At 62.6% G+C, this 56,961-nt stretch carries 51 protein-coding genes and 1 pseudogene (1 of these 52 only partly in view); 28 read left to right on the top strand and 24 right to left on the bottom strand.

Translation table 11 applies throughout. The annotated features are described in order from the left end of the window. Window positions 1-404: the beginning of a phosphotransferase gene (locus NKH70_RS28205; protein WP_352719331.1), read on the bottom strand. The gene continues 481 nt to the left of window position 1, outside the view; the window shows 404 of its 885 coding nt (coding positions 1-404); its start codon is at window positions 402-404; its stop codon lies beyond the left edge, outside the window. A 434-nt stretch (window positions 405-838) separates the two neighbouring features. Here NKH70_RS28205 and NKH70_RS28200 point away from each other — a divergent pair, with 434 nt between their 5' ends. From NKH70_RS28200 to NKH70_RS28170, 7 genes are all read left to right on the top strand, one after another. After that, window positions 839-1,615: a DeoR/GlpR family DNA-binding transcription regulator gene (locus NKH70_RS28200; RefSeq protein ID WP_352915847.1), complete on the top strand. Its 777-nt coding sequence runs from the start codon at window positions 839-841 to the stop codon at window positions 1,613-1,615. A gap of 68 nt (window positions 1,616-1,683) precedes the next feature. After that, window positions 1,684-2,610: a LysR family transcriptional regulator gene (locus tag NKH70_RS28195; protein WP_352719288.1), complete on the top strand. Its 927-nt coding sequence runs from the start codon at window positions 1,684-1,686 to the stop codon at window positions 2,608-2,610. Between the two features lie 201 nt (window positions 2,611-2,811). Continuing rightward, on the top strand, window positions 2,812-3,966 hold the full coding sequence (locus NKH70_RS28190) for an ABC transporter substrate-binding protein (RefSeq protein WP_352719287.1): 1,155 nt from the start codon (window positions 2,812-2,814) through the stop codon (window positions 3,964-3,966). 189 nt (window positions 3,967-4,155) lie between these two features. Next, window positions 4,156-5,154 (top strand): ABC transporter ATP-binding protein, encoded by a 999-nt coding sequence (locus NKH70_RS28185; protein WP_352719286.1) that lies wholly within the window; start codon window positions 4,156-4,158, stop codon window positions 5,152-5,154. A 14-nt stretch (window positions 5,155-5,168) separates the two neighbouring features. Continuing rightward, a complete protein-coding gene (locus NKH70_RS28180; RefSeq protein ID WP_352719330.1) occupies window positions 5,169-6,119 on the top strand; it encodes an ABC transporter permease in 951 nt (316 codons plus the stop codon). Next, a complete protein-coding gene (locus NKH70_RS28175) occupies window positions 6,109-6,924 on the top strand; it encodes an ABC transporter permease (RefSeq protein WP_352719285.1) in 816 nt (271 codons plus the stop codon). Before NKH70_RS28180 ends, NKH70_RS28175 begins: the two co-directional genes overlap by 11 nt. 25 nt (window positions 6,925-6,949) lie before the next feature. After that, the gene (locus NKH70_RS28170; protein WP_352719284.1) at window positions 6,950-8,377 is read left to right on the top strand and encodes a gamma-aminobutyraldehyde dehydrogenase; all 1,428 of its coding nucleotides are present in this window, start codon (window positions 6,950-6,952) and stop codon (window positions 8,375-8,377) included. A 49-nt stretch (window positions 8,378-8,426) separates the two neighbouring features. Here NKH70_RS28170 and nhaA read toward each other — a convergent pair whose 3' ends face one another. The 5 genes from nhaA to NKH70_RS28145 all read right to left on the bottom strand — a co-directional run bounded on the left by nhaA (window position 8,427) and on the right by NKH70_RS28145 (window position 15,339). Continuing rightward, on the bottom strand, window positions 8,427-9,620 hold the full coding sequence (gene nhaA / locus NKH70_RS28165) for a Na+/H+ antiporter NhaA (protein ID WP_352517237.1): 1,194 nt from the start codon (window positions 9,618-9,620) through the stop codon (window positions 8,427-8,429). A 91-nt stretch (window positions 9,621-9,711) separates the two neighbouring features. After that, the gene (locus tag NKH70_RS28160) at window positions 9,712-10,275 is read right to left on the bottom strand and encodes an ActR/PrrA/RegA family redox response regulator transcription factor (protein ID WP_023676342.1); all 564 of its coding nucleotides are present in this window, start codon (window positions 10,273-10,275) and stop codon (window positions 9,712-9,714) included. 63 nt (window positions 10,276-10,338) lie between these two features. Next, window positions 10,339-11,664 carry an ActS/PrrB/RegB family redox-sensitive histidine kinase gene (locus tag NKH70_RS28155; protein WP_352719283.1) on the bottom strand — a complete coding sequence of 442 codons (1,326 nt, stop codon included), beginning with the start codon at window positions 11,662-11,664 and terminating at the stop codon, window positions 10,339-10,341. 89 nt (window positions 11,665-11,753) lie between these two features. Beyond that, the gene (gene hrpB / locus NKH70_RS28150; RefSeq protein ID WP_353026683.1) at window positions 11,754-14,372 is read right to left on the bottom strand and encodes an ATP-dependent helicase HrpB; all 2,619 of its coding nucleotides are present in this window, start codon (window positions 14,370-14,372) and stop codon (window positions 11,754-11,756) included. 76 nt (window positions 14,373-14,448) lie between these two features. Continuing rightward, window positions 14,449-15,339, bottom strand: coding sequence for a DMT family transporter (locus NKH70_RS28145; protein ID WP_352915844.1), 891 nt, complete (start codon window positions 15,337-15,339; stop codon window positions 14,449-14,451). A gap of 27 nt (window positions 15,340-15,366) precedes the next feature. Here NKH70_RS28145 and NKH70_RS28140 point away from each other — a divergent pair, with 27 nt between their 5' ends. The 14 genes from NKH70_RS28140 to dhaK all read left to right on the top strand — a co-directional run bounded on the left by NKH70_RS28140 (window position 15,367) and on the right by dhaK (window position 28,076). After that, a complete protein-coding gene (locus tag NKH70_RS28140) occupies window positions 15,367-16,056 on the top strand; it encodes a PIG-L deacetylase family protein (RefSeq protein ID WP_352719280.1) in 690 nt (229 codons plus the stop codon). A 212-nt stretch (window positions 16,057-16,268) separates the two neighbouring features. Next, window positions 16,269-17,600, top strand: a complete 1,332-nt coding sequence (locus NKH70_RS28135; RefSeq protein ID WP_352719279.1) for an ABC transporter substrate-binding protein — start codon at window positions 16,269-16,271, stop codon at window positions 17,598-17,600. 112 nt (window positions 17,601-17,712) lie between these two features. Further along, complete coding sequence (locus NKH70_RS28130) at window positions 17,713-18,660, top strand: carbohydrate ABC transporter permease (protein ID WP_302893612.1); 948 nt, start codon at window positions 17,713-17,715, stop codon at window positions 18,658-18,660. Beyond that, window positions 18,657-19,607, top strand: a complete 951-nt coding sequence (locus NKH70_RS28125; RefSeq protein WP_352719278.1) for a carbohydrate ABC transporter permease — start codon at window positions 18,657-18,659, stop codon at window positions 19,605-19,607. Before NKH70_RS28130 ends, NKH70_RS28125 begins: the two co-directional genes overlap by 4 nt. Continuing rightward, a complete protein-coding gene (locus NKH70_RS28120) occupies window positions 19,604-19,804 on the top strand; it encodes a hypothetical protein (protein WP_352665425.1) in 201 nt (66 codons plus the stop codon). The genes NKH70_RS28125 and NKH70_RS28120 overlap by 4 nt, the downstream gene beginning before the upstream one ends. A 3-nt stretch (window positions 19,805-19,807) precedes the next feature. Beyond that, on the top strand, window positions 19,808-20,920 hold the full coding sequence (locus NKH70_RS28115; RefSeq protein WP_352719277.1) for an ABC transporter ATP-binding protein: 1,113 nt from the start codon (window positions 19,808-19,810) through the stop codon (window positions 20,918-20,920). Next, a complete protein-coding gene (locus tag NKH70_RS28110) occupies window positions 20,913-21,926 on the top strand; it encodes an ABC transporter ATP-binding protein (protein ID WP_023717962.1) in 1,014 nt (337 codons plus the stop codon). Before NKH70_RS28115 ends, NKH70_RS28110 begins: the two co-directional genes overlap by 8 nt. 67 nt (window positions 21,927-21,993) lie before the next feature. Continuing rightward, complete coding sequence (locus NKH70_RS28105; RefSeq protein ID WP_353026679.1) at window positions 21,994-23,637, top strand: dihydroxyacetone kinase subunit DhaK; 1,644 nt, start codon at window positions 21,994-21,996, stop codon at window positions 23,635-23,637. A gap of 81 nt (window positions 23,638-23,718) precedes the next feature. After that, window positions 23,719-24,321 carry a dihydroxyacetone kinase subunit DhaL gene (gene dhaL / locus NKH70_RS28100; protein ID WP_352719274.1) on the top strand — a complete coding sequence of 201 codons (603 nt, stop codon included), beginning with the start codon at window positions 23,719-23,721 and terminating at the stop codon, window positions 24,319-24,321. Beyond that, window positions 24,318-24,707 (top strand): dihydroxyacetone kinase phosphoryl donor subunit DhaM, encoded by a 390-nt coding sequence (dhaM, locus tag NKH70_RS28095; protein WP_292659370.1) that lies wholly within the window; start codon window positions 24,318-24,320, stop codon window positions 24,705-24,707. Before dhaL ends, dhaM begins: the two co-directional genes overlap by 4 nt. 22 nt (window positions 24,708-24,729) lie before the next feature. Next, window positions 24,730-25,032, top strand: a complete 303-nt coding sequence (locus tag NKH70_RS28090) for an HPr family phosphocarrier protein (protein ID WP_352719273.1) — start codon at window positions 24,730-24,732, stop codon at window positions 25,030-25,032. Continuing rightward, a complete protein-coding gene (gene ptsP / locus NKH70_RS28085) occupies window positions 25,016-26,632 on the top strand; it encodes a phosphoenolpyruvate--protein phosphotransferase (RefSeq protein ID WP_352719272.1) in 1,617 nt (538 codons plus the stop codon). Before NKH70_RS28090 ends, ptsP begins: the two co-directional genes overlap by 17 nt. An 8-nt stretch (window positions 26,633-26,640) precedes the next feature. Continuing rightward, window positions 26,641-27,063 (top strand): hypothetical protein, encoded by a 423-nt coding sequence (locus tag NKH70_RS28080; protein WP_352719271.1) that lies wholly within the window; start codon window positions 26,641-26,643, stop codon window positions 27,061-27,063. 26 nt (window positions 27,064-27,089) lie between these two features. Then, window positions 27,090-28,076: a dihydroxyacetone kinase subunit DhaK gene (gene dhaK / locus NKH70_RS28075; RefSeq protein WP_352719270.1), complete on the top strand. Its 987-nt coding sequence runs from the start codon at window positions 27,090-27,092 to the stop codon at window positions 28,074-28,076. Between the two features lie 283 nt (window positions 28,077-28,359). Here the strand turns inward: dhaK and NKH70_RS28070 are convergent, their stop codons facing one another. After that, window positions 28,360-29,157, bottom strand: a complete 798-nt coding sequence (locus NKH70_RS28070; RefSeq protein WP_352915838.1) for a DUF2259 domain-containing protein — start codon at window positions 29,155-29,157, stop codon at window positions 28,360-28,362. 170 nt (window positions 29,158-29,327) lie between these two features. Here NKH70_RS28070 and NKH70_RS28065 point away from each other — a divergent pair, with 170 nt between their 5' ends. Both NKH70_RS28065 and NKH70_RS28060 read left to right on the top strand, forming a co-directional pair. Continuing rightward, window positions 29,328-31,235: a propionyl-CoA synthetase gene (locus NKH70_RS28065; protein ID WP_352719269.1), complete on the top strand. Its 1,908-nt coding sequence runs from the start codon at window positions 29,328-29,330 to the stop codon at window positions 31,233-31,235. Window positions 31,236-31,427: 192 nt separating this feature from the next. Further along, window positions 31,428-32,129: a metallophosphoesterase family protein gene (locus NKH70_RS28060; RefSeq protein WP_352719268.1), complete on the top strand. Its 702-nt coding sequence runs from the start codon at window positions 31,428-31,430 to the stop codon at window positions 32,127-32,129. Between the two features lie 101 nt (window positions 32,130-32,230). On the opposite strand, the gene NKH70_RS28055 is transcribed toward NKH70_RS28060, so the two are convergent. Beyond that, a complete protein-coding gene (locus tag NKH70_RS28055; protein ID WP_192356189.1) occupies window positions 32,231-32,398 on the bottom strand; it encodes a Thivi_2564 family membrane protein in 168 nt (55 codons plus the stop codon). A 212-nt stretch (window positions 32,399-32,610) separates the two neighbouring features. Here NKH70_RS28055 and NKH70_RS28050 point away from each other — a divergent pair, with 212 nt between their 5' ends. Continuing rightward, the gene (locus NKH70_RS28050; RefSeq protein ID WP_352719267.1) at window positions 32,611-33,063 is read left to right on the top strand and encodes a BA14K family protein; all 453 of its coding nucleotides are present in this window, start codon (window positions 32,611-32,613) and stop codon (window positions 33,061-33,063) included. 110 nt (window positions 33,064-33,173) lie between these two features. On the opposite strand, the gene NKH70_RS28045 is transcribed toward NKH70_RS28050, so the two are convergent. Together NKH70_RS28045 and NKH70_RS28040 are read right to left on the bottom strand one after the other, a co-directional pair. Then, window positions 33,174-33,362, bottom strand: coding sequence for a hypothetical protein (locus NKH70_RS28045; protein WP_352665441.1), 189 nt, complete (start codon window positions 33,360-33,362; stop codon window positions 33,174-33,176). 162 nt (window positions 33,363-33,524) lie between these two features. Further along, window positions 33,525-34,595 carry a sensor histidine kinase gene (locus tag NKH70_RS28040; protein ID WP_352719329.1) on the bottom strand — a complete coding sequence of 357 codons (1,071 nt, stop codon included), beginning with the start codon at window positions 34,593-34,595 and terminating at the stop codon, window positions 33,525-33,527. Window positions 34,596-34,762: 167 nt separating this feature from the next. Between NKH70_RS28040 and NKH70_RS28035 the strand changes: the two genes are divergently transcribed. Continuing rightward, window positions 34,763-36,046, top strand: coding sequence for a glucoamylase family protein (locus NKH70_RS28035; protein WP_352719266.1), 1,284 nt, complete (start codon window positions 34,763-34,765; stop codon window positions 36,044-36,046). 61 nt (window positions 36,047-36,107) lie between these two features. Here NKH70_RS28035 and NKH70_RS28030 read toward each other — a convergent pair whose 3' ends face one another. The 6 genes from NKH70_RS28030 to NKH70_RS28005 form a co-directional block, all read right to left on the bottom strand. Continuing rightward, a complete protein-coding gene (locus tag NKH70_RS28030) occupies window positions 36,108-38,528 on the bottom strand; it encodes a polysaccharide biosynthesis tyrosine autokinase (RefSeq protein ID WP_353026674.1) in 2,421 nt (806 codons plus the stop codon). 149 nt (window positions 38,529-38,677) lie between these two features. Next, entirely contained in the window at window positions 38,678-39,574 is an 897-nt protein-coding gene (locus NKH70_RS28025) for a UTP--glucose-1-phosphate uridylyltransferase (protein WP_352719264.1), read from the bottom strand. 79 nt (window positions 39,575-39,653) lie between these two features. Continuing rightward, a complete protein-coding gene (locus NKH70_RS28020) occupies window positions 39,654-40,604 on the bottom strand; it encodes a glycosyltransferase family 2 protein (RefSeq protein WP_352719263.1) in 951 nt (316 codons plus the stop codon). Next, complete coding sequence (locus NKH70_RS28015; protein ID WP_352719262.1) at window positions 40,594-41,544, bottom strand: glycosyltransferase family 2 protein; 951 nt, start codon at window positions 41,542-41,544, stop codon at window positions 40,594-40,596. Before NKH70_RS28015 ends, NKH70_RS28020 begins: the two co-directional genes overlap by 11 nt. Next, window positions 41,544-42,539, bottom strand: coding sequence for a glycosyltransferase family 2 protein (locus tag NKH70_RS28010; RefSeq protein ID WP_352719261.1), 996 nt, complete (start codon window positions 42,537-42,539; stop codon window positions 41,544-41,546). The genes NKH70_RS28015 and NKH70_RS28010 overlap by 1 nt, the downstream gene beginning before the upstream one ends. A gap of 11 nt (window positions 42,540-42,550) precedes the next feature. Then, window positions 42,551-43,723: a glycosyltransferase family protein gene (locus NKH70_RS28005; protein ID WP_352915828.1), complete on the bottom strand. Its 1,173-nt coding sequence runs from the start codon at window positions 43,721-43,723 to the stop codon at window positions 42,551-42,553. A gap of 290 nt (window positions 43,724-44,013) precedes the next feature. On the opposite strand from NKH70_RS28005, the pseudogene NKH70_RS28000 reads away from it, so the two are divergent. Further along, window positions 44,014-45,066 (top strand): annotated as a pseudogene (locus NKH70_RS28000) (polysaccharide pyruvyl transferase family protein); the annotation flags it as partial. A 222-nt stretch (window positions 45,067-45,288) separates the two neighbouring features. Here NKH70_RS28000 and NKH70_RS27995 read toward each other — a convergent pair. From NKH70_RS27995 to NKH70_RS35870, 8 genes are all read right to left on the bottom strand, one after another. Beyond that, window positions 45,289-46,752: a lipopolysaccharide biosynthesis protein gene (locus tag NKH70_RS27995; RefSeq protein ID WP_352719259.1), complete on the bottom strand. Its 1,464-nt coding sequence runs from the start codon at window positions 46,750-46,752 to the stop codon at window positions 45,289-45,291. Continuing rightward, the gene (locus NKH70_RS27990) at window positions 46,749-47,918 is read right to left on the bottom strand and encodes a glycosyltransferase (RefSeq protein WP_352719258.1); all 1,170 of its coding nucleotides are present in this window, start codon (window positions 47,916-47,918) and stop codon (window positions 46,749-46,751) included. Before NKH70_RS27990 ends, NKH70_RS27995 begins: the two co-directional genes overlap by 4 nt. A gap of 184 nt (window positions 47,919-48,102) precedes the next feature. After that, entirely contained in the window at window positions 48,103-49,182 is a 1,080-nt protein-coding gene (locus NKH70_RS27985; protein WP_352719257.1) for a glycosyltransferase, read from the bottom strand. Window positions 49,183-49,213: 31 nt separating this feature from the next. Beyond that, window positions 49,214-50,545 carry a UDP-glucose dehydrogenase family protein gene (locus NKH70_RS27980; RefSeq protein WP_352719256.1) on the bottom strand — a complete coding sequence of 444 codons (1,332 nt, stop codon included), beginning with the start codon at window positions 50,543-50,545 and terminating at the stop codon, window positions 49,214-49,216. An 85-nt stretch (window positions 50,546-50,630) separates the two neighbouring features. Beyond that, a complete protein-coding gene (exoK, locus tag NKH70_RS27975) occupies window positions 50,631-51,497 on the bottom strand; it encodes an endo-1,3-1,4-beta-glycanase ExoK (protein WP_352719255.1) in 867 nt (288 codons plus the stop codon). Between the two features lie 132 nt (window positions 51,498-51,629). Further along, on the bottom strand, window positions 51,630-52,031 hold the full coding sequence (locus NKH70_RS27970; RefSeq protein WP_352464384.1) for a hypothetical protein: 402 nt from the start codon (window positions 52,029-52,031) through the stop codon (window positions 51,630-51,632). 269 nt (window positions 52,032-52,300) lie between these two features. Then, window positions 52,301-53,323, bottom strand: a complete 1,023-nt coding sequence (locus NKH70_RS27965) for a glycosyltransferase family 2 protein (protein WP_352719254.1) — start codon at window positions 53,321-53,323, stop codon at window positions 52,301-52,303. Window positions 53,324-53,775: 452 nt separating this feature from the next. After that, a complete protein-coding gene (locus tag NKH70_RS35870; protein WP_502908415.1) occupies window positions 53,776-54,021 on the bottom strand; it encodes an exopolysaccharide production repressor protein in 246 nt (81 codons plus the stop codon). A gap of 632 nt (window positions 54,022-54,653) precedes the next feature. Between NKH70_RS35870 and NKH70_RS27955 the strand changes: the two genes are divergently transcribed. Then, window positions 54,654-55,331, top strand: a complete 678-nt coding sequence (locus tag NKH70_RS27955; protein WP_292659405.1) for a sugar transferase — start codon at window positions 54,654-54,656, stop codon at window positions 55,329-55,331. 207 nt (window positions 55,332-55,538) lie between these two features. Then, entirely contained in the window at window positions 55,539-56,750 is a 1,212-nt protein-coding gene (locus NKH70_RS27950) for a polysaccharide biosynthesis/export family protein (RefSeq protein ID WP_292659420.1), read from the top strand. The last annotated feature ends 211 nt before the right edge of the window (window positions 56,751-56,961 follow it).

The following is a 56,961-nucleotide window of genomic DNA, read 5'->3' as shown; positions in this document are numbered from 1 at the left end:
TAGTCGCGAATGACGTGGAATACCCAGAACATGAAGCCGGCGCCGGAGACATGACTGGGCATTTCCCGGTGGAAGCCGCGCAGCAACGCGGCGACGCGGCCGAGATCGGCGCGCACGTCTTGCGCGACATAGGCCTTGGCGCCGAGATACTCCGTCACCATGACGCCGGGTCCGGTGTAGTGGACGGCCGGAGCGAAGCCTGCCGCGTGCGCTGCCCGCGCGGTCATCATCTCGCGCTCGCGAAAGACATGGTGGAACGGATAGTCCTGGCCGATGCGCACGACATGCCGCCCGGCCGCGTCCTTGACCAGATAATTGGCATTGCTCAGCCCGCCCGGCAGCGGCGCAATGTCGATGCTGCCGGTCCAGCAAGGCAGCGCGCGGATGCGGTCTTCGACAGTCACGATCTCGTCCAACATTGGGTCAATTTTCCACGCATGTCACGGCTGGCCAGCGATGACAATCGGACCGAGGAATGGAGGCAACGCGAAGATCTCGTCGGTGCAGATCTCGGGATCGGTATCCCGCACCGCACCGACGAGCCCCTTTGTGCCGGGTTCTTCGACGCCGGCATCCGCCCCCGCGGATCCTGAATTTCGGCACCCTTGCACCCGACAGTTTCCCGGGCGTTCGGGCAGGCGATTTTTCGTGCGGCTCAGCCCCGTCCTCCGTTCCGAGCCTGTCACAGCGATAATGTCGCGCCACGCTGGAGACGTTGTCAACGCGAAATTGTGGTGTTTTCTGGTTTTTCGCCCGAATTTTGCTAAATTCCTTGGAGTTAGTGGCATTTATGCCGTAGAAACGGTCAACAGTGCAACAATCCGACCGGATGGAACCGATGGTCCACTCGAAGCGGCATGGCGAAATCCTGCGCCTCCTCAAGGAGGAAGGCACTGTCACCATTGCCAGCCTGGCCGACCGGCTGGGCGTCTCGCTGGAGACGGTACGCCGCGACGTCAAGCCACTGACCAACGACGGTTCCATCCTCAAGATGCACGGCGCCGTCGGCCTGCCGTCGATTGCCGGCGAAGCGCCGTTCGAGCGGCGCATGCGCGAGAACGCCGACGCCAAGCGGGCAATAGCGCGCATGGTCGCCGCCACCATCCGCGACGGCGAATCGATCATGCTCGACACCGGCACCACCACCTCTTTCCTGGCCCGGGAACTGCTCGGCCACCGGCGGCTGACGGTCGTCACCAACTCCTCCGACATCGCCCGCACACTGGCCACCGTCAACGGCAACAAGGTCTATATGGCCGGCGGCGAGCTGCGCAGCGATTCCGGTGCTGCCTTCGGCGTCTCGGCCATCGAATTCGTCAGCCGCTTTTCCGTCAGCCATGCGGTGATATCGACCGGTGCGGTCGATGCCGTCACCGGCGTCATGGACTATGATTTGGAAGAGGCCGAGTTCGCCCGCATGGTGCTGTCGCGGGGCCAGCGTTCGCTTGTCGTCACCGACCACAGCAAATTCGGCCGCCAGGGTCTGGTTCAGGTCTGCGGATTCGACGGCTTTTCCGAACTCGCCACCGACCGGCCGCCACCGCACGACATCGCCGCTGCCCTTGCCCAGGCCGGCGCGCGGCTCAGCATTGCCGATGGCGGGAGCGAGGGCTGAGTTCTATCGGCAGATCGGCTACCAGCATCCCACTTCCCAGCGCCGCCTCTGCCGTGTTTAGTCCAGCCATGGCTTTCACCATCCGCCAATTGCAGTTCTTCATCGCCGTCGCCGAGCAGGGCACGGTATCGGGCGCCGCCCAGAACCTGTCGATCTCGCAATCCTCGGTCACCGAGGCGATCAAGGAGCTGGAGCACGATCTCGGCGTCGAGTTGTTCGAGCGCCACCCGCGCGGACTGAACATCACCCACAAGGGCCATCAGTTCCTGCGCCATGCGAGGAAGATCCTCGCCGACGTTTCCGATGCGCGCCGCGCCTTCTTCGGCGAACAGATCGCGGCAAGCGGGCGGCTGCAACTTGGCGTCACCTCGCTGGTCGCCGGCTATGTGCTGTCCGATCTTCTTGCCCGCTACCGCCGCGCCTATCCCGGTGTCGAGGTCTCGGCGATCGAGGACAATGGCGACTATCTCGAGCACCTGTTGATCGGCGGCAAGCTCGACATTGCCGTCATGGTCACCTCGAACCTGCGCGACCGCACGGCACTGCAGTCCGAAATCCTCGAAGTCTCGGCTTACCGGCTGTGGCTGCCGCTCGGCCATCCCTTGGCCGGCGCCGACATTATCGGCATCGGTGACATCGCCTCGGAACCGCTGATCATGCTGACCGTCGACGAGATCGAGGAGAACACCGGAAAGCTGCTGACGGCGATCGGCGCCAAGCCGCATGTCGCCTTCCGCACCCGCTCGGTCGAAGCGGTGCGCAGCCTCGTCGCCACCGGCGCCGGCGTGGCGCTGCTGCCCGACCTCGTCTACCGGCCATGGTCGCTGGAAGGCGATCGCATCGAATCGCGCGATATTTCGGGGTCGTTGCCGGTCGTCCAGGTCGGCATGGTCTGGCGGCGCGGCTCCAGTCTGCCGCAGGCGGCGCGCGACTTCATCGGGCTTGCCCAGTCGCAGCGCATGGTGCGCCAACGGCCCGAGAAGATCGGCCGCTGACGTATCGGAAAAACCGATATCGGCTTTCTGATAAATGAATTTGCGAAACCGGAAATTTCGCAGCACTTTTCGGTCAGGGAACAAAGCTGCCGCCGGAGCACGGCCCTTCAGAGCCGCGCATCCAACGTTTTTGAACGGGCGCATGATCTTCTTCCGAAAACCGAAACCGGTTTCGGGGTCATGCAAAATGGGAGATCGACGATGAATTCATTGCTGAAATCATGCACTGCCTTGACGGTCGCGCTGACCTTCTCCGGCCAGGCCATCGCCCAGGTCAAGGAGCTCGGCAAGAGTGAAGGCGAGGTCAATATCGTCGCCTGGCCCGGCTATATCGAGCGCGGCGAAACCGACAAAGGCTACGATTGGGTCACTTCGTTCGAGAAGGAGACCGGCTGCAAGGTCAACGTCAAGACCGCCAACACCTCCGACGAGATGGTCTCGTTGATGAACGAAGGCGGTTTCGACCTTGTCACCGCCTCGGGGGACGCCTCGCTGCGCCTGGTTGCCGGCAAGCGCGTCCAGCCGATCAACACCGACCTCATACCGAGCTGGAAGACGGTCGACGACCGGCTGAAGGATGCGCCCTGGTTCACCGTCGGCGGTGTCCATTACGGCGTCCCCTATCAGTGGGGGCCGAACGTGCTGATGTACAACACCGAAGTGTTCAAGGAGGCACCGAAGAGCTGGAACATCGTGTTCGAGGAAATGAAGCTGCCCGACGGCAAGTCGAACAAGGGCCGCGTCCAGGCCTATGACGGGCCGATCCACATCGCCGACGCCGCCAATTACCTGATGGCTCACAAGCCGGAGCTCGGCATCAAGGATCCGTACGAACTGACCGAGGACCAGTACAAGGCCGCGCTCGACCTGCTGCGGGTCCAGCGTACACTGGTCGGACGCTATTGGCATGACGCCGCCATCCAGGTTGACGATTTCCAGAACGAAGGCGTCGTCGCCTCCGGTTCTTGGCCCTACCAAGTCAACACGCTGATCGCGGCCAAGAAGCCGGTCGCCTCGACCATCCCCGAGGAGGGCGTTACCGGCTGGGCCGATACCACGATGATGGAGGCCGATGCTGCCCACCCGAACTGCGCCTACATGTGGATGGAGCATTCGCTGTCGCCGAAAGTGCAGGGCGACGTCTCCGCCTGGTTCGGGTCGCTGCCGGTAGTGCCCGCCGCCTGCAAGGGCAACGAACTGCTCGGTGAAGAAGGATGCAAGACCAACGGCTACGACAATTTCGACAAGATCAAGTTCTGGAAGACGCCGGTCTCGAAATGCGCCACCCAGAACGACCAGTGCGTGCCCTATTACCGCTGGGTGTCGGACTATATCGGCGTCATCGGCGGGCGGTGAGTTCGCCTCACCTACGAAGCTCGGCGCTGCCCCTCACCCTTACCCTCTCCCCGTGAAGAACGGGGGGTCGCCAGCGTTGGAGCGCCTCCCTTCTCCCCGTCCACTATACGGGGAGAAGGTGCCGGCAGGCGGATGAGGGGCGGCGCAACTGCCTGAAATTTAATGAGCCTGACAGATCAGGACAGCCCCATGACCTCCGCCGTTTCCTTCCAAAACGTCTCCCGCCATTTCGGCAGCGTGCGTGCCGTCGACGCGGTCGATCTCGACATCGTGCCGGGCGAGTTCTTCGCCATGCTCGGGCCTTCCGGCTCGGGCAAGACGACGTGCCTGCGCCTCATCGCCGGGTTCGAGCAGCCGACGGCTGGGTCGATCTCGATCTTCGGCGAACGCGCCGAGGGCGTGCCGCCCTATCGCCGCAACGTCAACACCGTGTTCCAGGATTATGCGCTGTTCCCGCATCTCAACGTGCTCGACAACGTCGCCTATGGGCTGATGGTCAAGGGCGTCGGCAGACCGGAGCGGCAAAAGGCGGCGGAAGAAGCGCTGTCGCTGGTGCGGCTTCCCGGCTACGGGGCCCGTCGCCCTGGCCAGCTTTCCGGCGGCCAGCGCCAGCGCGTCGCGCTCGCCCGTGCGCTGGTCAACCAGCCCAAGGTGCTGTTGCTCGACGAGCCGCTCGGCGCGCTCGACCTCAAGTTGCGCGAAAACATGCAGGAGGAGTTGAAATCGCTGCAGAAGGCGCTCGGCATCACCTTCGTGTTCGTCACCCACGACCAGGGCGAAGCGCTGTCGATGGCCGACCGCGTCGCCGTCTTCAACGACGGCAAGATCATGCAGATCGGCACGCCGGAAGACATCTACCAGCGCCCCAAGACCCGCTTCGTCGCCGATTTTGTTGGCTCGTCCAACGTGCTGCCACCGGACTTCGTCCAGCGCTATGCCGGCCAGCATCGCTGGGGCAGCCTGCGGCCCGAATCCATCCGCATTGGCAGGGCGGCCAAGGGCGAAGGCGTTGCCGCCCGCCTGGTCTCGACCAATTATCTCGGCGCCACGACAAGACTGGCGCTCGATGCAGAGGGCTTGCGGCTACATGCCATCGTGCCGGCGGGTGCTGCCTTGCCCCGGGAAGGCGAGGCGGTGGTGCTCACCTTCAACCGCGAGCATTTGCATTTGATGGATGAGCTGGGATGAGCCTTGACGCTGCCATGCCGCGGGCCACGGCCCCCGCCATCCTGCCGGGCAGCGGCGGCGTACGCGGCGCGCTCTCCGACATCTTCTGGCGCCGGCCGCAACTGCTGCTTCTGCTCATGCTGCTGCCGCCGGTTCTGTGGCTCGGCATCGTCTATATCGGCTCGCTGTTCGCGCTGCTTTTGCAGAGCTTCTTCTCGATCGATGAATTCTCCGGCCTGATCAACCGCGAGTTCACGCTGAAGACTTATGGCGATCTGCTGCAGGCCGCTAATCTCGACATCATCCTGCGCACGGTGACGATGGCGGCGCTGGTGACGCTCGCGTCGGCGGTCATCGCCTTTCCCATCGCCTATTACGCGGCGCGCTATCCGCGTGGCCGTTGGAAGGCGTTGTTTTATCTCGGCGTCATGCTGCCGCTGTGGTCGAGCTACCTGGTCAAGATCTATGCCTGGAAGCTGATCCTCGCCAAGGAAGGCATCCTGACGTGGCTGCTGGCCAAATTGCATCTTCTGTGGCTGCTTGATGCCTGGCTATCGCTGCCGATCGTCGGCGGCAACTCGCTGTCGGTCTCCTCAACCGGCACCTTCATCGTCTTCGTCTATGTCTGGCTGCCCTTCATGATCCTGCCGGTACAGGCCGCACTCGAGCGCGTGCCGGGCAATTTGGTCGAGGCCTCGTCCGATCTCGGAGCCTCGCCCGGCCAGACCTTTCGCAACGTGCTGTTCCCGCTGGCGCTGCCCGGCATCGTCGCCGGCTCGATCTTCACCTTCTCGCTGACGCTCGGCGACTACATCATCCCGCAGATCATCGGCACCTCGCGGCTGTTCATCGGGCAGGCCGTCTATTCGCAGCAAGGCACCGCCGGCAACATCCCGCTCGCCGCCGCCTTTACCGTGGTGCCCATTGTCATCATGGGCTTCTACCTCTGGGGCGCCAAGCGCATGGGGGCTTTCGATGCGCTCTGACCGTGGCCCATCCGCGCCGATCAGCCTGAAGCTCGCTGCCACCGGCGGCCTGCTTTTCCTGCATTTGCCGATCCTGCTGATCTTCGTCTATGCCTTCACCACCGAGGAGAAGAGCTTCGTCTGGCCGCCGCCGGGCCTGACGACGCAATGGTTCGCCATCACCTGGAACCGGCCCGACGTCTGGCAGGCGCTATCGCTGTCTGTACGGGTCGCGGCGATCTCGACCGCCATCGCGCTCGTCCTCGGCACGCTGTGCGCCGCCGCCGTGTCCCGCACAAAATTCTTCGGCCGCGAAACCATCTCGCTGCTGGTCATCCTACCGATCGCGTTGCCCGGCATCATCACCGGCATTGCGCTGCGCTCGGCCTTCGCGCTGGCCGAAATCCCGTTCTCGTTCTGGACGATCGTGCTCGGCCACGCCACCTTCTGCGTGGTCGTCGTCTACAACAATGCGGTCGCCCGTTTCCGCCGCACGTCCGGCTCGATGATCGAGGCGTCGATGGACCTCGGCGCCGACGGTTTCCAGACCTTTCGGCATGTCGTGCTGCCCAACATCGCAACCGCGCTGCTGGCCGGCGGCATGCTTGCCTTTGCGCTGTCCTTCGACGAGGTCATCGTCACCACCTTCACCGCCGGCCAGCAGCAAACGGTGCCGATCTGGATGCTCGAAGAGTTGATCCGTCCGCGCCAGCGTCCGGTCACCAATGTCGTGGCAATGGTCGTGGTGCTGGTGACGCTGCTTCCCATCCTCGCTGCCTATTACCTGACCCGCGACGGCGACCAGATCGCCGGTTCGGGCAAATGATCTCGTTCATAAGGGAGAGACTTCCATGGACACGCAGATGCTGATCGGCTCGAAATTCGAAAAAGGCACCGAGACCGAGGAACCGATCCTCAACCCGAAGACCGGGGCGACCATCCTCAATCTGCCCGAGGCCAGCCCGGCGCAGATCGAGGCGGCAGTGCTTGCCGCCGAAAATGCCTTCGTCACCTGGTCCCGCACAACACCGGCGCAGCGCGCCGGCTATCTCCTGAAGATCGCCGATCGCATCGAAGCTGCTGCACAGGATTTCGCGGCGCTCGAGGCACTGAACTGCGGCAAGCCGATCAATGCCGTGCTCAATGACGAGATCCCGGCGATCGTCGACTGTTACCGCTTCTTCGCCGGCGCGGTCCGCTCGATGCCCGGACAGGTCGCCGGCGAATATATTCCCGGCCACACCTCGATGGTCCGCCGCGACGCCATCGGCGTCGTGGCGTCGATTGCGCCGTGGAACTATCCGCTGATGATGATGGCCTGGAAGCTGGCGCCGGCGATTGCCGGCGGCAACACCGTCGTCTTCAAGCCGTCGGAGCAGACGCCGCTGACTGCGCTGAAGCTGGCAAAAATCCTTGCCGAGATCCTGCCGGAAGGCGTCGTCAACGTCGTGCTCGGCCGCGGCGACAGCGTCGGCAACACGCTGATCAACCATCCGAAGGTCAACATGATCTCGATCACCGGCGACGTCGCCACCGGCAAGAAGGTGCTGCAGGCCGCCGCCAAATCGGTCAAGCGCACGCATCTCGAGCTCGGCGGCAAGGCGCCTGTCATCGTCTTCGATGACGCCGATCTCGGTGCGGTGGTCAACGGCCTGCGCGCCTTTGGCTATTACAACGCCGGCCAGGACTGCACCGCCGCCTGCCGCATCTACGCCGGCAAGAAGATCTACGACAAGCTCGTCGCCGACCTCTCCGCTGCGGTCTCGACCATCAAGTATGATCGCCCCGACGACACCGAGAACGAGATCGGGCCGCTGATCTCGCGCCGCCAGCGCGACCGCGTCTCGAGCTTCGTCGAGCGCGCCTCGGAGCTCAAGCACATCGAGATCACCACTGGCGGCAAGCCCGGCGAAGGCTCCGGCTTTTTCTATCAGCCGACCGTCGTCGCCGGCGCGCTGCAGGAGGACGAGATCGTGCGCCGCGAAGTGTTCGGTCCGGTGGTCTCGGTCACCCGCTTTTCCGAAGTCGACGAGGCCGTTAACTGGGCCAATGACTCTGACTACGGCCTGGCGTCATCGGTGTGGACCAAGGACGTTTCGCGCGCCATGGCGACGGCGGCCCGGCTGCAATATGGCTGCACCTGGATCAACACCCATTTCATGCTGACCAACGAGATGCCGCATGGCGGGTTGAAACAATCCGGCTACGGCAAGGACATGTCGCTCTACGCGCTGGAGGACTATACCGCCGTCCGCCACGTCATGGTTGCGCACGGGTAGGGTCCAGATGCGGGGGAAGGTGGCCTGAAGGCCGGAAGTGTTGGCGCGACTATTCTTCGGCCTCGTCCGTCCCGTCCGCGGCCGGCGCCACCAGCAGTACGGCGGCGCCGAGGATCGCGGAGATGAAGGAGCCGGCGAGGATGCCGACCTTGACCGCGTCCTGCAGAGCGACGTCGCTGGCGAAGGCGAGCAGGCCGATGAACAGGCTCATGGTGAAGCCGATGCCGCAGAGCAGCGAAATGCCGACCATGTGCAGCCAGCCAGCATTGACCGGCAAATCGGCGAAGCCGAGCCGGATGGCGAGTGCGGAAGACCCGAAGACGCCGACCAGCTTGCCGGCGACGAGACCGGCGGCGACGCCGAGCGTCAGCGGCTCGGCCAGCGCGGCAGCGCTGAGACCGCCGAGCGAGACGCCGGCGTTGGCAAAGCCGAAAATCGGGATGACGAAAAAGGCGACGATTTTGTGCAGGCCGTGTTCGAGCCGGTGCAGCGGCGAATGGTCGAGATCGTGGCCGCTGCCCGGCGATATCTTCAATGGGATGGTGAGGGCCAGCGCAACGCCAGCGAGCGTCGCATGGACGCCCGATTTGAGCACCAAAACCCACAGAACGATGCCGAGCACGATATAGGGCAGCAGCGTCAGCACCCGCATGCGGTTGAGCACCACCAGCAGCGCGATGACGGCGAAGGCGGCGCCGAGATAGGCGAGCGACAGGCCGCTGGTATAGAACACCGCGATGATGAGCACGGCGCCGAGATCGTCGATGATGGCGAGCGCGGTGAGGAATATCTTCAGCGAGCCCGGCACGCGGCTGCCGAGCAGCGACAGCACGCCGAGCGCAAAGGCGATGTCGGTGGCGGTCGGAATCGCCCAGCCGGACAGAGCGGCTGGATTGTTGCGGTTGATGGCGACGTAGACCAGTGCCGGCACTGCCATGCCGCCGGCGGCGGCGATGCCGGGCAGCACGCGGCGCGGCCAGGTCGAGAGCTGGCCGTCGAGCATCTCGCGCTTGATCTCGAGGCCGACCAGCAGGAAGAACACCGCCATCAGGCCGTCATTGATCCAGTGCGAGACGCTGAGCGGTCCGAGATAGGCATGGAGGGCGGAGAAATAAGCCTCGCCCAGCGGCGAATTGGCGACGATCAGGGCCAAGGCCGCCGCAGCCATCAGGATGAGGCCGCCGGCCGCCTCGCTGTCGAGGAATTCGCGCAGCATGGAGACCAGCCGCTTTTCGTCCTGCATGTCGCCTCCGTCGTATCAGCGGCAAGGTCCGACACCGCCAAGCGATGATGCGCAAACAGCGCTGGCCGGGCAAGCCTGTAGTCAGAGCCCTTTAGCGCGGCGCGCGCTTGGCGAGGATGCGTTGCAGCGTGCGGCGATGCATGTTCAGGCGGCGTGCGGTTTCCGAGACGTTGCGGTCGCACATTTCGTAGACGCGCTGGATGTGCTCCCAGCGCACGCGATCGGCCGACATTGGATTTTCGGGCGGCGCTGCGCGTTCGCCCGCGGTGCGGGTCAGAGCCGCAAAAATGTCGTCGGCATCGGCAGGCTTCGACAGATAGTCGATGGCGCCGAGCTTTACCGCCGTCACGGCAGTGGCGATGTTGCCGTAGCCGGTGAGGATGATGGCACGGGCATCGTCGCGCTTCTCGCGAATGGCAGCGACGACGTCGAGGCCGTTGCCGTCGGCCAGCCGCATGTCGACCACCGCATAAGCCGGCGGATTGGCGCGCGCCTTGGCAACCGCCTCCTCGACGCTCTCCGCCGTCTCGACCACGAAACCCCTGGTTTCCATGGCGCGGGCAAGCCGCGTCAGGAACGGCTTGTCGTCGTCGACGATCAGCAGCGAGGTGTCCTCGCCTTCGACCATTGCGCCAATCGTTTCGTCAGTACTCATCGTGCTGAAAATCCTGCTGCCTGATTTTTACGCAAATATAGTTTCGCAACGGTATTGTCCAATTTAGGCCGTGTCGAACATGGTGGCCGAAGCCTGCTCGGGATTGAGGAAGACGCTGCGCGGCCACGATATCTGCACGATAGCGCCCTCGCCGGGCTCGCTTGAATTGCGGAAATCGAGCGTCGCGCCGGAGCGTTCGAGCAAGGTCTTGGCGATGAACAGGCCGAGGCCGAGGCCGCCGCCGGCTTCGGTGCCCTGGCGCGTCGACATATAAGGTTCGCCGATGCGGTCGATGATCTCCGGCGGAAAGCCCGGCCCGTCGTCGATGATCGAGAAGCTGACGGCGGCCTCATTCCATTTCCAGCGTATGGTGACGTTTTTGCGGGCAAAGTCGACGGCGTTCTCGACCAGATTGCCGAGGCCGTAAATGACGCCGGGATTGCGCCGGCCCACCGGTTCCGGGCCAATGCGCTCGCCCGGCCGAAGCTTGATCGAAATGCCGAAATCGCGGTGCGGCGCCGTCACTTCCTCGACCAGCGAGGTCAGCGGCAGACGCGAGAGGTGCACCTCGCTCTCGGAGGAAAGGCTGGTCAGGCGCTTCAGGATTTCGCGGCAGCGCTCGCTCTGCGAACGCAGCAGCTTCACGTCCTCGCCGTATTTCGGATCTTCGCCAAGCGCCTTCTCCATCTCCTTGGCGACAAGCGTGATGGTGGCGAGCGGCGTGCCGAGCTCGTGCGCGGCGGCCGCGGCGAGGCCGTCGAGGGCCGAGAGATGCTGCTCTCGCTGCAACACCAATTCCGTGGCGGCAAGCGCGTTGGCAAGCAGCCGCGCCTCCTCGGCCACCCGGAAGGCATAGATCGCGGTAAAGGCGATGGAGCAGAACACCGCCATCCACATGCCGGCGACATAGACGAACGGCATCGCCAATGGCGCGCCCTCATGCCAGGGCAGCGGCAGGTGGTAAAAAACCAGCAGCGTCGCCGCCACGATCACCAGCGCGCCGAGCATGGCGGTCAGCCGCAGCGGCAGCGACGTCGCCGAGACGACGACGGGCACGGTCATCAGCAGCGAAAACGGATTGGTGAGGCCGCCGGTCATGTAGAGCAGGCCGGCAAGCTGCAGGCTGTCGAAGGTCAGGATGGCGAAGGCCGAGAACGGTGTAAGCCGATGCGCCGCCGGATAGCGGAAGGTCAGCAAAAGGTTCATCCAGGCCGAACAGGCGATCAGCGCAAAACACATGCTGACCGGCAGCGGAAATTTCAGCCCGTAAGCGACGACAAGCACGGTCAGGCTCTGGCCGACGATGGCAAGCCAGCGCAACCTGATCAGCGTGTTGAGGCGCAGCCGCTGGCTTTGCTGGAAGTCGGGTGCGTGCAGGATGTTTATCATGGCCGACGATTATAGAGGGGAAACAGCCGGAGGTCTTTTCCGAAAACCGCCGAAGCTGGCCCTCGGTTCAGGATGACAGTCTGGAAGCATCAGGTACCGCGCGGCTTGGCTCGGCTGGTGGCGGCGGCGAGAAGCGGGTTCTCCGGCCATACGTGCCTGGGATAGCGGCCGCGCATCTCTGCCCGGACATCGGCCCAGGAGCCGCGCCAGAAGCCGGGCAGGTCGCGCGTCGTCTGGATCGGCCGATGTGCCGGCGACAGCAATTCGAGCGTCAGCGGCACAGTGCCGTTGGCGATCGCCGGATGCCGGTCGAGGCCGAACAGTTCCTGCACGCGGATCGCCAGCACCGGCCATTCACCGTCATAACGGATCGGCAGCCGGCTGCCCGACGGAGCGTCGAAGTGGGTCGGCGCCAATATGTCGATCTTGCGTTGCAATTCGTGCGGTACCAGCGTCATCAGGCCTTGCGAAAGCACGCTGGGATCGATTGCCGCAAAGGATTTGGCACCGGAAAGGAATGGCAGCAGCCAGTCGTCGAGGCGCTCGACGAGCGCGGCATCGGAGACATTGGGCCATGGTGCGCCAAGGCCGCGATGCAGCCAGCCGAGCCGCTGCCGCAACGTCTCCGCCTCCCTGTTCCACGGCAACAGGGACAGGCCGTGTTCGCGCAAGGCGCCGAGAATGGCGCTGTCTGCGTCGGCACCGGTCGGCGCCGGCAGCATGCGTTCGGACAACATGATGGCGCCGAGGCGAACCGTTTCGCGCACCCGCACCGCGCGCCTGTCGCGGTCGAAGCTCACCTCCCGGCGGGTCTCGATCTTTTCCGCCAGCGCGGCACGGATATCCGTCTCATCGATGGCTGCCGCTGCGGTGATGCGGGCGTTCTGCGCCTTGCCCTGCAGGTCGGCGACGACGAGCCAGATCTCGCCGGCCAGCGGATCGGAGGCGTCGAGCATGGCGCCCGAGCCGTTGGCAAGCACGAAGCGACCACGCTCGCCGCGCGCTTTGGCGACCCGATCCGGCCAGGCATGGATGAGGAGCGCCCCGGCGGTGCTGCCCTCCCCCTTGAGGGGGTCCGAAGGACGGGCGAGACCCGCGGCTCGCCCCGGCGCGTCGATGCGCGTAGCGGATCGGGGTGGGGTCGGTCCGGGCACGCCATCGGCGACCCCGCCCCGTCTCCCTCGCTTCGCTGCGCTCAACTCACTCGCCGACCCTCCCCTCGAGGGGGAGGGTGAAGCCTGCTTTGCCAACCTCTCGGCCAGCTGCCGGGCAGCGGTGGCACGCGGCGATTTTTCGGCGTGAAAGCGCATCAGTCGCCGTTCGAGATCGGCGCCGTCGCCGCCAAGGCCACGCTCAGTGAGCAGCACGGCGAGCATCGCCGCCTCGAGCGCCTGGCCGGTCCTTGCCGCCTCGGCGACCATGTGGGCGAGCCGAACCGGTAGCGCCAGCCTGCGCATCGCGGCACCGGCATCCGTCAGGCGTCCTGCCGCATCGACAGCATCGAGGGCGCGCAGCAGCGCCCTCGCCTCGGTGAGCGCCGGAGCCGGCGGGGGGTCGAGGAAGGACAGGCTGGTCGGATCGGCGACGCCGAAAGCGGCGCAATCGAGCAACAGGCCGGAAAGATCGGCCTCGAGGATTTCCGGCGGCGTGAAGGCCGGCAGGGCCGCCGTCTGCTCGGCCCGCCATAGCCGGATGGCGACGCCCGGCTGTGTGCGCCCGGCACGGCCGGCGCGCTGGTCGGCGGAAGCGCGGGAAGCACGCACCGTCTCCAGCCGCGTCAGGCCGCTCGCCGGCTCATAGCGCGGCAGCCGCGACAGGCCGGAATCGATGACGACGCGCACGCCGTCGATGGTGATGGAGGTTTCGGCGATCGATGTCGCCAGCACCACCTCGCGGCGGCCGGGCGGCGCCGGCTTGATCGCCGCGTCCTGCGCCTTGTTGTCGAGCATGCCGTAGAGCGGCACGATGTCGGTGTCGGCGCCTACCTTGCCCGCCAGCCGCTCGGCGGTGCGCTCGATCTCGCGCTGGCCGGGCAGGAAAGCGAGCACGCTGCCCTCCTCCCCGGCAAGCGCCGAGCGGATCGCCCTGGCCATCGCATCCTCGATGGTGACGCCGGCCGGCCGCTCGTCATAGCGGATGTCGACCGGGAAGGCGCGGCCTGCGCTCTCGATCACCGGCGCGCCGGACAGCAATTTTGCGACACGCGCGCCATCGAGCGTCGCCGACATCACCAGCAATCTGAGGTCGGGCCTCAGCGCACTTTGCACGTCGAGGGCCAGCGCCAGCCCGAAATCGCCGTCGAGCGAGCGCTCGTGGAACTCGTCGAATAGCACCGCCGAAACACCGGGCAGCTCGGGATCGTCGAGGATCATGCGGGACAGCACGCCTTCGGTGACGACGAGAATCCTGGTCTTTGCGGAAGTGCGGTTTTCCATGCGCATGGCATAGCCGACGGTTTCGCCGGGCTCTTGGCCAAGCAATTCGGCCATGCGGCGGGCGGCAGCGCGGGCGGCGAGGCGGCGCGGCTCGAGCAGAATGATTTTTCCGGCGCCGAGCCATTCAGCGTGGAGCAGCACCAGTGGAACCAGCGTCGTCTTGCCGGCACCGGGCGGCGCCACCAGCACGGCGCTATTGCCATGGCCGAGCGCTTCATTGAGCGCCGGCAAGACAGCGGAGACCGGCAGTTCCGGCAAAGGTTTTGTGGTCATTGTCCCAAGGATGTGCAGCCAGTTGGCAGCGACCGCATATCAGCGGTGGCGGTCGCGGCGCAACCTCCGCGCCGACTCAAAGCCTGGTCCGCGAAAACGGGTTCCAGCGCACGGTGCCGAGCCGCACCTCCTCGCGCACCATCGTCAGCAGACCGGAACCACCGACCACGGCCAAGCCGACCAGCGACAGAAAATCGGGATATTCCCTGAAGAACAGCGCACCTAGAATCACCGCCCAGACGATCTGCGAATAATGCGTTGGCGCGATGCGGTTGGCCGGTGCGTATTTGATCGCCAGCAGATGCAGCAGCTGACCGCCGGCGGTAAAGGCGCCGGCGAGCACCAGCCACGCCCATTGCCTGCCATCCGGCAGCGAGAACGAGGTGGCCGCCGCACCGACGCCGTTGAAGAGCAGGCCGTAGCCGATCAGCACGCCGAGCATCGTCGTGCGCTTTTCCTGCGCGGCCAGCGAACGCATCAGGATGACATTGGTGGCGGCCAGGAAGGCGATGATGAACGCCGCCAGATGACCAAGCTGCAACTCGCGAAACCCAGGCCTGACGACCAGCATGACCCCGGCAAAGCCGGCGACGACCGCCAGCCATCGCCATGGGCCGACCTTCTCCTTGAGGACCAGCGTAGCCAGGATGGTGACGAACAGCGGCGCCAGGAAGATGAGCGCATAGACTTCTGCCAGCGGGATGGTGGTGAAGGCATAGACGCTGAGCACGCCCGAGGCGATGCCGGCCCAGGCGCGGGCCTGTACCGCCCACGGCCGGGTCGTGCGCCAGAAATCGCGCCAGCGCTCGCTTGGCGGCCTGGCAAAGAGCAGAAAGCAGCCGGCAAACAATGTCGAGAAGAAGCCGATCTCGAAGACGTTGAACTGCCCGCCCAGGCTTTTGACAACGGCGTCGCTGCACGAATAGCTTGCATAGGCGATGAGAGCGAGCAGAATTCCGTTGGGCACGTTTTTCCGTTTCCGGGAGAGATGAGAGTGAAGATACTGGCGCTTGGCGCGCATCCGGACGACATCGAGATCTTCATGTTCGGTACGATGGCGGCCTATGCCGCGCAAGGCGCAGAACTCTTTTTTGCCATAGCCACGGATGGCGCCAGGGGCGGCTACGGCGATCCGGCCGCGCTTGCCCGCACGCGCCGCAAAGAGGCGACGGCGGCGGCCGGCCTGCTTGGCGTGACGCCGCGCTTCCTCGACTTTCCCGATGGCGCGCTGGTGGCGGATGCCGCGCTGATCGGGGCGCTGAAAGCACTGATTGGCGAGATGGGGCCGGATCTGGCGATCACCCATGCGCCGAACGATTATCATGGCGACCACCGCGCGCTGTCGGATGGCATGCGCATCGCGGCATCATTTTCCGTGCCGGTGCTGCATGCCGACACGTTCGCCGGCACCGGGTTTTCGCCAACGCACTACGTCGATACCTCCAGGTATTTCGATCTCAAGGCGGAGGCGATCCGGGCGCACCAGTCGCAGGATCCCGAGCGTTTCGTCGACGCGGCGCGCACGCAGAACGCCTTTCGCGCCGGCCAGTGCAACGGCCCAGCCGGATCGTTCGCCGAGGCCTTCCGCTTCGAGCCGGTCTTCCCCTTCGCCGATATCCGCGCGCTGGTGCCGCTGGCCCCGGTGATCCGTCCGGTGGCGGTCAGCAACAAGACGGTGACCTAGGCAGGTCGCCGCAACTTCTCACGTTGCTTTCCTATCCAGCATGCTGCGATGCAGCAACGAATTCGCTTGCCTTGTTTAGTAAAAATTGCATCACTAAACAAATTACTAAACATCCGGTGCGCCGCCGCGTCGTTGTGTTTGGGCCCCGGAGGAGGGGTTTAGCGGGCTCTTGAAACCGTCATCCGGACGCGTTTCGCAAATGGGAGGAAGGCATGAAATCGACCTTGAAACTGACGTTGGGACTGGCCTCGACACTCTTTGCGTCGACAGCCGTTTCGAACGTCGCGCAGGCAGAAGATCTGACGCTTTGCTGGGCAGCCTGGGACCCAGCCAACGCGCTTGTGGAATTGTCCAAGGACTTCACCAAGGAAACCGGCATCGGCATGAAATTCGAATTCGTGCCGTGGACCAACTATGCCGACCGCTTTCTCAACGAGCTGAATTCGCACGGCAAGCTGTGCGACCTCATCATCGGCGACAGCCAGTGGATCGGCGGTGCCGCCGAGAACGGCCATTACGTCAAGCTGAACGACTTCTTCGACAAGGAGAAGATCAGCATGGACGATTTCGTGCCGGCGACCGTCGTCGGCTACTCGGAATGGCCGAAGAACTCGCCGAATTACTGGGCGCTGCCGGCCATGGGCGACGTCGTCGGCTGGACTTACCGCAAGGACTGGTTCTCTAAGCCGGAGCTGCAGAAGGAATTCAAGGAAAAGTACGGCTGGGATCTTGGCCCGCCGACGACCTTCGACCAGCTGAAGCAGATCGCCGAATTCTTCCAGAAGCGCGACATCGACGGCAAGACCGTCTATGGCGCGTCGATCTACACCGAGCGCGGCTCGGAAGGCATCACCATGGGCGCCATGGACGTGCTCTACAGCTTCGGCTTCCAGTACGAAAACCCGAAAAAGCCCTACGAGATGGAAGGCTTCGTCAACTCCGATAAATCGGTGAAGGGCCTGGAGTTCTACAAAGCCCTCTACGATTGCTGCACCCCTCCCGGCGCCTCGAACAGCTACATGGGCGAAGGCGTCGATGCCTTCAAATCCGGCCAGGTGGCAATGCACATGAACTTCGCCTTCACCTGGCCAGGCCTGCAGAAGGACGAGAATGTCGGCGGCGACAAGATCGGCTATTTCGTCAATCCCAAAGGTCCGGACGGCGACCAGTTCGCCCAGCTCGGCGGCCAGGGCATCTCGGTGGTCTCCTATTCCGACAAGCAGGAAGCCGCGCTCAAATACATCAAATGGTTCGCCAACAAGGACGTGCAGTCCAAATGGTGGTCGCTCGGCGGCTATTCCTGCCTCAACGCGGTTGTCAAGGACCCGGGCTTCCCGGCCAGCCAGCCCTATGCGCAGACCTTCCTCGACTCGATGGCAATCGTGAAGGACTTCTGGGCCGAGCCGAGCTACGCGCCGCTGCTGCAGGCGTCGCAGAAGCGCTTCCACGACTATGTCGTCGCCGGGCAAGGCTCGGCCAAGGATGCCCTCGACGGCCTCGTCAAGGACTGGACCGAGGTCTTCCAGGACGACGGCAAAATGTAACCGGCTCCTCCCGAGCCCATGACCGAACCGTCCCGTGCCACCCTTGGCACGGGACACAGTTCAGATAAATTCCATTGTCGAGACGAACCAAGTGACCGAAGCGGGACTGACCATGCTCAATCGGACGGCGGACAGCGTTGCCCGGGCTACGCCCGAGCCGTTGGCCCGCAAGGTCCGGGGCATCAGCGACAAGGGCCTCGCCTGGCTGTTCATCTCGCCGACGATCCTGTTGCTTCTAGCCATCAACATCTTTCCGCTGTTCTGGGCAATCTATCTGTCCTTCACCAATTTTCGCGCCAATCGCCCCAACGAGGTTGTGAAGAATCTCGGGCTGGCCAACTACAAGCGCATCCTCGCCGACCAGGACATCTGGATCGCCATGCAGACGACGGCGCATTTCGTGTTCTGGACCATCCTGCTGCAGACGCTGATCGGCTTCACGCTGGCCTGGCTGATCGACCGTAAGTTTCGTGGCCACGCCTTCTGGACGACAATCATCCTGGTGCCGATGATGCTGTCGCCGGCGGTGGTCGGTAATTTCTGGCGCTTCCTCTACGAGCCGCAGATCGGGCTGTTCGCCTACGCCGTTTCGTTCGTCACCGGCATCCCGGCAACGCAGATCAGCATGCTCTCCAACGTGTCACTGGCGCCATGGTCGATCATCATCGTCGACACCTGGATGTGGACGCCTTACGTGATGCTGATCTGCCTCGCCGGCCTGCGCTCGATCCCCGAATACATCTACGAAGCGGCCGAGGTCGACCGCGCCTCCAACTGGCGGCAGTTCTGGTCGATCACACTGCCGATGGCGCTGCCCTTTATCATGCTGGCGGTGCTGTTTCGCGGCATCGAGAACTTCAAGATGTTCGACATGGTCAATTTGCTCACCGGCGGCGGGCCGGGATCGACCACCGAAGTGGCCTCGATCACGCTGAAGCGGCAGGCCTTCGAAAGCTGGCGGACGGGCTATTCCTCGGCCTTCGCCATCATCCTGTTCGTCGCGGTGTTCGGGCTGGCCAACATCTACGTCAAGGCGCTGAACAAGGTGAAGCAGAGATGAGCCTGACGTCAGCCCACTCCGTTGTCGCACCGTCGGCCACGTCGAAGCGCGTCGCCGGCACGATCATCGTCGTCTACGCGCTGATCTCGATCGTGCCGCTGCTGTGGATCTTCGCCACCAGCTTCAAGACGCCGCCGGATTCGATCGCCTACCCGCCGAAGATCCTGTTCCAGCCCAGCCTCGAAGGCTATTGCAACCTGTTCACGACGCGGACCAGGCAGACGCCGGAATACATCAACTCGCTGGGGCCAGCGGCCGGCCTCTGCGATGCGACGGTGCGCAAGCGCAATATGGTCATCGCCGGCCCGTCGAACTTCATGCCGCGCTTCGTCAATTCGCTGATCATCGCCTTCGGCTCGACCTTCTGCGCGGTGTTCCTCGGCACGCTGTCGGCCTACGGTTTTTCGCGCTTCAAAGTGCCGCTCGCCGACGACCTTTTGTTCTTCATCCTGTCGACGCGCATGATGCCGCCGATCGCGGTCGCGATTCCCATCTACCTGATGTATCGCGAGCTTGGCCTGTCGGACACGGCGCTCGGCATGATCCTGCTCTATACGGCCGTCAACGTGTCCTTGGCGGTGTGGCTGCTGAAAGGCTTCATCGACGAGATCCCGCGCGAATACGAAGAAGCGGCGATGATCGACGGCTACACCAGGCTGCAGGCGTTCTGGCGGACCGTGCTGCCGCAGGCGACCACCGGCATTGCCGCAACAGCCATCTTCTGCCTGATCTTTGCCTGGAACGAATATGCCTTCGCCGCGCTGCTGACTTCGGGCACGGCGCAGACCGCGCCGCCCTTCATCCCGACCATCATTGGCGAAGGCGGCCAGGACTGGCCGGCGGTAGCTGCCGGCACGACGATCTTCCTGGTGCCGATCCTGGTCTTCACCATCCTGCTTCGCAAGCAATTGTTGCGCGGCATCACCTTCGGCGCGGTGCGCAAATGAACCTGACCACTAAACGCAAATCGCGCTGGCCCGTCTGGGCCAGGCGCGGGCTGATGGAAAACGTCGCCACCGCGATCATCGCCATCGGCTTCCTGATGCTGTTCCAACCCTTCGCGCTGGCGCTCTACACCTATTCCTTCATCACCATGCTGGCCGGCACGGCGATGTTCATCATCGTCTCGAAATTTCCGGAGTAGACGATGGCCGAGATCAGGGTGGAACATCTGAGGAAGGCATTCGGCGATTTCGTCGCCGTGCAAGATTCCAACTTCGTCGTCGAGGACGGCGAATTCTTCGTCATGCTGGGGCCGTCGGGCTGCGGCAAGACGACGACGCTTCGCATGATCGCCGGGCTCGAACTGCCGACCGGCGGCAAGATCCTGCTTGGCGGCGAGGACGTCACCATGCGGCGTGCCCGCGAGCGCGACATCGCCTTCGTCTTCCAGCTGTTCGCGCTCTATCCGCACATGAATGTGCGGAAGAACATCGGCTTTCCACTGCTGGCGCAAGGCATGCCAGGCGCCGAAATCCGGGCCAGGGTGGAAGAGACGGCGAAGCTTTTGCGGATCGACCATCTGCTTAACAAATCCGTCTCCGGGCTTGCCGGCGGCGACCGCCAGCGCGTTGCGCTCGGCCGCGCCATCGTGCGGCGGCCAAAGTGTTTCCTGATGGACGAGCCGCTCGGCACGCTCGACACCGAATTCCGCGACCTGATGGTCCATGAGCTGCGCGAACTGCACAACCGCATCCACGCCACCACCGTCTATGTCACGCATGACCAGATGGAAGCGATGTCGATGGCCGACAAGATCGCGGTGATGAACCATGGCGTCATCGAGCAGTTCGGCACGCCGCGTGAGATCTACGATCGGCCGGCAACGATGTTCGTCGCCGACTTCATCGGCTCGCCGCCGATGAATTTCCTCAGCTTCGGCGGCGGGCTTTCAAAGGGTACCAGGGAAATTGTTGTGCAAGGCGCGAAGGTGGCCGTGCCGGAGGTGCGCGAGGATGTTGCGCCGGCCGAGATGGCGCTTGGCATCCGGCCGGAGCACATCCGTTTCGACGACGCTTCGAAGCTGCGCGGCGCCATTTATGGCACCGAATATCTCGGCACCACGCAGATTGTGGCGGTGGAGACGGCAGACGGCATCATCAAGGCCAGGGTGCCGGCCGAAATCCGGCTCAATCCGGGCGATCATGTCGGCCTGGCGCTGAGCAGCGCGCGGCTGTCGCTGTTCGCAAAAGGATCCGGCCGTGCGGTGCGCACCGAAATCCATGACTCGGCCTCCCAGGGGAGAGCGCATCATGGCTGACGTTCACATCAAAGGCGTGACCAAGGTTTTTGGCGAGCATGTCGCCGTCGACAATCTCGACCTGCATATCGCCGACGGCGAATTCGTCGTGCTGCTCGGGCCGACCGGCGCCGGCAAGACGACGACGCTCAGGCTGATCGCCGGGCTGGAGCGGCCCGAAGCGGGCTCGATCCATATTGCCGGCCACGACACGACGACGCTGTCGCCGGCCGAGCGCGACACCGCTTTCGTGTTCCAGCAATATTCGCTCTATCCGCATCTGTCGGTCTACGACAACCTCGCCTTTCCGCTGCGCTCGCCGGCGCGGAAAATGCCGGAGGACCAGATCCGCCGCCGCGTCGAGGATGTGGCCAAGATGGTGCGCATCCACCACAAGCTGAATAATCGCTCGACCAAACTCTCGGGCGGCGAGATGCAGCGCGTCGCCATCGGCCGCGCTTTGGTGCGCAAGCCGTCGATCTACCTGATGGACGAGCCGCTGTCGTCGCTCGACGCCAAGCTGCGCGCCGATCTCAGGCTCGAGCTGAAGCGCATCCAGGCCGAACTCGGCGCTACAATGCTCTACGTCACACACGACCAGATCGAAGCGATGACCATGGCCGACCGCATCGGCATCCTCGCCGACGGCGTGCTGGTGCAGATTGGTTCCCCGCGCACGATCTATTCTGAGCCGGCAAACCTTCACGTCGCGGCAAGGCTCGGCCAACCGGCCATCAATTTGTTGCCGGTCGGCTTGCTGCCGGATGGCGGCGCGCCGGCGGGAACCAAGACAATCGGTGCGCGTACCGAACATCTTTCGATCGAGAAGGCCGCGAACGGCCATGCCGACGGCGTCGTCGATTGGGTCGAGCATCTCGGCGACCAGAACCATCTGCACGTGACGGTGGGGACCAAGAAGCTGGTGACGCTGACCGACCCCGACACCGACCTGGCGCAGGGCGACAAGATCATGATCCGCTATCGCTCGCCGCTGTATTTCGGCGCCGATGGGCGACGGCTGATGTGAGCGCTGCGCGAGTGTTTTCCTGGCACCTTTCAACCGGCAATTTCGGGCACCGGACTGGACCAATTCGATGAAGCATTTTTTCAATCGCAGGGATACGATCGTAACTGAGGCCCTGGACGGCTTTCTCGGCACGACCGGCGCCGGCGATCTCGCTCGCCTCGACGGCTATCCCGAGATCAAGGTCATTCTCCGCGCGGACTGGGATAAGACCAAGGTCGCGGTCATTTCCGGCGGCGGGGCCGGGCACGAACCCGCGCATGCCGGTTTCGTCGGCATGGGCATGCTGACGGCGGCGGTTTCGGGCGAGATCTTTGCTTCGCCGAGCGTGGAAGCGGTATTGGCCGCCATCCGCACGGTGACCGGTCCCGCCGGATGCCTGCTGATCGTCAAGAACTATACCGGCGATCGCCTCAACTTCGGCTTGGCCGCCGAGAAGGCGCGCGCCGAAGGCTTCCGCGTCGAGATGGTGATCGTCGCCGACGACATTGCCCTCCCTGACATTGCCCAGCCGCGTGGCGTTGCCGGCACCTTGTTCGTTCACAAGATCGCCGGCCATCTGTCGGAAGCAGGCGTTGATCTGGCGGGGGTTGCCGCGGCGGCGCGGGCCGCGGCGGCGGACATCGTTTCCCTCGGCATATCGCTGTCATCCTGCTCGATCCCCGGCCAGAGCCATGACGAAAGATTTGGCGCCGAGGACGCTGAACTCGGCCTCGGCATCCATGGCGAACCGGGCGTTGAGCGGATTGCGGTGCAAAGTGCCGAAGCGCTGGTTGCGATCATGTCGGAGCGCCTTGCCGCGCGGCTCGATCCCGCCAGCGACTACGCCTTGCTGATCAATAATCTCGGTTCGGTGCCACCGCTGGAAATGTTGCTTGTCGCCAATGCGGTGTTGGCTTCACCGCTGGCACGAAAGGTGACGCTGACGATCGGGCCCGGGCAGCTTATGACCGCGCTCAACATGAACGGCTTTTCTCTGTCGCTGATCCGGCTCGATGCGCCGCGCGAAGCAGCCTTGCGGGCGCCGGTCGGCCCTCACGCCTGGCTGCCGGCAAGAGCCGTTCGCCCAACGAGCGTCGTGCCGGTGGCCAAAGCTGCCGGCCCGGACAACGCGTCGAAAGCCAGCCAGGACGCGCGCACCGAGCGGCTGGTGGTCGCGGTCTGCGAACGGCTGATCTCGCTTGAAGGCGCGTTGAACGGACTGGACGCCAAGGCTGGAGACGGCGACACCGGATCGACTGTGGCGGCCGGTGCGCGCAGCGTGCTTGGCCGCGTTGCGACACTGCCGCTCGCCGACCCTGCCGCAACGCTCGCCGCCGTCGGCGACATCCTGAGCGCCAGCATGGGCGGCTCTAGCGGCGTGCTGTTGTCGATCTTCTTCACCGCCGCCGCGCAGGCGCTGCAGTCTGGCGAAACGCCTCCCAAGGCACTTCTCGCCGGCCTGGATCGGATGTCCTTCTATGGCGGAGCGAGGATCGGCGATCGCACGATGATCGATGCCCTGGAACCCGCCTTGAGGGCGCTGGATAGGGGGAGTCTGGAAGATGCGGCGGTCGCGGCGCAACGCGGAGCCGAGGCCACCGCGGCCATGCGCAAGGCCAAGGCCGGGCGGTCCGCCTATATTGGCAGCCAGCTCGACGGCGTGGTCGACCCCGGCGCCTTTGCCGTCACCGAGGTCTTCACTGCCCTCGCCGCGTTGCTCGAACCCGCTTGACTGGGGAAAAGAATGCTTCAATTGCCGGATATGCAATTTTCTCGTACTGCCGGCGGCGCAGGGGCCAGGAGCATGGGTGACATGGCGGTAGCGGATCTCTCCAGGCTGATCGAGGCGTCGGCAAACACCATCGCCGCCCATGCCGAAGAGCTGACCAGGCTCGACCAGGCGATCGGCGACGGCGACCATGGGCTCAACATGAAACGCGGCTTCGAGGCCGTGCGAGCCGAGGCCGGTGCGTTCGCGGCAAAGCCGTTGCCCGAGGCGCTGAAGGCGATCGGCACCAAGCTGGTGATGACCGTCGGCGGAGCCTCCGGTCCCTTGTTCGGCACGCTGTTCATGGCGCTCGGCAACGAGATTTCCGCCGCGCCGGATCGCGCCAATCTGGCGGCGGCCTTCGGCAAGGCTATCGAAGCGGTGGCCGCCAGAGGCAAGTCGCAGGCCGGGCAAAAGACCATGCTCGACGTGCTGCAGCCGGTGCATGAGGCCCTCCTGCAGGGAAAGACGGCAGCGGACATCGTCAACATTGCCGACAGTGCAGCCGAGGCGACCGTGCCGATGAAGGCGTTGCGTGGGCGCGCCTCATTCCTTGGCGACCGTTCGATCGGTCATATGGATGCCGGCGCACGCTCGACCGCGCTTCTGGTGCGGGCCGTAGCCGAAGCAATCGAGAGGCGCGCATGAGCAATGTCGGCATCGTCATCGTATCGCATTCGCCGCTGGTCGCCGAAGGCACCGCCGACATGGTGCGGCAGATGGTTGGCAACGAAGTGCCGCTTGCATGGTGCGGCGGAAACGGCCATGGCGGGCTGGGAACCAACGTCGAGGCGATCATGGGCGCCATCGACAAGGCTTGGTCGGAGGCGGGTGTCGCGATCCTCGTCGATCTCGGCGGTGCCGAGACCAATAGCGAGATGGCGGTCGAGATGATCGGCGAACCACGCGCCCAGAAGATCATCGTCTGCAATGCGCCGATCGTCGAAGGCGCGGTGATGGCGGCGACCGAGGCTTCCGGCGGCGCCTCGCTCAAGGAAGTGGTGGCGACGGCGCACGAATTGTCGCCGTCGTGAATGAACGGGAATTTTGACAAGCATGTCCGCAGCAGCCGAAGCCAGCGTCCTGATCACCCATGAGGTGGGACTGCATGCGCGTCCTTCGGTGAAGTTCACCAAGCTTGCCAAGACGTTTTCGGCCGACATCGAGATTGCGCTCGCCGCCAACGGACCGTGGCTCGACGCCAAGAGCATCGTTAAGGTAATGGCTGCGAAAGCGCCGAAAGGTACTGTCCTGCATATCAGAGCCAGAGGGGACGGCGCCGGTGAGGCGGTCGGCGCGCTGGTCGAGCTGGTGCGGCGCGATTTCGACGAAGGCAAGGACCATGCCCGAACCGCTTAGGCTGCAGGGCATTTCGGCATCGGCCGGCTATGCCGAGGGGCCGCTGTTCGATCTGGACCAGGCTACTGTGCGTTATGTCCGCAAGGCGACTGCCGCGGACGAGAAAGCGGCGCTTGAGGCCGCCATCTCCATTGCCGCAGGCCGGCTCGCGACATTGATCGAAACCAGCGACAGCGAGGCGGCCGGGATCCTCGAATTCCAGCTCGCCATACTGGAGGACGACGCGCTGACCGGCCCGGCTTTTTCGCACATCGCCGAGGGCATGGCTGCTGATGTGGCTTGGCGAACAGCGCTCGACGCCGAGATCGCCGGCTATGAAACATCCGACCAGGACTATTTCCGGGCGCGTGCGGCCGATATGCGCGATATACGCGACCAGGTGCTGCGCGCGCTGACCGGGGGCGGCGACATTGCCGCACCGGCGGGTGCGATCTTCTACGGCGAGGATATCGCACCGACGCGCTTCCTCGAAACCGACTGGAGTGCCGGCGGCGGCATAGCACTTACAGCCGGAAGTGCCGCAAGTCATGTCGCAATGCTGGCACGCTCGCGCGGCGTGCCAATGGTGGTGGGGCTTGGACTCGTGGCGCATGGGGTGGCCGGGCCCGGTGCTTCGCCGGCTCACCTTACCGGAATCGCACTGCTCGATGCCGAACATGGCGGCATCGTGTTGGCGCCTTCGAAAGCGGAGATCGCCATATTCCGGCGATCGTCGTTGTCTTTCGCAGCGCATCGCGGCAAAGCGGCAGCCTATCTGACAAGGCCGGCGGCAACGAAGACCGGCATAGCGGTCCGGATGCAGGTGAATATTGCCGATCCGTCCGATGTCGACACCATCGATGTCGCGACCTGCGACGGTGTCGGGCTGATGCGGACCGAATTCCTGTTCGGCAAGACACTGCCGGACGAGGAGACGCAATATCGCGCCTACCGCAAAGTGCTGGAATGGGCAGGCGACAGGCCGGTAACGATCCGTACCGTCGATGCGGGCGGCGATAAGCCTGTGCCGGGCCTGACCGTCGAGGAAGGTAATCCATTCCTTGGCCTGCGCGGGATCAGGCTGTCGCTGGCGCGCCCAGAGGTCTTTCGCGTGCAGATCCGCGCCTTGCTACGCGCCGCCATGCACGGCAATCTGAAGGTGATGTTCCCGATGATCGCCGTCCCGGAAGAGTATGGACGCGCCACCGCGCTGTTCGCAGAGGAGCAGGCTGACCTTTTGGCGTGCGGCATCGCGCAAAAAATGCCGCCGCTTGGTATCATGGTCGAGGTGCCGTCGGTGGCGATTGCGCCGGAGGCATTCGCCAGGGCCGCCTTCTTCTCGATCGGTTCGAATGATTTGACCCAATACGTGATGGCCGCCGCTCGCGACAACATTTCTGTCGCACATCTGAATTCCGTCAGGCACCCGGCCGTGCTCCGGCTGATCGCCTCCGTTGCCGCCTTCGGCCGCGAGCATAATATCCCGGTCAGCCTGTGTGGCGATGCCGGCGGCGACCCCGCCTCGATCCCGGCGCTGCTCGAAGCCGGCCTGCGTGACCTCTCCGTCGCTCCCGCCCAACTCGCGATGGCTAAGGCGGCCATCGCGGACGTTTCGATCTAGGCCCCGGCATGGCAGACAAGGCGTCGCAATCCGGCCCCGAAGAGGCGATCCGCGCCTACAAGACGATCCTGTCGCAGGTGATCGACCAGCGCCCATCCGGCATGCGCCAGCGCCTCGCCGACGCGCTGGGCAAGCACCGCAGCTTCGTCACGCAGATTTCCAGCCCGGCCTATTCGACGCCGATACCATCGAAGCATTTGCCGGCTATCTTCTCGGTCTGCCATTTCAGCTCGGCCGAACGCGATCATTTCCTTGACGCATATCATCGGGCGCATCCGGGAAAGATGTCGCTGGCTGCAGGCATGCGCAAGACACGCCATGTCTCGCTGATCGTTCCCGATTTCGGCGACGACAAGCAGAACGCGGCGCTCGACCGGGCGGTCAACGATTTCATCCAGAAGATCACCAGCATCGCCGGCAAGGGCAGCTGACGCTGGGCTATTTCGGGAGGACAGCCATGAAGAAATTTCTGAATTCGGTCGATACGGTGCTGACCGAGAGCCTCGACGGCTTCGTTGCCGCGCATGCCGACATCCTGGCGCTTGGCGAGGAGCACAAATTTGTCCGCCGCAAGGTGCTCAAGCCGGGCAAGGTGGCGCTGATCTCCGGTGGCGGCTCGGGTCACGAGCCGCTGCATGGCGGGTTCGTCGGGCATGGCATGCTGGATGCCGCCTGCCCCGGCCAGGTATTCACCTCGCCGACGCCTGACCAGATGATGGCGGCGGCCGAAGCCGTCAATACGGGCGCCGGCTGCCTGTTCATCGTCAAGAACTACGAGGGCGACGTGATGAATTTCGACATGGCCGCTGAAATGACGGAAGGCGTGATGCAAATCGTGACCAATGACGACGTCGCGGTCGAAAACTCGTCCTACACCACCGGCCGGCGCGGCGTCGCCGGTACGCTGGTGGTCGAGAAAATCGTCGGCGCGGCAGCCGAACAAGGCATGCCACTGGAGCCGTTGAAGGCGCTGGGCGAGCGCGTCAACGGCGCGACGCGCTCGATGGGCGTGGCGCTGACCAGTTGCACCGTGCCGGCGGCGGGCAAGCCGACCTTCGATATCGGCGACGGCGAGATGGAGTTCGGGGTTGGCATCCATGGCGAGCCCGGAAGGCGGCGCGACACATTGAAGAGCGCCGATGCTATCGCCGAGGAGATCTGTACCGCAATCCTGGGTGACCTGGGCGACGGTGCCAGAGGCCAGGCGCTACTCTTCGTCAACGGCTTTGGCGGCACACCGTTGATGGAGCTCTATCTGATGTACAACAGCGCCCGCAAAATCTTCGAGAAGCACGGCGTGACGGTGGCCCGTTCGCTGGTCGGATCCTATGTGACCTCGCTCGACATGGCCGGCTGTTCGATCACGCTGAGCATGCTCGACGACGAGGCGGCTGTTTGGTGGGATGCACCGGTACATACGGCCGCGCTGCGCTGGGGCATGTAGCGGCGCAGGATGTCCCAGAAATAGTCGGTGATAGGACCGACATCGGCAACGCCGCGCATCGTCAGACAGTTGCCCTCCTCACCCTGCGTAAGATAAAGGATCTGCGGGTTTGGGGAGTTCGAGGATGCGTTACAATTGGGATCGGGCGCCGACGGGTTTCGAGCGCCATGGAAAGATGCTGGCAGCCGCCTTGCTGATCGCCGGTGGGGTCGGCCTTATGCTCGCTGCCCTCCCGCTCTAGGGACAACAACTCGGGTAGCGGACTACTTCTCAGCGCGTTGCCTCAGCGCGCCTGGCCAGTCACGGCGATGAAACGGCGGTCGCGCCCTTCAAATCCCTGACTGAAGCGCTGCACGAGCACGACAAGCACGCCCGGTTTTCCATCCGGGGTGAATGCGTAAGATTCCGACAGGCTGTAGGAAGTCGGGCAATTCCTCGAACCGGGCACCGCCTTGTCCTCATGGAGCAGCTTGATCGGCTTGCCGTCCTGACCCTGCAGCGTCAGGCGAAAGCCGAGCGCCTTGCCGATCGTCTCGCCTTGCTGCGTCCCGTCGAAACTCGCTGAACAATCCGCAGTACTATCGGCAAGGATCTGCTCGAGCTGGATGGTCGAAATGCCAAGCTCGTCATAAGCCGGCGAAAGCCATTTCTGCGAAACCTGCTCGAGGCGCGCAATGTCGTTGTAGGCGACCAAGTCGTCGGGAAAGGTGAATTTGTCTAAGCCCGTCCGCTCGCCGCGCGGCGCTATGGCATATTTGGCCAGCAAGGGCGCCGCCTGCGCCGCGGCACGCTCCCGCGCCTGCGCAAGCGTCAGTGTCGCATCCTCCGTCTCGTCGACGATGACGATCGGCTTGCCGCCGACGAACTCATCGGTGCGCGTGTCGATGATGTCGATCTCCGACCAGCCCGAATCCGAAGCACCGGCATCGAGCGTGCCGTACTGTTCGAAGGCGAAGTAGTTGCCGTCGGGCGAAAAGCCGATGACGCGCCGGGCCGCCGCGTCGCCGGCCTGAGCAGATGAAGCGAGCACCAACGCCAGCATCGCAACCACGGAAAACCCAAGCTCGCATCGCAATTTCATCGCGCCCTGCCCCTAATGCCGAAAATTCGGCCGATACCGGCCCCCAGACCACCATGACCCGCACTTGCGGCCAAGTTAGAACGACGGCAAACGAAACGCACAAATACATGGTTACACAAACCAGCATACGCTATTTCAAGGACAGCAAACATTCCTGGGGAGGAAGCTGGATGGCGTCACGCTACCATGAGGTCTATGACGACTGGAAACGCGACCCGGAAAAATTCTGGGCCGATGCAGCGAGTGCAATCGCCTGGTTCTCGCCCTTCGAGACCGTGTTCGACGCCAATGCCGGCGTCTATGGCCGATGGTTCAATGGCGCCTCGTGCAACACCTGCTTCAATGCCGTCGATCGTCATGTGACGGGCGGTCGCGCCGACCAGATCGCGTTGATCCATGACAGCGCGATTTCCGGCACAATCACGAAATTCACCTACGCCGAGCTGAAGCGCGAGGTGGTCGCGCTGACCTCGGTGCTCAAGAACCGCGGCATCCAAAAAGGCGATCGCGTCATCATCTACATGCCGATGGTGCCGGAAGCAGCCTTCGCCATGCTTGCCTGCGCGCGGATCGGCGCCGTGCACTCGGTTGTCTTCGGCGGCTTTGCCTCGCATGAGCTCGCCACGCGCATCGACGATGCCAAGCCGAAGCTGATCATCTCTGCGTCCTGCGGCCTGGAGCCCGGGCGTGTCGTTGCCTATAAGCCGCTGCTCGACAAGGCGATCGAGATGTCGCGGCACAAGCCCGAAAGGTGCCTCATCCTGCAGCGCGACCAGCTGCGCTGCGAGCTCAGGGAAAATTACGACATCGACTATGCCGACGCCGTGGCGCGTGAGCGGGCCGCCGGCGCCAATGTCGACTGTGTTCCGGTGCTTGCCACCGATCCGCTCTACATCATCTACACGTCGGGCACGACCGGCCAGCCGAAGGGCATCGTGCGCGACAATGGCGGCCATATGGTCGCGCTGAAATGGTCGATGGAAAACGAGTTCGGCGTCAAGCCGGGCGAAGTGTTCTGGGCGGCTTCCGATGTCGGCTGGGTAGTCGGCCATTCCTATATCGTCTACGGCCCGCTGCTGCATGGCTGCACGACCGTGCTGTTCGAGGGCAAGCCGGTCGGCACGCCCGACGCCGGCACCTATTGGCGCGTGATCGCCGAGCATGGGGTGGTTGCGCTGTTCACCGCACCAACCGCCTTTCGCGCCATCAAAGGACAGGACCCGAAAGGCGAATTCGCCCCGAAATACGACCTGTCCAAATTCCGCACGCTGTTCCTCGCCGGCGAGCGCGCCGATCCGGAAACCATCAAATGGGCGGAGCAGAAATTGAACGTGCCGGTGGTCGACCATTGGTGGCAGACGGAGACCGGCTCGCCGATGACCATCAACCCCGCCGGACTGGGCCTTTTGCCGGTCAAATACGGCTCGCCCGGCGTGCCGATGCCTGGCTACGACATTCGCGTGCTGGACGATGCCGGGCATGAGGTCAAGCGCGGCACGCTTGGCAATGTCGTGGTGAAATTGCCGTTGCCCCCCGGCTGCCTGCCGACGCTGTGGAATGCCGACGAGCGGTTTCGCCAAGCCTATCTCGAGGAGTTCCCCGGCTTCTACAAAACCGCGGATGCCGGCATGATGGACGATGACGATTATCTCTATGTCATGGCCCGCACCGACGACATCATCAATGTCGCCGGCCACCGGCTGTCGACCGGCGCCATGGAGGAGGTGCTGGCCGCGCATCCCGATGTTGCCGAATGCGCCGTCGTCGGCATTGCCGATGCGATGAAAGGCCAGGTTCCACTCGGCTTCGTCGTGCTGAATGCCGGCGTCGACCGCGACGCCGGCATCATCGAAAACGAGGCGGTCACGCTGGTGCGCGAACGGATCGGCCCGGTCGCTGCCTTCAAGACGGTGGTGACGATCAAGCGCCTGCCGAAGACGCGCTCCGGCAAGATCCTGCGCGGCACCATGCAGAAGATTGCCGACAAGGAGGAATGGGCCATGCCGGCAACGATCGACGACCCGGCCATCCTCGACGAGATCACCGCCGCGCTGAACCGCCGCGGCATCGGCCTGTAGGGACGCCGAAGCCGAGTTGCGTCCGAAGCTCCGGTATGGAACGACCGGCGCCGGACATGGTATCCACGCGGTGTGTCGCCATGTTGTTCCGAAATCGAGGCGCACCCACAGCCATGCGAGATGCCATACGTGACCCTGTTCCAGCGATCGAGAAAGCCCCAGGCCGCGGCACGCCAGCGGCTGGAGATCGATATGCGGGGCACAGTCGTCTATGCGATCGGCGACGTGCATGGCTGCTACAAGGAACTCCGCGCGCTGGAGCAGAAGATCCTGCTCGATTCGGCATCCTTCGAAGGGCGCAAGCTCATCATCATGCTCGGCGACTACGTCGATCGCGGGCCTCAGTCGGCGCGTGTGCTCGATCATCTGCTGGCGCCGCCACTCCAAGGCTTCCAGCGCATCTGCCTTGCCGGCAACCACGAAGTCGTGATGCTGAACTACGTCGACGGGATCATTTCGCGAGAGTCGTGGCTGGCGATAGGCGGCCTGCAAACGCTGTTTTCCTACGGCGTCGATCCGTCGCGCATGGCCGATCTCTACGGTTCAAGCGAGGAGGTCGACCGGCGCATTCGGGAGATCATTCCCGCCGGCCATATCAGCTTCATGCGCGCGCTGCCGGTCATGGTCTGTTCGGCGAAATTCGTGTTCGTTCATGCCGGCATCAGGCCGGGCATCGAGCTGGCCGCGCAGGACGAGAACGACCTGCTCAACATCCGCTCGGAATTTTTCGAAGCCGCGCATCTTCTCGACCGCTACGTCGTGCATGGGCATACGCCCGTCGACATTCCGCAGCTCGAGGGGCGCCGGCTTGGCATCGACACCGGCGCGTTCCAAAGCGGCCGGCTAACCGCCCTCAGGATCATCGACAAGCGCGCCAGGCTGATATTTTCCTGAGCGGGAAGGTCTCGAGCCTACTACGCACGAGTAGGCCCAAAGCGCTGGGTTGTCCTGCTCAGTCGGACGCCAGCAGCGTCGCATATCGCAATCATGGTGGCTTAAAACACTGCGAGGTACTTCAGCAGCGAAATGATGCCGATAATGATCACGATAATTTGGGCAATCTGACGAGTACGACCATCAAGCGGCAGCCGGTTGACCAGATACAGCACCAGAATGATTACAAGGAAAGTGATCAGAATGCTGATCAAAGGAGTGCCGGCCATTGTCCCTCACTGTATGAAACGTAGAAAAACAAGCCAGCAACACCGCGCTGCGTGAAGATTGCCCATGCTTGCTCGAGCCGTAGCACCTGGCGAGTGATTCGAACAGCCTGGCTGGCGGTGTCGAAAGCTGTCTGACACGCCATGGAACCTTGACCTCTTTAAATCGTTTTAAATTCGAAGAGGGATATCAACCATCCCTTCAAAGGAGATTTATGAACAAGATATTATCGGGTTTGCTCGCGGCCACGTTGTCAGTTTCATTCGTGACGGCAGCCGGGTCAGCCGGCGCAGCTCAACTGTTCCTGCCGCAAACACCTTCCGTTTCGTCCGATGTGGCGACGGTCGACTACAAGCCGTGGATGAAGCGGAAATTCAACCGCAATCGCAATTTTTCGCGCAACGATGGCGTGAACTGGAACGGTCATCGCGGCTATCGTGAATACCATCGCGGCTATCGCCGCCATGGTGACTACTGGTTTCCGCTGGCGGCCTTCGCTGCCGGCGCGGTGATCAGCGGCGTGATCATCAACAACAACCAGAACCGGGTCAGTCGCGGCGATTCGCATGTACAGTGGTGCTATGACCGATACCGGAGCTATCGAGCTTCAGACGATACATTCCAGCCTAGCTATGGCCCTCGGCAGCTGTGTAATTCGCCGTACTGAGACGTAAGGTTTTTTACCGCATCAAAAACCCCGCATCGCGCGGGGTTTTTCGTAGCGGCGCCAAGGCGGCGAAGGAAAGGCGAACGTAGCGTGGATCTCGGCTTGAGTGTCTATTCCAGACGGAATTCGACAGCGTGCGCTTCAGCCTCCGTAATAAGGCCGCCGTCGACGGCGGCTTCGAATGCTTTGGCAAAATACTGATCATCGGAAGTCTGGTGATCCTGGCCCGAAAGATCGACCGGATACGCGCCGATCACCCGGCCCGTAATTTTCTCGATTACCGTCACGGTCCGCTGCATCGGTTTTTCTCCAATTAAACAGAACCTATAGCACACAGAATAGGAACATCAGCGGCAGCCGCTCGCGAGCGGCTTCGAAACATTCGAGCTACACCCACATGATGGGACGATCTTCGAGGCACTATTCGGATAACCGCTTAAAGCCTACGCCAAGCGACCAAGCTATGCTGCTTTCGGCATCCGCGACGTGAATGTCGCTCTGGTAACGGCGATCGTCGTGCCAGTGTTGCCCGTGACGGTGTCAATGCGTGCTTCAAGCTGTTTGACAAGTGCCTCCACGATCGCTGTCCCCAGTCCCGCACATGGAATGTCGCCAACGGGTTTGCCCCACCCGTTGTCCGATACGGTCAACTTCCAATCCTCAGCATCGGTCTCATAGGTCACCAAGATCAGCGCATCGACCTTTTCTGTCGAGAATGCATACTTGATGGCGTTGAGAACGAGCTCGGTTACGATCAGGCCAAGGCTCACCGCCTTCTGGGAATCTATCCTTCCATTTTCCGCCATGACGTTGACGGCAATAGCCTGTGTTTCCCCGATCATCGAAGCGGCCAAACTGCTGCAAAGCTTCGACAGATAAGAACCAACCTCGATTTCGTCGGCACCGGTTGAGGCATGGAGATGCCGTTGCACTTCGGCCACCGACAGCACGCGTTGATGGGCATCCTTCAGGTGCTGCCGCGTTTCATCTGAGGTGACGGACCGAGCCTTCAGCAGCAAAATGCTGGCGATGATCTGTAGGCTGTTGGCGACCCGGTGCTCCATTTCGCGCAGCAGCACATCTTTCTGGCGCAGCAAGTCTTCGGTGCGGCCGAGAAGCTCTTCCTTTTCCCTTTCGATGGCGCGGCGCGCCGTGATGTCATTGAAGGCGAGCAGGATGGTCGCGGCTGAACTGTGGTCGTAAAGGACCTTTCGCGCGTTGAGCAGCATCGTGCGCCGGCCGATATCGGGGAAATCATGCTCGACCTCGAAGCCGTCCATGGCGGTCTTCTCGGGAATGATCGTCTCCAAGAGCAGGTGAAGCGCTGGAATGTCCCACTGGCCGTCGCCCAGCGCGTAGAGCAGCGAGCCGTGCGTCTGCTCGGGGTCGACCCTGAAGGTCTGATAGAAGGAGCGGTTGGCCGCCAGCACGCGAAAGTTCTCATCGAGAACGAGGAAGGGTTCGACGATCGTATTGACGATGGCCTGCGCCAGCGTCTGCGCGTCTTCGATATTCGCAATGGGGTGGAACATAGGCTTCGAGGCCAATCCAGGGGCCGTGTCCCCTTGATTTTCTTTCTACCGGTTTGCCAGCCACCTGTCGCGAAATGAATCGGCCAAACGCAGCAGTGAGTGGCGGTCCGTGTGCCCAATTGTTTTAGGAATGGCCTTGGGGCACCCGAGGCACTAACACCGGCTCGATGATTCCAGCACTCGACCTTCCGGAAGATACTTTCGAATTCGACGATGATGCGCTGTTGGATGCTGTGCAGCGGCAGACGGTGCGCTATTTTTGGGAAGGCGCGCATCCCGTCAGCGGTCTTGCCCGCGACCGGCAGAAGACCACAGGTGATCCTGCCAACGATCTGGTGACGATCGGGGGGTCCGGTTTTGGCATTGCAGCTATCATCGTTGCGGTCGAACGGGAATGGATCGACCGCGCTGCGGCTTTACCGCGACTGCATGGCATGCTCGATTTCCTGGAAAACTCGCCGCGCTACCACGGCGTTTTTCCGCATTTCGTCAATGGCCGTACCGGTGCGACAATTCCATTCGGTCGCAAGGATGACGGCGCTGATCTGGTCGAAACCACTTTCCTGTTTCAAGGTCTGATCTGCGCCCGTGAGTACTTCGCCGAGATGGCAACCGAGGAAGTTCTCCTTCGCCAGCGCGTGAACGCGCTGTTGCTGCCGGCCGAATGGAATTGGTTCGCACGCGGGGCCCGGCAACTGATGTGGCACTGGAGCCCGAACCACGGCTGGGCGATGGACAGCCCGATCAGGGGTTGGAACGAATGCATGCTCACCTTCGTGCTGGCGGCGGGATCAACTCGCCACCCCATTGATCCGGGCATCTATCACGAAGGCTTTGCTGGTGGATCCGACTTTCGAAACGGGCGCGATCATGACGGGATCGTCCTGCCATTGGGAATGGATTCTGGTGGTCCGCTCTTCTTTTCGCACTATTCTTTCTGTGGGCTCGATCCACGGGGCCTAAGCGACCGCTACGCCGACTACTGGCAACAGAACCTCCGTCATACGCAGATCAATTATCGGCACTGCGTTCGCAATCCCCATAGCCATCTGGGATACGGCCCTGACTGCTGGGGTCTGACCGCGAGCCATGGGCCGCGAGGATACGTCGCGCATGCACCCGACAGGGACTTTGGCGTAATCACTCCGTCTGCTGCCCTGTCGAGCTTCCCTTATGCACCGGCGGAGGCGATGCGCGCACTGCGTGGCTTCCTGACCAAGCCTCGGAAACGCATATGGGGCCGCTTCGGCTTTGTCGACGCGTTTTGCGAAAGCCGCAACTGGTACTCCCGAACCTATCTGGCCATCAATCAGGGGCCAATCATCGCGATGATCGAGAACCATCGTACAGGGCTGTTGTGGCGGCTTTTCATGCGGGCGCCGGAAGTGCGCAGAGGCTTGGAGAAGCTTGGCTTCATCAGCAAGCATCTCAGAACGTCAACACCCCAATAAATATTTGCGACGCCGGGTGATTCCGCTGGGGTGCAAAATGGTCGAAACGCGCGGACTGCACTCAGGCAGCCGCCTTGGTGCGCGCTTCCGATTTTTCCAGATAGTAGCTCGAATATTTGTCGAAGAATTTTTCCGAGCCGCCGATCGCGCCATACTTGGCCAGCTTCTTCAGTTCGACCTTGTTCAGCACCGCGCCAATGATCTTCTTGGCGATGTAGGGCTCCGAGCTGAGCACGGATTGCACCATCGCACGCGGCGTGCGTCCCCACTCGGTGACCAGCACGAAGCCGTCGACAAGCGGAGCGAAGGCCTTGGCGTCGACGACAGGCCCGAGCGGCGGCAGATCGACGATAATGTATTCGAAGGTTTCCTTGGCGTTATCGATGAAACGCCGCATGCCGGCTGAAGACAGAAGCTCGCTGGTATGCGAAAACTGGCCACGCAGGACGGCCGGGATGATCGCCAGCTTAGTCTGCCGGTCGATCTTGCCGACCGACTGCCACGTCTGCCCGCTCACCACCGCTTCCATCAGGCCCTGTTCGGCCTCCATACCGAGGCTGCGGCTGAGGCCGGGATTGCGCAGGTCGCCGTCGATCAGCAGCGTTTTCGATCCATTGACGGCAAGCAGCCCGGCAAGATTGGCCGCCACCGTCGACTTGCCTTCGCCGGGAAGCACCGAGACCACGCCGATGACCCGGCTGCCCTGGCCCTCCATCACGACGTCGAAGGCGATCTTTGCGTTGCGCAGCGTCTCGGAGAACATCGATGCCGGTGCATCGACGGTTACCCGCATCCGCGCACGTTTTTCGGCTGCCGACAATGTTTTGGAGGGCTGGGATTTGGAGGACTTGGCGGTCTTGGATTCAACGACTTTGACGTCAGGCTGACCGCCATTGCGCTGGTCATCCTTGCCAGCCTTGCCGATGACCGGGAGATAGCCGAGGAATTTGAGGCCGACACGGTCGCGCACATCCTCGCCGGTCCTGAAGAAGCGTTCCCTGAATTCATTCAGACCACCAACCCCTGCCCCCATCATTACGCCAAGCGCCAGCGAAAGCCCCAGCACGATGGCCGTTCGCGGGGTTGCGGCCGACTGCGGCATCGTCGCGTCCGAGATGACCCGGATCTTGCCGACCGGGAAGGATTGCTGCTGGGCGGCCTCCTCATAGCGGTTCAGGAACGTCTGGTAGAGCGTCGACAGCGCCGTCGCCTTCTGGTCCAGCTCACGCAGCTTGACCTGCGACTGGTTGTCGATGGAGCTCTTGCCAGCCGCCAAGGCGACATTTGCGCGGAGCGCGGTTTCGCGCGCCAGAGCGACCTCGTATTCGTTTCGGTAGCTTTCGGTCAGTTGCTTCAGCTCGCCGAAAATCTGCGCCGATATGTCGGCCTTCTCCTTGGCGAGCGCGACGGCCTGCGGATGTTGCGGGCCGAAATTCGCTTCGACGTCCTGCTGCCGCTTGGCGACGGTGAGATAGCGGTTCTTCAGCGTCGTGATGACGGAGCTGCTCGGCTGGTCGTTCGATATCGCGGCGTCCTTGAACGCATTATCCGAGCCGCTTTCGACGATCGACTTGTACTGCTGATAGCGGGCGCCGGCACGTGCGGTATCGGCCTGCGCGACGATCAGCTGGGTGTTGAGATCGGACAATTGCTTGTCGCTGATCAACTGGCCGTCATTGACCGCCAATCCATGTTCGGCCCTGAACTTTTCGACCGCCAGTGCGGCCGCCTGGGAGCTCTCACGAAGCTCGGTCAGCCGGCCTTGCAGCCAGACCGCCGCCCGCTCGGTCGCGTCGAAGCTGGCATCGAGCTGATCGGCGAGATAGGCGTCGGCATAGGCTTTGGTGATGGCGGTCGCGAGCGCCGGATCCGTCGCCTGAAAGGAGATGCTGATGACAAAGCTTCGGCCGATCCGCTCGGCGTCGAGTTGGTTCTGCAGTTTGAAGATTGCATAGTCGCGGGGCGACGAGGATGCGGTGATCGCGTCACGCGTCGCAGCATCAAGCTGAGTGACATCGGTTGTGCCAGCGGCGCGCTTGGGGCGGACCGACTGGATGATACTGCGTACAAAGCCTGACACTTTCGACATGGCCGATGTCGGAGGGTTCATAAAAGCGTCGTTCTGATCGAGCTTCAGCTTGTCGACGACCACCCCCGCCAGCCTGGCCGACTGCAGAATTTCGATCTGGCTCAGAACGGCGGAGTCGGTCTGCATGCTGACCGACGCCGCCGAAATGTCGTCGACGACCTTGTTCAAGCCTTCGTCGATCAGCACGCTGCTCGTCGCCACATAAGTAGGAGGCGTCGTCTGCAAGTAGAGCACGCCGAGAAAGAGACCGATGACGGCGCAGGCGGCAACCACTTTCGCCTGCCGCGCGGCCATGCCAAGCAGGCGCTCGATGTCGATGAAGTCTTCGGCGTTTGCCGCATTTGAAGCCGGCAATGGCGTCCTCTTGTCGACAGGAAAATTGGCATAGTTCATCTTCGGTCCAATTCTAGTTTGCAGGCGCTACCGCCTCGAAGGTCGGGACATAGGGTGCAAACCTTGCGCCGGACAGTGCGCGTTACGCGCGGCGCAACGGCCTGTCCTGCGTCATCAGCCGCACCCACAATGCCTCAAAAAAATGGACATTATGCGGCTTCTTCCCGACGCTGATGCGACCGGACGAATTCCTGCAGCATCTCGAAGATCGGACCCTTCATGTCCTCCCGCGCCAGCGCGAAAGCGACATTGGCCTGGATGAAGCCCTCCTTCGAACCGCAGTCGAACATGCGGCCGTTGAAAGGCTGGGCGAAGAAGGCCTGCGTCTGTGCGAGGCGCACCATTGCGTCGGTCAGCTGGATCTCGTTGCCGGCGCCGCGCTGCTGGCTGGCCAGCAGCGAGAATATCTCGGGCTGCAGGATGTAGCGGCCGTTGATGTAGAAGTTCGACGGTGCGTTGGCAGGAGCCGGCTTTTCGACCATGGCCGTCACCTCGAAGCCCGTGCCGACATCCGCGCCGCGCCCGACAATGCCGTATTTGCTGGTCTCGGTCGGATCGCAACGCTCGACGGCGATAACGTTTGCGCCAGTTTGCGCATAAAGATCGGCGACCTCGGCGAGACAACCGCGCCCGCCGAAGGACACCATGTCCGGCAAAAGCAATGCGAAGGGCTCGTCACCGATGACTTCGCGCGCGCACCAGACGGCATGGCCGAGGCCTTGCGGCGACTGCTGGCGGATGAAGCTCGTCGCGCCGGCGACGGGAAGCAGGGTTTCAAGCGATTCGAGTTGCGCCTTCTTGCCGCTCTGCTCCAGGGTTCCGATCAGTTCAGGATGCAGGTCGAAATAGTCCTCGATCACCGCCTTGTTGCGGCCGGTGACGAAGACGATGTGCTCGATGCCGGCCTCGAACGCCTCGTCAACCGCATATTGCACGACAGGCCTGTCGACCACCGGCAGCATTTCCTTCGGCATGGACTTGGTCGCCGGCAGGAACCGCGTTCCAAGCCCCGCCACCGGTATGACTGCCTTCCTGACTTTTTTCATTGCATGTTCCTTCTGAGGAGATCGATTTCAACCTGTCGCAGGCGGCGAAAACTGTCTTCATTCATTCGCCTGCAGCCCTTCACCTCCCCGCCACCACGGCAAACTGTGCCGCTACCCTTCGCAGCCGGACGGCGATCGGCATGCTCATATGCCGAACCGCCGCCGGATCGCTGAGCGCCGTCCATATCGCCTTGAGCGGGGACCGCGCCTTGATGTGCTGGACCAGCGACAGGAATGATGCCGCCCGCCGCAGGCTGCGAGCGCGCCTGACGAAGGCCGCCGCGGCCGCAGCATCCATGGAATGGGTCCCGGCGAAGGTGGCATCGGCCCTGCGCATCGCCTCGACGTGATGAAGTTCGAGCACCCGGGAGATGGAACCGGTGCGGATGTGATAGACATAGCCTGTCGTCGGCTCGACCACGCATTTGCCGCCCTTGGCCAGAGCACTGGCCAGGAGGATATAGTCTTCGCCAATGATCAGGCTTTCATCGTAGCGAAGCCCGTTCTCGTTCAGGAACCGGCGCTGGAAGATCGGCTTGAGATAGCCGAGATTGAACCTCGATTCGAAGAGGACATTGCCGCCGATGTAATCCGCCAGCGAGATTTCACTGAGCCCTTCCAGATAGTCGGCCGGGAACATCGTCTCTTCGGCAACGCCATCCTCGCGAACGACCTGCAGATTATCGACTGCGATCTCGGCGCCCGCTTTCTCCGCGCGTTCGATCATGGTGCAGATTCGCCCGGGATAGACCGCGTCGTCGGAATCGAGGACCGCGACCCATCTGCCGCGGGCAAGCTCAAGGCCGGCGTTCCTGGCGCCGCCGGGGCCACGGTTTTGCTCAAGCGCGACAACGCGCACGATGTCTTCGGGGTAGGATCTCGCCAGGTCGAGCGTCCGGTCGCGCGACTTGTCGTCGACGACGATGACCTCGACGCGGACATTGCGCTGGGCGACGGCGCTGGCAATCGCCCGATCGATGGTCGCCTCGGCATTGTAGGCGGCAATCACGAAGCTCACGTCAGGCTGCACGCTTGCCCCCTTGCTGCGGCGAAGACAGGCCGTATTGGCGGATTTCACGAACCCCGACGAGGCCGCTGACGACGCCGGCATGCATAATGCCGCGAAGCACGCTGCGGTTCCGGCGTACGGGGTCGATGGCGACCGGAATTGCCGACAGGAAACTGTAGGCGGCCTTTGCCGTGGCAATGCCGACCTGCTTGAGCCGGGCAAGGCCGTGTGCGTTGCGCCCCAGAAGATGACCGTGCGTCTGCCCGACGCGGAACCGGCGCCGGCCGAGCCAGTCGAATGCCGCCCTGGCAGATGGCACCGCTTCGTCGACCCAAGCCTCCGGCGAAAAGGCGATGCGGCCGCCGGCCTTGACCATCTGGTCGAAGAATTCCGTATCTTCGCCGCCGGTCTGGCCACGTGCCAGGCTGAAGCGCCGGCCGCGCAGGCTCTCAGTGCCCATCCTGAGCACGACGTTGCAGGTGTAGCCGGTGCGGATCTCGCCGCGCACCCAGACCGGCGAGGTCGAGTGGAAATCGCCTTTGCGCATCCAGGCGGGCGCATCCGGCTGGTAACGGGCTTGCACCGGCCCAAGCACCGCCGCAGCACCAGTTGCTTCCGCCGTCGCCACCAGTTCGGCAAGCCAGCCAGCGGTGGCCGTCTCGTCGTCGTCGATAAAGGCGACGAAATCCGACGCACTGGCATCGAGGCAAGCGTTGCGCGCGATCGAGATGTTGCGGGCCGGGGCGTGCCGGTAGGTCACCGGCAGCTTCAGCTCCCCTGCCAGCTTGGCGACCAGCGGTTCGGCCGTCGGCGTATCGTCGTTGTCGGCAATGACGATACCGACATTGTATCCCGCAGGAATATCCATGGCTGCTACGGAGCGAAGCGTGTCGGCAAGCTCCGGCCGGCGAAATGTGCAGACGCAGATATCGATGCTTAGATTTTTCCTGACCGGGTCCATCACGCTACCCCGCGCTGCGGTCGCGGTGCGAGCAGTTGCAGCCAGAAACCGACCGACCAACCGAAATGCATGACCATTGCCGAGACCCCAGCAAGTGCAATGTCGGGTTTGCGCTGACTGAGGGCGGTCCAAAAGCCGTAGCCGAGGCAGACCGACGCCCATAGCAAAAGCGGCACGGCCGCCAGCCAGTGGACGAAGGAAAAGGCGGCGAGAAGAACCACGGGGAACACCAGAAGCGGCACCATCTGCCGGATCTTCGGGATCATGCGGTGCTTGAGAACGTTCTTCGCCCGGCCACGGCCATAGCCGAGATACTGAAAATAGAGGCCCTTCAGCGAGGAGCGCGGGTAGTAGACCATTTGCGTCTTGCCGGTCATCCAGATGCGGTAGCCGGCCTGGCGGAGCCGATAGTCGAGCTCGGCATCCTCATTGTGACTGAACGTTTCGTCATAGCCGCCGACCGCGGTGAAGGCCGAGATCCGCATCAGTGCGTGGTGGCCATGATCGACCCATTCCCCCGCCGAAAGGTGCCGGTGCTTGGAGCCGCCGGTGCCGAGCCTGGAGTTCTGCGCCGCTGCCGCTGCTTTCTGCACCATGCCGCTGCCACTGGTCAGCATCGAGACGACGACCGAATCTGCGCCGGTAGCCTGCGCTTCTTCGACCAGCCGGTCGCAATAATCCGCGGGATAGCCGCCGTGCGCGTCGATGCGAATGAGATAGTCGACGCCGTCCCCGAATCTGGCGACGGCGAGATTGATCGCCGCGCTCTGCAAGCGCTTTTCATTGTGGAGCAGGATCACCCGCCGATCTTTTGCGGCGATATCTGCGACGATCGTTCTGGTGCTGTCCGTACTGCCGCCATCGGCAACGATGATCACGGCGCCCAGCCTCTCGGCCGCAGGGCGGAGCTCTCGAAGCAACGCGCCGATATGGGCCGCTTCGTTCAGGCACGGAACCACGATCATGCAGGATGGGAGCGTTTCGGTTTGCCTCATCGGTAGTCTTCCTATGCCAATGCTTCGGCAGCATATGGACCGGGAGCCGCGACCAGGCCGCGGAGTTTTTCGACCAGCGCCCGGCAATCGGCGCGGTCGTGGCTCCAGGTGCGCGGATTGCGGGCGAGAACACGCGCCCTCAATGTCTCGAACCGATGCTGCTCCATCGTGCCGACGGCAGCTTCAAGCGCCTCGGGCGTGGCTTCTGGCAAAAGAACGCCGATGCCTTGTCGGTCGAGGAACCGGCCGGTTTCGGTGTTGCCCATTGAAATCGGCACGGCTCCGAAGCGGCAGCCTTCATAGAGCCGGTTGGGCAGCAGCCATTCGGAATTCAGGCCCTGCTCAAAAAAGTCGATGGCCCAGGAAAAGTGAACCTCGCGGTAGATCGCCGCCATATCCTCGGGATTGCGGTAGGGCCCGCCAAACGACAGCCAGGGTTCCGATTCAACGAAACCATGGAAATCGGGAAATTCGGACAGCGCCGGCCGGCCCCTGAGGACGATTTCAAAGCGGCCGTCGAGGCGGCGCGAAAAGTCGGCCAGAAGTTCCAGGGATCGGCGGCAGCGGAGCGCACCGAACCAGCCGATCCGCCATGGCGGCGCAACGGGATTCTCCGCCGTAATGCGGTCATCCAGCGAAGCCGCGGCCGGCTCGAAATACTTGTTTTCGAGCAGCTCGACCGGCGCGGCAATCTGTCCGAACGGCTTGAAATAGTTGGCGATGAAGGCCGGAGAGCTGGTCACCAGAAGCTTCACATCCCTGGCCAGGAAGCGTTCTGCGCCGCGCATCGCCCAGCCCAGCGGATCGTCGCGAAGCAGCAGGCGATGGATGTCCAGGCACTCGTAGACGATCGGCACTGTTGCCTGGAAGGCCGACCTGGCGCGGCGGGCAAGCGCCAGCATTTCCAGATTGCGCGCGATAATGAGGTCGGGCCGTGGCATTGAGCCCAGCTTCGAGCCGGTCGAGACCACCGCCTTCATGATCGCCGCCAGACGCTGGGCGAATCGGCCATCACGAGTCGGGCCGAGATCGATCGGCTGCAAGCCCTCGACATCAGCAACTGCGCTTGCCGTACGACGAAAGCCCGCCAGCGTAACCTGGGCGCCGCCTGCCTTGAGCATTATGATCCGCCGGCGCACTGCCGGGTCGGAGACGTCGTGTACCAAGTACAAGACATGCAGCATGAAAACTCGACCGCTGTTGGCCCGCCCGCGACGATGCTAGTACAGCTCTTGCTGCATCGCAACATTTTTGGTTGCAGCGTAGCAAAGTTCCACATTTTTTGTTGCACTGCAAAATCGATGGGTTAATCTCGCTCTGCTTGGGCCGCATGGACCGCGCGTTGGCCTGCCATCGGGCTGCGCGCCAATAATCACGACGCGAGGACCATCCTGGCGTGCAGCATTTTCGGCCAACCCGCCCCTCGGCATCCGTCGACCGAACCGCGGGACTACTCACGAAATGAGGTCATTCCATGAAGATCGCGGTTGAAAACACCGTCTGCCTGAATACCGGGGATGCAGCGATTCTCCTGGCGATCCGCCATGTTTTCAAGACGATCGTCCGGGACGACATCCAGTTCTACGTCTTCGACAGCCAGCCGGAGGTAGCGGCGAGGCTCTACACGAAGAAGGACTATCCTGATCTCGAATTCCACAAGCTGCTGTCGGAATCGCTGTTCCGCTACAAATACGGCAGCGGCCTGAAGAACCTGTTCAAGCCGATCTACAATCGGCTCGTCCTCAATGCCCTGCGGCGGTTCGGCATCCGCGGCGTTCTCGGGCGTTTGTTCAGCTCAAGCAATCGCCGTGGTCTCGAGATCTACAGAGATGCCGACCTCGTGGTCACGACAGGCGGAACCTATCTCGTCGAGACCTACAATCTGGAGCGGCGCCTCAATCAATTCAGGATCGACGCGATTCTGGGCAAGGACCCGGTCTTCTTCACGCAATCGCTCGGCCCGTTCAACAAAAGTTACAATCGCCAGGAGTTGAGCCCGATCTTCGATCGGAGCCCGCTTATCCTGCTGCGCGACGAACGTTCGAGAGGCCACATTGCGGACATGGTGAAAGACCCCGGCAAATGCCACGTCGTGGCCGATGCCGTCTTTGCCCTGGCCGACACCGACAGAATCGGAAAAATTCTGGCCTCTGGCCAGTCGGCGACCGTCACCGGCCGCGTCGCCATTTCCGTCCGTCACTGGAACTATGTCAGCGACGGCGAGGGCGGCATGCGCCGCTACATCGACTCGATCCGCGAGATCGCGACCATCCTGGTCAGGGACCACGCCAAGGAGGTCACCTTCGTCTCCACCTGCCAGGGCGTGCCGGAATACGCCCATGACGATTCCAAGACGGCGCGGGCGATCGTTGCCGAGCTCGATCCTGAGATCGCCAAGCATGTAAGCGTGGACGCTTCGTTCCACACGCCGGAGCAACTGATGGCCCTGGTGAAAGGCTTCGACTTCGTCGTCGCAACGCGCATGCACATGATGATCATGTCGCTCTGCGTCGGCACGCCGGTGCTGCCGATCGCCTATGAATTCAAGACCAAGGAACTTGCCAAGCGGATCGGCGTCGCCGACCTGCTGCTCGACATCGACACGGTGACGCCCGAGGAAGCGAGCGAGAAGCTCGGCAGACTTACCGCCAATCTCGACCTCTATCGCAGGACGAGCCTTGAGGCAGTGCTTGAGGAGCATGCGTCGGCGATGTCGGCAGGTGAGCTTTTGAGGCCGGTGATTGCCGGCCTAGCGGGCGTTGCGCATGGCGCTGGAAAGCGTGGTGAACAGGGCGCTGCGCGACTGGCGAAGGGCAAGCATGAGTACCAGTCCGATCGAATAATTGAGGGCAACCGCCAGGACCACCGCGAGCAGGTCTGACTGGCCGGTCAGCGATGCCGGCAACTCCCGGTACACGGACCAGGCAAGCAGCGACGACGCGATGAAAAGCCCCTGCATGATCAGGAAGTCGGCTGCGGTCACCGGGCCGACCCTGTGGACAAGAACGGCGAGTACCGGGACGCGTAGCACATAGCCGCTGATCGCGTAGGCCGCCGCGACACCGACGGCGCCCCAGTGCAATCCGATGATGAAGGCGGCGACCGTCGTCAGCGACGAGTAGATGCCCCAGTGGAACATGGTCTTGGTCTTGCCCTGGCAGATGAAGATCCAGCCTGTGGTGCTCGAGACGGACTGGATCAGGCTGGCGATGCCCAGCCAGGCGAAAATCGGCGCCACCGCCGTCCAGCGCCCGCCGAAGAGAAGCCCGACGACCTGGTCCGACGTCAGCGTCAGCGCCGCGATCCCGGGCATAGTGATGGCCGCTAGCATCCAGTTGGTTCGCACATAGATGTCGCGAAACCGCGCCTTGTCCTCATGGATGCGGCTCAGCAGCGGCACCATCACGCGTGTCAGCGGCTGGTTGATGTTCTGCAGCGGAAAAAGCAGGAGCTTATAGGCGCGGTCATAGTAGCCGAGTTCGATCGCGCCCGAATATTTTCCGATCAGGATGTTGTCGAGATTGCGCGAGAAGAAGTTGGCCAGATTGAAGCCGGTCAGATTGGCGCCGAAGGACAATATGTCGGTATCGACCTTCAGGTCCGGCCGCGACGGCGTCCAGCGCGCCACCTGCCACGCCGCCGCCAGCGCGACAACAGCCGAAACCGCCGGGCCGATGACCAGCGACCAGTAGCCCAGTCCCGCATAGGCGGCGATTGCTGTGGTCGCAAGTCCGGCAGCGGCGGTAATCACATCGTTCATTGCGAGCTGGCCAAAGCGCAAATGGCGGTTCATCAGCGCCAGCGGCACCGCGGCGAGACTGCCAAGAAGCAGCGGCAAGGCAGAGCCGATGGTGATCCCGACCATGCGTTGATCGCCATAGAAGGCAGCGATGGCGGGCGCCAGGCATGCAACCACCACGGCACTGCCCATCCCCACCAGCGCACTGATCCAGAATACCTGGTTGAGCTGCTCGGTGCTGATGTCCTTGCGCTGGACCACAGCCTGTTGCAGGCCAAGATTTTGAAGCAGCCCGACAAAGGCCACGATCGGCCCGACGGAAGCCACCAAGCCGAAATCCTCGGGCACGAGCAGACGGGCAAGTATGATGACCGAGAGAAACTGGATCGCCATCTTGAAGCCTTGCGCGCCGATCGTCACCACGCCGCCGCGCAGGGCGACGCGACCGAACTGGGGGGGCGGGTTGGCGTTCATGCCGGGCGCCTGGCTTCGGCCAGTTGAGCAACGATCTGCGCAAAACGTTCGTTGAGTACGTCCGCGTTGAAATCCTGCTCGATCTTGCGGCGCGCCGCACGTGCGATGCGCTCGCATCTGTCCGGGTTCTCGGCCACCCAGACAAGCTTGCGGGCCAACGCCGCAACGTCTCGCTCCGGTGCGAGGAAGCCTGTCTCCTGATCCTCGATCAACTCGGGAATGCCCGAGTGATAGGTGCTGACCACGATCAGCCCGGCGGCCATAGCCTCCATCAGCGCCACCGGAATACCCTCGAGATCGCCGTCCTGTGCGGCAACGCTGGGCAGGAGGAATACGTGGGCATTGCGCAGGCGCTGCTTGACCTCGGCGTGCGGGCGCGGCCCGAGGAAAGTCACCCGGTCGGCAATGCCGAGACTTGCGGCGAGCTTCTTCAACTCCTCCAGCAATTCGCCGCCGCCAATCACCGAATAGACCCAGTCGCGCCGCGGTAGGCTGGCGAGGGCGCGAAGGGCGAATTCGATGCCCTTCTTTTCGGTCAGCCGGCAGACCGAGATGAAGGACAGCGTGTCCCGGTCCCAGGAACGCCAATGGTAGCCGATCTCACCGGGCCGCACGCCCATATGGTGAACCATGACTTGCGCGGGGGGTGCGCCGACGCCGATCAGGGCGTCGCGGAAAAACGCGTTCACCGGCAGCTGGAGTACGCCCTTGTCGAAGACAACCTTGTAGCGCGTGAGCGTGTTATCATGCAGCGGTTCGCCGACATCGCGGCCGTGGAATATGGTCACCAAAGGAGCCGAAATCCGGCCTCGTTTCATGGCACGGGCGACGCGCATGCCGTTATTGCCGAAATGCGCGACAATCACGTCGGCGTTCTGCAATTTGCGTGCAAAGGCGATGTCGATTGCGGTCGAGAGCTTATCCCAGAACCTGCCCGACCATCTCCTGAGCGTCGGGCGAAAGCGCCCCAGTCTGCCCCACCAGCAGACGACCTTGCCAGGCAGCGCCTGCCAGCGGCGATCGTCGATGTTGCTGTCCTTGCCGAAGGACGTCTCGTTGCAGACGACGCCGACTTGCATGCCGCGCTCGAGGCACCCTTCTATCTGGTCGAGGACGAAGGTCTCCGACAAAGAGGGGAACTTATCAACTACGAAGCAAATCTTCATCGAATGGACGATCTTTCGAGGCCGGTCGGCGATCTGCTCGCGCGGATGAGGGCTGACGCCAGTCGCCGTAGTGCGAGGCGCTTCAAGCGTCCGGTGTTGTGCGCGATGTTGTCCCAAGCCATCCACTCGGGTCAGGCGCGAAGGCTGGCTTTTGGGCGACATGCATGGCTTTGGGCGAAATGCATCAGGCGGCACGCTCCAGTGCGCCTTGCCTGGCGTTGTCGAGAACGCCGAGGAAGGTCGCGAACTGAATGTCGGGATTCATCTGCGGCCGCTCCGAAAACAGCTGCGCCGCCGCCGACAGCCGGTCGTACTCGGCCTTGTCGCTCCATAGCCGCCTGACCGCGGCGACCCAGTCGTCGACCGGTGCGTCGTAGTCGAGCACCACGCCGCCGGCGCCAATCGCTTCCGGCAGGCCGCCGCGGCGGGACCCGACGACCGGAATACCGCTGCAATGGGCCTCGGATGCCACCCGCCCCCAAGCTTCTTCCCATTTGCTGGGCGCCAGCAGGATCTTGGTGCGGCCATAGACGGTCTTCATGTCGCTGGTGCGGCTTTCCAGCCTGACGTTGCGCAGCGGCGCGATGATCCGTTCGATCTGCGCCCGGTGGTCGTCGTCGAGCTTCCAGCTTTCGACGAACAGGAACGGAATTTCGGGGCATTGGCCGGCGATGCGCACGGCGAGTTCGAACCCTTTTTCATTGTAAGGATTGATCAGTGTGACGAATTCACCGGTCGTCGGCGTGCTGTAGAGCCCGGGATTGATGGTCGGCGGGATCACGGTCGAATCGATGCCGAACTTTTCCTTATAGGTGCGCGCGGTGAATTCGGAGTTGGCGATATAAAGTGCCGAATGCAATTCGCGCAGGTCGCCGGCCAATTCGTGGAATTCGACGTTCCGCAGATAGACCACCAGCGGCACGCCGAGCGCCTGCAGCGCCTTTCCGATCGGCACCGATTTGTGGCACTGCACGACGGCGACATCGGGATCGAGCCGTTCGACGGCGAAGCGCGCCGCCTCCCAGGGAAACCATGCCCGCACGACCGGATAGCCGGGATAGCTGTCGATGACCGCACGCTGACGAAGCAGCTTCATTTTGGCACGCGCCTTGAAGCCGAACATGCCGTCACCGAACAGCGCCGCCAGAACCGAGGCGTCATGACCGTGCTCGCGCAGCTGCTCGACCAGATGGTGCGTGCTCGACTGAACGCCACCGCTGAACTGCGGCGTGTAGCCGTTGCCGCCTGCAAACAGAACTTTCATGGACCTGGCTCCTTGCTGGACCGCCCTAGCGTCACGCCGCCATTCTGCCGATGCTGTGGTATTCGATGCCGTGGCGGGCGATGACCTTGGGGTCGTAGAGATTGCGTCCGTCGAAGATGACGGGCGTGGTCAGCGCGTTCTTCAGCGCATCGAAGGACGGCGCGCTGAAGCTTTTCCACTCAGTCACGATCAAAAGCGCGTCGGCGCCTCGCACCGCAGCCTCCTTGGTGCCGCACAGTTGCAGGTCGTCGCGCAGCCCGTAGATCGCCTGGCATTCCTGCATCGCCTCGGGATCGTAGGCCTGCACATTGGCACCGGCGGCCCAGAGCGCTTCCATCAGCGTGCGGGACGGGGCCTCGCGCATGTCGTCGGTATTGGGTTTGAAGGCCAAGCCCCACAGCGCAAAGGTCTTGCCTTTGAGATTGCCCTTGAAATAGCGGTCCACCTTCTCGAACAGGACCGACTTCTGCTGGTTGTTGCGCTCCTCGACGGCACGCAGCAGCTTGGCGTCGAACTTGACGGCCTCGGCGGTCTTGATCAGGGCACGCACATCCTTCGGGAAGCACGAGCCGCCATAGCCGAGGCCCGGATAGATGAAGTGGTAGCCGATCCGCGGGTCGCTGCCGATGCCCTTGCGGACCTCCTCGATGTCGGCACCCAGTTGCTCGGCCAAATTGGCCATTTCGTTCATGAAGCTGATCTTGGTCGCCAGCATGCAATTGGCCGCGTATTTGGTGAACTCGGCACTGCGCACGTCCATCACGATCATCTTTTCGTGGTTGCGGTTGAACGGCGCGTAGAGCTCGCGCATCACCGCCTCGGTGTCCTCGTTGCTGGTGCCGACGATGATGCGGTCGGGCTTCATGCAGTCGCTCACAGCGGACCCTTCCTTGAGGAATTCCGGATTGGAGGCGACGTCGAAAGCCAGATCCTCGCGCCCGCGCGCCTTCAGCGTCTCGGCGATCCTGGCCTTTATCCTTTCGCAGGTGCCGACCGGCACGGTCGACTTGCCGACGACGATCTTTGGCGCGTCCATCTCACGACCGATGGCCTCGGCGACGGCCAGCACATATTTGAGGTCTGCCGAACCATCCTCGCCCGGAGGCGTGCCGACGGCGATCATCTGAATCTGGCCATGCTTGATCGCCGCGGCGGCGTCGGTGGTGAACTTGATGCGGCCGGCGGCATGGTTCTCCTTGACCATGTTTTCGAGCCCGGGCTCGAAGATCGGGACATGACCCTGGTTGAGCCGCTCGACCTTTTTTGCATCGATGTCGACGCAGACCACCTGATGGCCGACTTCGGCAAGCACCGCCGCCTGTACAAGACCGACATAGCCGATTCCAAAGACAGTCAAATTCATTCGGTTTCATTCCTGTTCAAGGCTTCGGGCCTGTTCGAGCTTCGGTTTTCGGACCACCTTCGACCCGGCCGGTTCAGATGCGCTTCTAGTTTGTGTTGCATGCCAGCGATTCGGGGAATTGGCAGGGCTGGCCGAGTGCGGTGAATGCGACGCGATCCACCTGCATGGTGAGCTTGCGGCCGGGATCCGAGAACGGCCCCATCCAGCCCTTCATCGTATCGCTGCCCCACAGGCTGAAATAGATCCTTTGCGAATGGGTGGGCAGCTTCGCCGGATCGGTGATCTCGTGGACAAGCTTGCCGTTGACGTACCAGCGCAGCCGGTCCTTTTCCCAGACGAAGGCGTAGTCGTTGAAGGCCTTGTCGGTGCCGCCGGCGACGTCGACCAGTTTCTCGTTCTTGCCTTTGCCGGCTATGTAGGCGTTGACCTGAACCTTGGACGTGTCCTTGGTCAGCACCTCGAAGTCGATTTCATCATGCGGCTGCTTGTCGGCATCGCCGACGAAGCTGAAGAATGCCGCGTTGACGCCGGAGCCCGTGTCGGTCTTCATCCGCGCCTCGTAGGTGCCGTAGCCGAAGCGCTGCTTGGTCTGGATCTCGGCGCAGGCGAATTCGCGATCCTTCAGCTTGCGCTTCTCGAAACCGAGCGTCAGCATGCCGTCGGAAAGCCCGATCAGGCTTTTGGACCAGGTACAGTTCTGATGCTTGCCGTTCGTCCAGCCGTCGGAAACATACCAGCGCGCGCGACTGAGGCTGGTGAAATCATCGACAAAGGACGGCGCGGTTGGGAGATCCTGGGCACGGACGGGCACCAGGCCCGCAACCAGGCTGACGAGAACGAGCAGCAGAAACGCGCCGTCTGAACGGAGCCGTCGCAGCTTGCCCGGGATCGGGCGCGTGAACCGGGTGCCGCGGGTTGCCGGGGCGGACGTGCTTTTAGGATCTGCGTTCATATCAAACTCACCTTTGTGCTGTGCGCCCCCAAAGCGATCGTTCGAACCGTGACGAAACAACCTGATCTTGACCTTGTCGCTCCCAAGCTCCGTGTTGTGCCTAAAACCATTGCGCCGACCCGGGGTGTTCGCTCAGCCTGTGCCGGAATCGGCGGGCTTCACAAAATCGGTCCTTATGTCGGGACCGTTCTGCCGCTTCTCCTCGAAGATTTCATCCAGCGAATGACGGAGATCCTTCATCATCTGCATCTGGCGCGACAGCGCTGCGATCCGCCGCTCGCAATTCAGGATCGACCTGGTCAGTTCGCCGACTTCGGAAGACCTGCGAGAGGAGACCGCTCCGTTCTCCATGGCCTCGACCAGAAAGGCGGCATTGGTAGCCGTTGTCCTGTAGCGGTTCTCAAGTCCGCTCTTCTCCGCCTCGACTTCGGCCGCGATCTGGTCCAGCAGCTTTGCCAACCGATCGAGGCGCGAGGTGTCGGTCTGCGTGTCGCGCGCCGGATCTCTCGACCGGAAGCGAAAGATCGAGGCCATGTCGTCAGCGCCCCATCATCGTCGAGCTGGTGACCGGCCTTGGCGCCAATCCACATTCAAACGACATTTCTTGCATCGTCCAGCTCCTCCGACAGGGGATGTCTCGGGCCAGTTCGGTTGGCCGTCCAAAATTGCTGCACCGCAACATAGATTGCCATTCCCTGCGCGCATAGGCAACCACCTAGATCGTAAACTCATGAATCTCGTTGAAATGGTGCGAGCCGGCCGAAGGGTAAGGGCGCGGCTACCGCGATCGCACGTTGACGGGCCTAGCTTTCGCTGGCCGTGCTGGTTCCGGCCATGAGGAAGCGCAGCGGCGGCACATGCTGACGCTTCGCGGCGAGGCCAGCGCGGCGAAACAGCGCATCCAGCTTGTCGGAGGCAACGCCGCGGACGACGGCTGTGAGGTTGGACGAGCCGGCCAAGGCGTAGGCCGCGGCCGACGCCAGCCCGCGCTCAGCCTTCACGTCTAAAAACTTCCGCAACCGGTATTTGTCGCGGATGTGCCGCTCGTGCCTTCTCAGCGCAGCCTTCGATGCCTCCGGCAAACTGTCGATCGCAAGCAGTGCTAGGTCGGCATCGGCCAGATGCTTCAGGTCCTGGGTCTTGTGCCGTCCGCTAAGCGAATCGGCGCGCACGATCGCGCCGTAGCCACAGGATTTGATGACCTTGAAGCGCGCGCCATGGGCAACCGCGCGCGCATAGAGTTCATAGTCTTCACCCAGGCGCAGCTTCTCGTCGTAGCGCAGCCCATGCCGATCAAGAAAGGCGCGGCTGATCACTGGCTTGAGGAAGCCCAGTTCCCCGCGTTGCACACGGCGCCTGGAGATGTTGGCGTCGATGAAACCCTCGAAATCGAGGAATTCCGGTTCGGGCGAGAACGGCGGAGCAACGATTTTCGAAACGTCGGTTGCCGCGTCATCCCTGACAAGCATGATGTTGTCTGCGGCGAAATCCCAATCGGTGCTGGCGAACAGTCTGTGAAACCTGCCTTCGAAAAAGAAATCATCAGCGTCCAGAATGCTGATAAACGGCGATCTGGAACCGGCTATCGCGGCGTTGCGGGCAAAAGAGGGGCCGCGATTGACGTCGAAGCGGATGACGGAAAGGCGGCCCGTGCCGTCGTCGGACGCGCGGGCGACTTTCGCGGTATCGTCGGTGGACGCGTCGTCGACGACGACAACTTCCGCAACCTCCGGCTCGCGTAATGCCGATGCAATGGCAGCCGGAATTGTCCGCGCCGCATTGCGGGCGGCGATGATCACGCAGACCTGGGATGATGTCATGGACATGCCTCTCGATTGCAGAAGTCGTTGCTGATTTCTTTGCCCTCCCCGCTCAATGCGTCATCGCCCGTCTGAAATGCATCGGCCCAAACGCCTATGCTGCAAATGCGAAGCAAGCATCGCCAAAATCATCGGCGCAGTCCAGTTTTTCATTTGCTGGTGTCATGGCGCGGGTGGGCGGGCGGCGAGTCTCAATCGGGATGGCTCCAGAAATGCGCCGCTTGGCAGAGCCGTTCCTACACGCTCCATCAGAGCGTTCGATTGGCGGAAACCAGTTGCTGGTCCTCGCCGACCGGATGGCGGCGACGCAGAGCGAGCGCGTCGAGGCCGGCAGTGTCAAGCAATTGAAAGAACAGGAATGCCGACAGCCGGTGTTGTTGAGGCGGGGAACCCGTCAGAGGACCGGCAAGCTTAGCCACAGGTCACATGGACATCGCAGACCGCGGCCAGGCCTGAAATCAGTGAAGGCCCCTTCTGGCGCTGAATTTCTCGCCTTCGGCCGCTTCGTTCGAACTCAGCTTTCGTTCAGCGTCGCGAATTTTGTCGGCCGGGGTCGGGGCATTTCTGGCGATCATGGCAAAGACCAGCAGAAAATAACCCAGTTGGATGACTATAGCGCAGCCGATGACGCGAAAAACCGTCGTACCGAGCGAGGCGCCGCCCAAATACGACCAGACGATCACGATCGCCAGCGCAAAACACATTCCGATAATGAACTTTGGCAGTGACATACCCGATAGCCCATCAACCGGCTCGGGAAAAAATGTCGACAAGCCCACCCCGAGCACCTCCCTTAAACTCTGCGAGCTTATTTAGGTTGCCCGCATCTGGCCGGTTGCTTCCGGCCTAGCCCAATCTGTCCATAGTCCGACAGCAACAATTTGCAACTCTATTGACCCGAGCAATAGGCGGCAAGGGCAGCTGCGGAATAATTTTAAACGAATCCTCGGGATCGACTCTGCCATGGTGCAATGCACACGTCGGCATCACCACTGATTGCCGGATATCGACTCGCTCCAGTAAGATTTATAATATTGGCCAGTATTTTAGCATAACATCAGTCGATATTTTGAAATTCTAAATGATGGCAAAGCTCCACAGCAGGGTATAAAGAGCGATTCGCCTAAAATCAGCCCCAAAATTGGACTAGCTTTTCCAAAATTGCCCATAATCTGTCTCTTTTGCGACATAAAGGCGAAATTTTGTGCAGGACGAGTTTATTATTTAGTCAGTTCATGACGCGACTATTACAGCCGTCTGGGAAATTGTGTGTTGCGCTGCAACATTTTTTTGGTATCGTGCGGTAAACCATCCGTTCAACGTATGGAGTTTACGCATGAGGGACGTAGCCAAGCCGGCCGATGCGGATTTTTCGCAGGCCGGCGTCGATTTTCCGCCACCGATCGGCGGCCTGCTCAAACGCAGCTTCGATATTGCCGGTTCGCTGATCGGCCTGATCGCTCTCAGCCCGCTGTTCGTGATGATAGCGCTGCTTGTCAGGTTTTCCGATGGCGGGCCGATTTTCTATGGCCACAGCCGGATCGGCCGCGGAGGACGGATTTTTCCGTGCCTCAAGTTCCGCACCATGGTTCCAGACGGCGAGCGGGTGCTTGCTGCCTATCTCGCCGCGAATCCGGAGGCCAACGCCGAATGGATAGCGACCCGCAAGTTGAAGAACGACCCGCGGATCACGCGCGTCGGAGCGGTGCTGAGGAAGCTCAGCCTCGATGAGCTGCCGCAGATCATCAACATCCTGCAGGGGGATATGAGCCTGGTGGGGCCCCGTCCCGTGGTGCGCGATGAGCTGGAGATCTATGGCAATTCGGCCGTCTATTACCTGAAATCGCGCCCCGGCCTGACCGGGCTCTGGCAGGTCAGCGGACGCAACGATGTTTCCTACGACAGCCGCGTCGCATTCGACAGGCACTATGTCGAGAACTGGTCGATGTTCGAAGACATTCGCATCATCATCAAGACCGTACCTGCGGTCTGGATGTCGCGAGGCTGCTACTGACGGCCGCTTGCTGGCCGTGCATCGAGGAGCGACTGTCCAGAATTCGGGCCTAGAACTCAGGCCCCTAACTCAGGCATCGGCAGCTCATCGGGCGGGGCAAACCAGATCGGAAACGCTCAGTTGAAAGCAGATATAATCGATATCTTTTGCACCGGCATTCTCTCCAGACGCATGCGGCGAGTACGGCTTTTGACGACTTGCCTCACAATGGCGACCGGCCTGACGCTGTCGCTAGCCCTGCCACAGTTTGCCTTCGCCGACGACTATCGGCTTGGAGCACAGGACAAGCTGACCATCCGCGTGGCGGAATGGCAGACCGTCGAAGGCACGTTCCGTGACTGGTCGGCCATCAATGGAGAATACACAGTCGGCCCCGCTGGAACCTTGTCGGTTCCCTTCGTCGGCGAGATGCCCGCATCCGGCAAGACGACTTCGGAGATCGCGGCATCGCTCGGCGAGGCACTGCAGCGCAAGCTCGCTCTGGCCGACAAGCCGGAGGCTTCCGTCGAAATGGCGCAGTACCGGCCATTCTACATCTCTGGCGAGGTGCAATCGCCCGGCCAGTACCCTTGTGTGCCTGGGTTGTCCGTGCTGAAAGCGATGAGCATTGCCGGCGGAGCCCGGCGGAACCCGGAGAGCGGGCAGCGCTTCGACCGCGACCTGATCAATGCCAAGGGCAATTTCGACGTACTACAAGACCAATTGGTCAGGCTGACCGTCAAGCGCGCCCGCGTCGAAGCGGAACTAGCGGACAAGCCGACATTCGCGGTGCCGAAAGAGGTGGCCGACGATCCGAAACTGCCCAGCATCGTTGCCGATGAGACGGCGATCCTGGCGGCCGACCAGAAGAAACTCAAGCTGCGCTTGCAGGCGCTCGACGATTTGAAGGCGCTGCTGCAGAGCGAGATCGATTCGCTGCAGAAAAAGATCGTCAACCAGCAGAAGCAGGTCGATCTTGCGAAGGAGCAGCTCAACGGCATCGGCTCGCTGGCGCAAAAGGGCCTGGTCGTCAACACGCGGGTTTTGAACTCGCAGCAAACCATCGCCGACCTTGAAGGCCAGATCCTGGATTACGAAACGGCGATTCTCACGGCCAAGCAGTCGATCAGCAAGGCCACCCAGGACGCCATCGATCTGGAGAACACGCAGAACTCCAGCCTCGCGACCGACCGGCAACAGACGGAAGCCGATCTCAACGAGGTGACGCTGAAGCTGAATATGGAAAAGGCCTTGATGTCCGAAGCCTTGTCGGGCAGCCCCATGCCGCAATTCTATGGCAACAACGAACCAGCGGCCTTGTCATTTTCCCTGGTGCGGGTGGTCGACGGCAAGACCAGCGAAATCACCGCCGATGAAGACACGCCGGTGCTGCCAGGGGACGTGATCAAGGTCAAACCGGCGCCCCTGGCCATCCAGTAGCTTCTTTCCACCGGAGCGAAGCACCAACCCCGCAGGCAGCGGTCTGCGGGTTTTTGGGCTTGGTATCCTATGGATCAGAAAACAAGGCAGCCTTCGGGCAACGAACCGCCTGGATCCGCCCGCTCTGAGCGGTTCCCCCTTTGACGGAATCAAAGGGGATTCCAGATTTATCTGTTTTGTGATTCAAGATGCTGGCTGGAGTGGAGGCCAG

This window comes from Mesorhizobium sp. M0991, assembly GCF_040318915.1.
Lineage (GTDB): Bacteria > Pseudomonadota > Alphaproteobacteria > Rhizobiales > Rhizobiaceae > Mesorhizobium.
This window is presented reverse-complemented; position numbering and strand designations above follow the sequence as displayed.

What these genes read in the sequence shown, in the direction of transcription:
- NKH70_RS27970 (WP_352464384.1), bottom strand. Translation starts at nt 52,031, where the DNA reads ATGGCCTCGATCTTTCGCTTCCGGTCGAGAGATCCGGCGCGCGACACG.
- NKH70_RS28180 (WP_352719330.1), top strand. Translation starts at nt 5,169, where the DNA reads ATGCCGCGGGCCACGGCCCCCGCCATCCTGCCGGGCAGCGGCGGCGTA.
- NKH70_RS35870 (WP_502908415.1), bottom strand. Translation starts at nt 54,021, where the DNA reads ATGTGTTTTGCGCTGGCGATCGTGATCGTCTGGTCGTATTTGGGCGGC.
- NKH70_RS28155 (WP_352719283.1), bottom strand. Translation starts at nt 11,664, where the DNA reads ATGATAAACATCCTGCACGCACCCGACTTCCAGCAAAGCCAGCGGCTG.
- NKH70_RS28080 (WP_352719271.1), top strand. Translation starts at nt 26,641, where the DNA reads ATGGCAGACAAGGCGTCGCAATCCGGCCCCGAAGAGGCGATCCGCGCC.
- NKH70_RS28125 (WP_352719278.1), top strand. Translation starts at nt 18,657, where the DNA reads ATGAGCCTGACGTCAGCCCACTCCGTTGTCGCACCGTCGGCCACGTCG.
- NKH70_RS27955 (WP_292659405.1), top strand. Translation starts at nt 54,654, where the DNA reads ATGAGGGACGTAGCCAAGCCGGCCGATGCGGATTTTTCGCAGGCCGGC.
- NKH70_RS28025 (WP_352719264.1), bottom strand. Translation starts at nt 39,574, where the DNA reads ATGAAAAAAGTCAGGAAGGCAGTCATACCGGTGGCGGGGCTTGGAACG.
- NKH70_RS28195 (WP_352719288.1), top strand. Translation starts at nt 1,684, where the DNA reads ATGGCTTTCACCATCCGCCAATTGCAGTTCTTCATCGCCGTCGCCGAG.
- NKH70_RS28030 (WP_353026674.1), bottom strand. Translation starts at nt 38,528, where the DNA reads ATGAACTATGCCAATTTTCCTGTCGACAAGAGGACGCCATTGCCGGCT.
- NKH70_RS28175 (WP_352719285.1), top strand. Translation starts at nt 6,109, where the DNA reads ATGCGCTCTGACCGTGGCCCATCCGCGCCGATCAGCCTGAAGCTCGCT.
- NKH70_RS28110 (WP_023717962.1), top strand. Translation starts at nt 20,913, where the DNA reads ATGGCTGACGTTCACATCAAAGGCGTGACCAAGGTTTTTGGCGAGCAT.
- ptsP (WP_352719272.1), top strand. Translation starts at nt 25,016, where the DNA reads ATGCCCGAACCGCTTAGGCTGCAGGGCATTTCGGCATCGGCCGGCTAT.
- NKH70_RS28050 (WP_352719267.1), top strand. Translation starts at nt 32,611, where the DNA reads ATGAACAAGATATTATCGGGTTTGCTCGCGGCCACGTTGTCAGTTTCA.
- NKH70_RS28120 (WP_352665425.1), top strand. Translation starts at nt 19,604, where the DNA reads ATGAACCTGACCACTAAACGCAAATCGCGCTGGCCCGTCTGGGCCAGG.
- hrpB (WP_353026683.1), bottom strand. Translation starts at nt 14,372, where the DNA reads ATGACCACAAAACCTTTGCCGGAACTGCCGGTCTCCGCTGTCTTGCCG.
- NKH70_RS28060 (WP_352719268.1), top strand. Translation starts at nt 31,428, where the DNA reads ATGCGGGGCACAGTCGTCTATGCGATCGGCGACGTGCATGGCTGCTAC.
- NKH70_RS28035 (WP_352719266.1), top strand. Translation starts at nt 34,763, where the DNA reads ATGATTCCAGCACTCGACCTTCCGGAAGATACTTTCGAATTCGACGAT.
- exoK (WP_352719255.1), bottom strand. Translation starts at nt 51,497, where the DNA reads ATGAACGCAGATCCTAAAAGCACGTCCGCCCCGGCAACCCGCGGCACC.
- NKH70_RS27980 (WP_352719256.1), bottom strand. Translation starts at nt 50,545, where the DNA reads ATGAATTTGACTGTCTTTGGAATCGGCTATGTCGGTCTTGTACAGGCG.
- NKH70_RS27995 (WP_352719259.1), bottom strand. Translation starts at nt 46,752, where the DNA reads ATGAACGCCAACCCGCCCCCCCAGTTCGGTCGCGTCGCCCTGCGCGGC.
- NKH70_RS28135 (WP_352719279.1), top strand. Translation starts at nt 16,269, where the DNA reads ATGAAATCGACCTTGAAACTGACGTTGGGACTGGCCTCGACACTCTTT.
- NKH70_RS27985 (WP_352719257.1), bottom strand. Translation starts at nt 49,182, where the DNA reads ATGAAAGTTCTGTTTGCAGGCGGCAACGGCTACACGCCGCAGTTCAGC.
- NKH70_RS28005 (WP_352915828.1), bottom strand. Translation starts at nt 43,723, where the DNA reads ATGCTGCATGTCTTGTACTTGGTACACGACGTCTCCGACCCGGCAGTG.
- NKH70_RS28130 (WP_302893612.1), top strand. Translation starts at nt 17,713, where the DNA reads ATGCTCAATCGGACGGCGGACAGCGTTGCCCGGGCTACGCCCGAGCCG.
- dhaL (WP_352719274.1), top strand. Translation starts at nt 23,719, where the DNA reads ATGGCGGTAGCGGATCTCTCCAGGCTGATCGAGGCGTCGGCAAACACC.
- NKH70_RS28200 (WP_352915847.1), top strand. Translation starts at nt 839, where the DNA reads ATGGTCCACTCGAAGCGGCATGGCGAAATCCTGCGCCTCCTCAAGGAG.
- NKH70_RS28115 (WP_352719277.1), top strand. Translation starts at nt 19,808, where the DNA reads ATGGCCGAGATCAGGGTGGAACATCTGAGGAAGGCATTCGGCGATTTC.
- NKH70_RS28105 (WP_353026679.1), top strand. Translation starts at nt 21,994, where the DNA reads ATGAAGCATTTTTTCAATCGCAGGGATACGATCGTAACTGAGGCCCTG.
- dhaK (WP_352719270.1), top strand. Translation starts at nt 27,090, where the DNA reads ATGAAGAAATTTCTGAATTCGGTCGATACGGTGCTGACCGAGAGCCTC.
- NKH70_RS28190 (WP_352719287.1), top strand. Translation starts at nt 2,812, where the DNA reads ATGAATTCATTGCTGAAATCATGCACTGCCTTGACGGTCGCGCTGACC.
- NKH70_RS28015 (WP_352719262.1), bottom strand. Translation starts at nt 41,544, where the DNA reads ATGGACCCGGTCAGGAAAAATCTAAGCATCGATATCTGCGTCTGCACA.
- NKH70_RS28160 (WP_023676342.1), bottom strand. Translation starts at nt 10,275, where the DNA reads ATGAGTACTGACGAAACGATTGGCGCAATGGTCGAAGGCGAGGACACC.
- NKH70_RS28185 (WP_352719286.1), top strand. Translation starts at nt 4,156, where the DNA reads ATGACCTCCGCCGTTTCCTTCCAAAACGTCTCCCGCCATTTCGGCAGC.
- NKH70_RS28055 (WP_192356189.1), bottom strand. Translation starts at nt 32,398, where the DNA reads ATGGCCGGCACTCCTTTGATCAGCATTCTGATCACTTTCCTTGTAATC.
- NKH70_RS28010 (WP_352719261.1), bottom strand. Translation starts at nt 42,539, where the DNA reads ATGAGGCAAACCGAAACGCTCCCATCCTGCATGATCGTGGTTCCGTGC.
- NKH70_RS27990 (WP_352719258.1), bottom strand. Translation starts at nt 47,918, where the DNA reads ATGAAGATTTGCTTCGTAGTTGATAAGTTCCCCTCTTTGTCGGAGACC.
- NKH70_RS28070 (WP_352915838.1), bottom strand. Translation starts at nt 29,157, where the DNA reads ATGAAATTGCGATGCGAGCTTGGGTTTTCCGTGGTTGCGATGCTGGCG.
- nhaA (WP_352517237.1), bottom strand. Translation starts at nt 9,620, where the DNA reads ATGCAGGACGAAAAGCGGCTGGTCTCCATGCTGCGCGAATTCCTCGAC.
- NKH70_RS28040 (WP_352719329.1), bottom strand. Translation starts at nt 34,595, where the DNA reads ATGTTCCACCCCATTGCGAATATCGAAGACGCGCAGACGCTGGCGCAG.
- NKH70_RS27965 (WP_352719254.1), bottom strand. Translation starts at nt 53,323, where the DNA reads ATGTCCATGACATCATCCCAGGTCTGCGTGATCATCGCCGCCCGCAAT.
- NKH70_RS28065 (WP_352719269.1), top strand. Translation starts at nt 29,328, where the DNA reads ATGGCGTCACGCTACCATGAGGTCTATGACGACTGGAAACGCGACCCG.
- NKH70_RS28170 (WP_352719284.1), top strand. Translation starts at nt 6,950, where the DNA reads ATGGACACGCAGATGCTGATCGGCTCGAAATTCGAAAAAGGCACCGAG.
- dhaM (WP_292659370.1), top strand. Translation starts at nt 24,318, where the DNA reads ATGAGCAATGTCGGCATCGTCATCGTATCGCATTCGCCGCTGGTCGCC.
- NKH70_RS27950 (WP_292659420.1), top strand. Translation starts at nt 55,539, where the DNA reads ATGGCGACCGGCCTGACGCTGTCGCTAGCCCTGCCACAGTTTGCCTTC.
- NKH70_RS28045 (WP_352665441.1), bottom strand. Translation starts at nt 33,362, where the DNA reads ATGCAGCGGACCGTGACGGTAATCGAGAAAATTACGGGCCGGGTGATC.
- NKH70_RS28090 (WP_352719273.1), top strand. Translation starts at nt 24,730, where the DNA reads ATGTCCGCAGCAGCCGAAGCCAGCGTCCTGATCACCCATGAGGTGGGA.